The organism is Paraburkholderia sp. SUR17 (assembly GCF_029536165.1).
Classification (GTDB): Bacteria; Pseudomonadota; Gammaproteobacteria; order Burkholderiales; family Burkholderiaceae; genus Paraburkholderia; species Paraburkholderia kururiensis.
The window spans coordinates 1,431,640-1,489,310 of the sequence record NZ_CP120508.1 but is presented as its reverse complement, the minus strand read 5'-3'; the positions used below and the strand labels follow the sequence as shown (position 1 = coordinate 1,489,310).

Genomic DNA, 57,671 nt, shown 5'->3' with positions numbered 1-57,671 from the left:
GGCCGCCATCGAGAAGCGCGTCGCCGACCTCGAATTCCGCCGCATGTTCGCGAACCCCGCGGACCCGAACAACGCCTTCATCGACATTCAGGCCGGCGCCGGCGGCACCGAAGCGTGCGACTGGGCGTCGATGCTGCTGCGCCAGTACCTGCGCTACTGCGAACGCAAGGGCTTCAAGGCCGAAGTGCTCGAAGAGTCCGAAGGCGACGTGGCCGGCATCAAGAGCGCGACCATCAAGGTAGAAGGCGAATACGCCTACGGCTTTTTGCGCACCGAAACCGGCATTCACCGCCTCGTGCGCAAGTCGCCGTTCGATTCGTCGGGCGGGCGCCACACTTCGTTCTCATCGGTGTTCGTGTATCCCGAGGTGGACGAGTCGTTCGAAATCGACATCAATCCGGCCGATCTGCGCATCGACACGTTCCGCGCGTCGGGCGCGGGCGGTCAGCACATCAACAAGACCGACTCGGCCGTGCGGATCACGCACATTCCGACCGGCATCGTCGTGCAATGCCAGAACGACCGCTCGCAGCACCGCAATCGCGCCGAAGCAATGGCCATGCTGAAGTCGCGCCTCTACGAGGCTGAACTGCGCAAGCGCCAGGCCGAGCAGGACAAGCTCGAATCGAGCAAGTCGGACGTGGGCTGGGGCCATCAGATCCGCTCCTATGTGCTCGACCAGAGCCGCGTGAAGGACCTGCGCACCAACGTCGAAATGAGCAACACGAAAGCGGTGCTCGACGGCGACCTCGACGACTTCATCAGCGCGAGCCTCAAGCAGGGCGTATAAGCCGCGCCGGCCCGCTACCGAACATCAACCGATCATGACCGAACCCACCCAGCCGAACGCCGCCCCCGAACTGGACGACAACCAGATCATGGCCGAGCGCCGCGAAAAGCTGCGCGCGCTGCGCGAGCAAGGCGTCGCCTACCCCAACGACTTCCGTCCCACCCACCAGGCCGCGGCACTGCAGTCGGCCTACGCCGAGGCCACCAAGGAAACGCTCGAAGCCGAAGCGCTCGACGTGGCCGTGGCCGGCCGCATGATGCTCAAGCGCGTGATGGGCAAGGCGAGCTTCGCGACGGTGCAAGACGGCTCGGGCCAGATCCAGTTCTTCGTCACGCCCGCCGACGTGGGCGAAGCCACCTACGACGCGTTCAAGAAGTGGGACCTGGGCGACATCGTCGCGGCGCGCGGCGTGCTGTTTCGCACCAACAAGGGCGAGCTTTCCGTGCGCTGCACGGAGCTGCGCCTGCTCTCGAAGGCGCTGCGTCCGCTGCCGGACAAGTTCCACGGTCTCGCGGACCAGGAAATGCGCTACCGTCAGCGCTACGTCGACCTGATCGTGACGCCCGAGGCGCGCAAGACTTTCGTCGCGCGCACGAAGGCGATCTCGTCAATTCGCCGTTTCATGTCCGACGCCGAATTCATGGAAGTGGAAACGCCGATGCTGCACCCCATTCCGGGCGGCGCGGCGGCCAAGCCGTTCATCACGCACCACAACGCGCTCGACATGGAAATGTTCATGCGCATCGCGCCGGAGCTGTATCTGAAGCGGCTGATCGTGGGCGGCTTCGAGCGCGTGTTCGAGATCAACCGGAATTTCCGCAACGAGGGCGTCTCGCCGCGCCACAACCCGGAATTCACGATGATGGAGTTCTACGCCGCGTACACCGATTACACGTGGCTCATGGACTTCACCGAGCGGCTGATCCGCCAGGCCGCCATCGATTCGCTCGGCACGGCCACCCTCGTCTACCAGGGCCGCGAGTTGGACCTCGGCAAGCCGTTCCATCGGCTCACGATCACGCAGGCCATCCAGAAGTACGCGCCGGACTACACGCCGGCCCAACTGGACGATGAAGCGTTCCTGCGCACCGAACTGAAGAAGTTCGGAGTGGACACCACCGAACCCAAGTTCCTGAACTCGGGACTCGGCGCGCTGCAACTCGCGCTCTTCGAAGAAACCGCGGAATCGCAGTTGTGGGAGCCCACCTACATCATCGACTACCCGGTGGAAGTCTCGCCGCTCGCGCGCGCGTCGGACAAGGTGCCGGGCATCACCGAGCGTTTCGAGCTGTTCATCACGGGGCGCGAAATCGCGAACGGCTTCTCGGAACTCAACGATCCGGAAGACCAGGCGGCACGCTTCAAGAAGCAGGTCGAGCAGAAGGACGCGGGCGACGAGGAAGCGATGTTCTACGACGCCGACTACATCCGCGCCCTGGAATACGGCATGCCGCCGACCGGTGGCTGCGGCATCGGCATCGACCGGCTCGTCATGCTGCTCACGGACAGCCCGAGCATCCGCGACGTGATCCTCTTCCCGCACCTGCGTCGCGAAGACTGATCGCAGAGTGGCGCCGTCGGCGTATTGCGGCGGAACCGCCGGTGGGTTGATCGGAGAAAGCGCTGGGCATATCGCCCGGCGCTTTTTGTTTGTACTGCGCCTAACGCGCGTGGCGCACGCAGCATGCGTTCCTGGGCTTTCCCGATGGTTGTAACTATCGGTAAATGGATTCGATCCCGTTTCCGTGCCGCATGGCGGTGCAGCGGCCAAAGGCCGCACCGACGCGGTTTTGCCGGACCGGAGCGGAGCCTCGCCTTTCCTCGCCGGCTGCCCGCCGGATTTGGTTACAAAGTGAAAAAGTCGGATGGATCGAAGTGGGCGACACTTGGTCTGATAAACACCGACTCTGTCACGACGGAGGCCATAAATGAATAACCCGACCAACGTTCAACCCACACAGACGCGCCGCCTTCATCCGCTCATCGCCGTCGCCGCGGGCGCTGTCATCGTGGCAAGCCTCGCCGCCACCGCAGCTATTACGGGCCTGTTCCCGAAGGCCACGAGCGGCAGTGCCGAGAACAATCAGGTTCAGTCCGCGGCCATTGCGTCTCAGCCCGTGGTCGATTCTTCGCAGCCGGCGAACCCCGCCACGTACGCCCAGACGCAACAACCCACGCAGACACAGCAACCGGTACCGGTTCAACGGGCTCCTGCTCAGCCTGTGCCGGGCCAGGAAGCTCAGTACGCGCAACAAGGCGCACCGGGGCAGCAACCGCAGACATATGCCCAGCAACAGCCCTACGCGCAACGTGAGCCGGCACAGCCCGCGTACTGCCAGAGCTGCGGCACCGTGGAAGCGATCTCGGCCGTACGCACCGAAGGCCACGGAACCGGTATCGGCGCAGTAGGCGGTGCCGTTGCGGGCGGCGTGGTCGGCAACCAGTTCGGTTCGGGCAACGGACGCACGGCCATGACGCTGCTCGGCGCGCTGGGTGGCGGTCTCGCCGGCAATTCGGTGGAAAAGCATCTGCGCAGCACCACCAGCTACTCGGTGCGCGTGCACATGGAGAACGGCAAGACCCGCTACTTCACGTATCACCAGGCGCCGCCGTTCCAGCAAGGCCAGCGCGTACGCATCGAGAACGGCACGCTGGTGGCTTACTGACCCACTGCGAGAGCGCCTCGCTGGCGGCCCCGGCGCTCGCTGGCAGCGCTCCGACGTCCCGATACGAAAAAGGCGATTCGCAAAATGTGCGAATCGCCTTTTTCGTTTCCTGATCGCACGAACGATCCACTTCCCGTCAGTAGTCGGCGTCTTCGATCCACGCCGCCTGAATCGCCTCCAGAATCTTTTCGTTCGACCGGTTCGGGTCGTCGTCAAAGCCCTCGAGTTCGGTCACCCAGCGGTGCAGATCCGTAAAACGCACGTACTGCGGATCGACCTGCGGATGGGTGTCCGTGAGGGCCATCGCAATGTCTTGCGTGTCGGTCCATTTCATGGCGGCTCGCTCCTGTCAGTGGTTCTCTTTCGCGTGGTTGATCGAATAGCGCGGGATCTCGATCACGAGGTCCTCGCTCTGCGGCACGATCGCCTGGCACGACAGACGCGAAGTGGGTTCGAGGCCCCATGCCTTGTCGAGCAGGTCGTCCTCGTCTTCCTCGGACGGCGTGAGCGCTTCGAAACCTTCGCGCACGACGACATGGCAGGTCGTGCACGCGCAGGACTTCTCGCACGCGTGCTCGATCTCGATGCCGGCGTCGAGCAGCGTATCGCAGATGCTCTTGCCAGGCGTAGCTTCGATGACGGCGCCATCCGGGCACAGTTCGACGTGGGGCAGCACAACGATTTGAGGCATGACCAATTCCGTTTGATTAGCGGTTCGGGCGCGGCCACCGGTCGTCGACGATCGGGTTCCGCATCATTTTACCTGGGGCGCGCGCGGCGCAGCATCGGGAAATCGCTGACGGCGTGGACTTGTCGCGCGGGCTTGTCGCACGTACACAGCCGCATTGCGGGCGCCTCGCGGGCCCCCTTGCGCGCAGCGCCGAGTGGACTTCGTGGACGTCGAAAGCGTACGAGCCGCGACCGCCGCGATGAACCGAGCGTTGCGACCCGAAAGCGATATGACGAAAGACCCCGCTCACCCGATCTCGTCGAGCCGACGCCCGGCCAGCGCGCGCTTGATGCCCTTGTCCATGCGGCGCGCGGCGAATTCGTCGGTGCCTTCGGAGAGCGCTTGGGTCGCGGCCTCGATGGCATCGGCATCTTCGCCTGCCGCGACCTCGCGCAAGCCGGCCACGAGGCGGTCCAGCTCCGCACGCTCGGCGGCATCGAGCAATTCGCCGTCGGCCGCGAGCGCCGCGCCGGTTGCTTCGATCAGGCGCTGCGCCTCGACCTGCGCTTCGCGCAGCGCGCGTGCCCGCATGTCGGTCTCGGCCGACGTGTAGCTGTCTTCGAGCATCTTCGCGATGTCGTCATCGGCAAGGCCGTACGAGGGCTTCACCACGACCGACGCCTCCACGCCCGACAACTGCTCGCGCGCGAACACGGACAGCAGGCCGTCCGCGTCCACCTGGAACGTCACGCGGATGCGCGCGGCGCCGGCGGCCATCGGCGGAATGCCGCGCAGCTCGAAACGCGCAAGCGAGCGGCAGTCGGACACGAGTTCGCGCTCGCCCTGCACCACGTGGATCGCCATGGCGGTCTGACCGTCCTTGAACGTCGTGAAGTCCTGCGCGCGCGCCACCGGAATGGTGGAGTTGCGCGGGATGATCTTCTCGGCGAGGCCACCCATTGTTTCGATGCCGAGCGACAGCGGAATCACGTCGAGCAGCAGCCAGTCGTCTTCGCCGCGATTGCCGGCGAGCAGATCGGCCTGGATCGCCGCGCCGAGCGCGACCACCTGGTCCGGATCGAGATTCGTGAGCGGCGGCTGGCCGAAGAACGCTTCTACCGCACGGCGGATCACCGGCATGCGCGTCGCGCCGCCGACAAGCACCACGCCCTTGATGTCGGCGGGCATCACCTTTGCGTCACGCAGGGCCTTTCTCGTCGGGCCGAGCGTGCGCTGCACGAGGTCGCGCGTGAGCGTTTCGAAGGTCGCTTCGTCCACAGTGAGGTCGAGCTTCGTGCCGCTGGCGAGCGTGGCCTCGATCCTCGCTGTAGGCGCGGCCGAGAGCGCTTCCTTCGCCACGCGCACGTGGTCGAGCAGCAGGCGCACGTCTTCGGGCTTAAGCGTCTTCGCGTCGAGCCCCGCTTCGCCGAGCACGTGGCGGAACAACGCGTGATCGAAATCGTCGCCGCCGAGCGCCGAGTCGCCGCCCGCCGCCAGCACCTCGAACACGCCCTTCGTGAGCTTCAGGATCGAGAGGTCGAACGTGCCGCCGCCCAGGTCGTACACGGCGTAGAGGCCTTCGGCGCCGTTGTCGAGACCGTAGGCAATCGCCGCCGCGGTGGGCTCGTTGAGCAGGCGCAGCACGTTGAGGCCGGCAAGACGGGCGGCGTCCTTGGTGGCCTGGCGCTGGGCGTCGTCGAAATACGCGGGGACCGTGATCACCGCACCCACCAGTTCGTCGCCGAGCGTGTCTTCGGCGCGTTGCCGCAGCGTCGCCAGAATTTCCGCGGACACTTCCACCGGGCTCTTCACGCCGTCCACGGTACGGATCTGCACCATGCCGGGCGCGTCCACGAAATCGTAGGGCGCGTTTTCGGCGCCCTCCACTTCATGCTTGCCGCGCCCCATGAAGCGCTTCACGGACACGATCGTATTGCGCGGATCGAGCACCGCCTCCGCCTTCGCCACGCGGCCGATGCGGCGTCCGCCCTTTTCCAGGTAACGCACGACCGACGGCAGCAGCACGTGGCCCTCCTCGTCGGGCAGCACGTCGGGCAGGCCGTTGCGCACGGCCGCGACGAGCGAGTTCGTGGTGCCGAGGTCGATGCCGACGGCGAGCCGCCGCTGGTGCGGCGCGGGCGCCATGCCGGGTTCGGAGATTTGCAGTAGGGCCATCTGTGATGTGTGTCTCTGATCTCTCGCGGGCCGCGTGGCCCGTCAATGTAGGTGTGTTCGTGTCGTGGCCGCGCGCTTAGCCTTCGAGCCGCTCGATCTGCGTGTCGATGTCCGCCGCCACGCGCTCGATGAACATGAGCTGACGCACCGCTTCGCCCGCCGCCTGGTTGGCGCCGCTGTCGAGCAGCGCCGCGAGCTTGTCGAGGCGGGCACGCTCTTCGTCGCGCAGTTCGGCCAGGAGCGCGTCCAGCGCACCGACGTTTTTCGCCGCGGCCGCGTCTTCGATGCTCTCGCGCCATTCCATCTGCTGCATCAGGAAGGCCGGCTCCATCGCCGTGTTGTTCTCGGCGCCGACGTCGATGCCGCGCAGATGCAGCAGGTACGTCGCGCGGCGCAGCGGGTTGCGCAGCGTCTGGTAGGCCTCGTTGGCGCGCGTCGCCCATTGCATCGCAATGCGCTTTTGCGCGTCGCCGGCCGCCGCGAAGCGGTCCGGATGCACCTGCGACTGCACGGTGCGATAGGCCTCGTCGAGCGCGTTCGTCTCGACGGCGAATTGCTCGGGCAGGCCGAACAGGGCGAAGTGGCTATCGGTCAGCGAGGCCATGCTCAAAAGGAACAGGTGGGTGGAAACAACGTCGTGAAAAGGCCGGCTATCCGGCGGCACGCCGGACGCGAATCAAAAAAAGGCGGCCCGTGCCGCCTTTCTTGTGCGTGCGCCCGCTTATACGCGAAACGACTCGCCGCAGCCGCACTCGTCCTTCACGTTCGGGTTGTTGAACTTGAAGCCTTCGTTCAGGCCCTCGCGTGCGAAGTCGAGCTCGGTGCCGTCGATATAGGCCAGGCTTTTCGGGTCCACGATGACCTTCACGCCGTTGCTCTCGAACACCTGGTCCTCGGCCGACAGCTCGTCGACATACTCGAGCTTGTACGCAAGACCCGAACAGCCCGTCGTACGCACGCCGAGCCGCAGCCCGATGCCTTTGCCGCGCCGGGACAGATACTTCTGCACGTGTTGTGCCGCCTTTTCCGTCAACGTAATAGCCATAGCGTCTTCGTCGCACGAAGCGCCGCCGCGCTGCGCCCCGGAATGCTCCGGAACGTTTCCAGCATCAGCGCCGCCGCGCAACCCTGCCTGCATCCGTTCGTTAAACCACTTGCCACTGGCCCTGCCCGTCAGCCGGACAGGCTGTTTTGCTGCTCAGTTGCTGCCTGGTTACCACTCTTGCTTGCCGCTTCGCAGCGGCTCGCTTGCCACTCAAGCCGCTGCGTGCTTCGCTTCGGCATCCGCGGCTTCGGCCGTGGCGGGCGTCTGCGCGCCATGACGCTGACGGTAGTCCGCCACCGCGGCCTTGATCGCGTCTTCCGCGAGAATCGAGCAGTGGATCTTCACCGGCGGCAGCGCGAGTTCTTCGGCGATGTGCGTGTTCTTGATCGAGAGCGCCTCGTCGAGCGTCTTGCCCTTCACCCATTCCGTCACGAGCGAACTCGACGCGATCGCCGAACCACAGCCGTACGTCTTGAACTTCGCGTCTTCGATCACGCCGTCTGCGCCCACGCGAATCTGCAGCTTCATCACGTCGCCGCAGGCCGGAGCGCCCACCATGCCGGTGCCCACCGCATCGTCGTCTTTCGCGAACGAACCGACGTTGCGCGGGTTTTCGTAATGATCCAGAACCTTGTCGCTATATGCCATGATTCACTCCTTGATTCGTTTCGAGTCTCTCGCCTGTCGCCGCCGAAATCGGCGCGCTCAGTGCGCGGCCCACTGGATGGTGGACAGGTCGATGCCGTCCTGGTGCATTTCCCAAAGCGGCGACAGCTCGCGCAGCTTGGCGATCTTGTTCTTCAGCAGATTGATCACGTAGTCGACTTCCTGCTCCGTCGTGAAGCGGCCTACCGTGAAGCGAATGGAGCTGTGCGCCAGTTCGTCGTTACGGCCAAGCGCGCGCAGCACGTACGACGGTTCCAGCGACGCCGACGTGCACGCCGACCCCGACGACACCGCCACGTCCTTCACGGCCATGATCAGCGACTCGCCTTCCACGAAGTTGAAGCTGATGTTCAGGTTGTGCGGGACACGCTGCTCCATGTCGCCGTTCACATAGACTTCCTCGATCTGCGAAAGGCCGGCGAACAGGCGGTCGCGCAACATGCGGATGCGCTCGTTTTCCGTTGCCATTTCTTCGCGGGCAATGCGGAACGCCTCGCCCATGCCGACGATTTGGTGCGTGGCCAACGTACCCGAGCGCATGCCGCGCTCGTGGCCGCCGCCGTGCATCTGCGCCTCGATGCGCACGCGCGGCTTGCGACGCACGTAAAGCGCGCCGATACCCTTCGGGCCATAGGTCTTGTGTGCCGAGAACGACATCAGGTCGACCTTCAGTTTCTGCAGGTCGATTTCGACCTTGCCCGTGGCCTGCGCGGCGTCCACGTGAAAAATGATGCCCTTCTCGCGACAGATCTCGCCGATCGTCGCGATGTCTTGAATCACGCCGATTTCGTTGTTCACGTGCATGACGGAAACGAGGATCGTGTCGGGACGCAAGGCAGCCTTGAATACGTCGAGGTCGATCAGGCCGTCGTCTTTCACGTCCAGATACGTGACGTCGAACCCTTCGCGTTCGAGTTCGCGGCAGGTGTCGAGCACGGCCTTGTGCTCGGTCTTCACCGTGACGATGTGCTTGCCCTTGCTCTTGTAGAAGTGCGCCGCGCCCTTGATGGCGAGGTTGTCCGACTCCGTCGCGCCCGAGGTCCAGATGATTTCGCGCGGATCGGCATTCACGAGCGCCGCGACGTTTTCGCGCGCTTCCTCGACGGCGTGCTCGGCGTCCCAGCCATACGCGTGGCTGCGCGAGGCGGGGTTGCCGAACTGCTCGCGCAGATACGGAATCATCTTGTCCACCACGCGCGGATCGACCGGCGTCGTCGCGCTGTAGTCCATGTAGATGGGCAGGTGGGGAATATCGTTATTCATCTATCGCTCCGGGAAATCGGTGTGTTGCTTGCATGCTCCAGCCCGCGGCGCCTCGCGGCAAAACTGGCGGAATCGACACGCCAGCCGCTTCGCACGAGACGCGCAGCGAGGCTCAGGAACTGGCCATGTTGAAGATGGAGTTCGGTCCCTTCGGCGTGGCCCGCACGGGCTCGACCGCTTTGGCTTCGGTGCGGCGATCGCGCAGCACCGCCGCGGCCGCACCTTCGCGCGCCCGCTGCTGGTCGACGAGATCCTTGAGCGACACCGAGTCGAGGTACTCGACCATTTTCTGGTTCAGCGTGGACCACAACTCGTGGGTCATGCAGTGGCCGTCGACCTGCTTCGTGCCGTCGCACGTGCCCTTGCCGCCGCACTGGGTGGCATCGAGCGGCTCGTCGACCGCGATGATGATGTCGGCGACCGTCACGTCCTCGGCACGGCGGGCAAGATTGTAGCCGCCGCCCGGTCCGCGCACGGACTCGACGATTTCATGACGGCGCAGCTTGCCGAACAGCTGTTCGAGATAGGACAGCGAGATGTGCTGGCGCTGGCTGATACCGGCCAGCGTCACCGGGCCCTGCTCCTGGCGCAACGCCAGGTCGATCATCGCCGTGACGGCGAAACGGCCTTTCGTGGTGAGTCTCATGATGTATGGGGAACCGCAATTCTCGACAATTTTCGTCAAGTATAAATACATGACTCTTTTAGTCAAGTATCCATGCCATGATTCGGGTTATCGGAACGCCCCGAAAGGGGCAAAAAGAGAACAAAACTGCAACCGGCCGTCTTGCGTCACGCTGTAAGACGCTCGCGCAGAACGGCCAACAGGCCCGCGCAGGCCGCCTCGCACTGGTCCAGGACGGCTTCGAAACCCTCCGCCCCGCCGAAATACGGGTCGGATACTTCGCGCGCCGCACCGGGCGACGCAAATTCCATCAGCAGCCGAATCTTGTGGCGCAACGTCGGCGGGCACACGCTGTGCAGCGCCGCCACGTTCGCCTCGTCCATGGCGAGTAGGAAGTCGAACCGCTCGAAATCCGCACGCCCGATCTGGCGGCCGCGCAGCGCCGAGAGATCGTAGCCGCGTGCGCCGGCTGCATGCTGGGCGCGTGGGTCCGGCGCTTCGCCGATATGCCAGTCGCCCGTGCCGGCCGAGTCGATATGGATGCGCTCCTCGAACCCCGCCTCGTTCACCAGATGCCGCATCACGCCCTCCGCGGTCGGGGAACGACAGATGTTCCCGAGGCAGACGAAACAGATCGAGACCGTGTTCATCGGAAAAAGCGGCGCGAGCGGGCGGCGAAAAAAGGCTGAGCGGCGATTATACAAAGGCCCGCTCGATCGCGCCCGCAGCCCCACGCGCCGGACCGGAGCGACCGCGCGCGAGGACAACGGCATGACGAAAGACGAGCAGGCCACGAACTCAGAGTGCCTGCGACGAACCCAGGGCCGCACCCGCCCGTTCGGTCGTCTTCGCGGCCACGGGCGCATCGCTGCCGACAAGGCCGTACGACACCGTACGCGCGAGTTCGGCGGCGAACTGGTCGTTGCCCGACGGCAGTTGCGAGGCACGCGATTCGGAATCGCGTGGTCCATAGAGGCTCGCCAAACTGGCGGCAGCGACGGCTATGAGCAGCGGCGTAGCGATGGCCAGTGGCCAGTAAAGCGATATTTTCTTTCTCATGATGCGCTCTCTCGACGGGTGGCCCGCGGCACGCACGGGCGGCGGTCGAAATGATAAGAGCGCCGGCAATCGGGAAAAACCCGCCCGAAGTGAACACTCTGTTGTCTCGGGATAAACAGTGCTCGCGAAGCGGCGGAACTCTTTGACAGAACGCGCGACAACGTCCGCGCCACGTTGAGGCAAGGGCGGACAGAACCGCAGTTTCGAACCGCCGCTTCGCCCTACCCGACGTGGCTGCGCTGCGCCGCGTAGAGTTCGCGGAAGGTGCGCCCGACAGGCGCCGGCATGTCGCGCGTATTCGTCCATCCGCCGGCCAGCGGCAGGCGCGCGATCGCCCGGTTCTTGCCGCCCAGTTTTTCCAGCACGCGAACGGCAAGCCGCGTGAAGAGCGAATACGCCTCGGGATGCAGCGCGAGCCAGCCCCAGGCAGCCAGCCCCGCCCGCTCGCGCCACGGACGCAGATGCCGCTCCACCTGCTTCTCGCGCAGCTTGCGGAGCAGGTCGGAGAGCGGGATGCCCACGGGACACACGCTGTTGCACTCGCCGCAGAGCGTCGCGGCCTGCGGCAGGTCGAGCGCCTTGTCGAGGCCCACGTAGCTCGGCGTGAGCACCGACCCCATCGGCCCAGGATAGACCCAGCCGTAGGCGTGCCCGCCCACCTTCTGGTACACGGGGCAATGGTTCATGCAGGCGCCGCAGCGAATACAGCGCAGCATCTCCTGGAAGTCGCCGCCGATGAGCCCCGTGCGACCGCCGTCCACGAGCACGACGTACATGTGCTCGGGGCCGTCCTGGTCGTCCGCGCCACGCGGGCCCGTCAGCACGGAGAAATAGTTCGAGATCGCCTGCCCGGTCGCCGAGCGCGGCAACAACCGCATTGCAGTGGCGAGGTCTTCGAGCGTCGGCAGGATTTTTTCGATACCGGTCACCGCCACGTGCACGCGCGGCATGACAGTGCACATGCCCTCGTTGCCCTCATTGGTCACGAGCGCGACCGAACCCGTCTCCGCGATCAGGAAGTTGCCGCCCGTCACGCCCATGTCCGCCGAGAGGAAATGCGGACGCAGCACCTCGCGCGCCTCGCGCGTCATCTGCGGAATCTCGGTCAGGCGAGGCCGCTCGTGGGTCTTCGCGAACAGGTCGGCGATCTCTTCCTTATCCTTGTGCACGACGGGCGCAATGATGTGGCTGGGCGGCTCGTTGTGATTGATCTGAAGGATGTACTCGCCGAGATCGGTCTCGATGGACTGCACGCCCATCTGGCCCAGCACCTCGTTGAGGCGCATTTCCTCCGAGACCATCGACTTCGTCTTGATCACCTTCTTCACGTCGTGCCGGCGGGCGATGTCGGCCACGAGTTGCGCCGCGTCCCGCGTCGTCTCGGCATAGAGGACGGTCACGCCGCGGCGCGCGGCCTCGCGCTCGAAGGTCTCGATCCAGACGTCGAGATTCTCCAGCGCGCGGTTGCGGCGCTCTTTGAGCGCGGCCCGCGTGGCGGGAAAGTCGATATCGGTCATGGCTACGGCACGCGCCGACACGAACTTCGTCGAGAGCTTCGTGAGGTTCTGCTGCAGGCGAACGTCAGCGAGTTTCTGCCCCGCCCGCGCCTTGAACTGCATCGACTGGACTTGCATGCGTGCCCCTTAGTCTTTGCCGGCGTCGCCCGCCAGCACCTGTGCGATGTGCAGCACGCGCGTCGACGTGTCGCCCGTGCGGCGCAGCCGGCCTTCGATGTTCAGCATGCAGCCGAGGTCGCCCAGCACCACGGTGCTTGTGCCGCTCGCGTGCACGTTGGCGCACTTCTCGTCGACGATCGCGGTCGAGATATCGCCGTACTTCACGGCAAACGTGCCGCCAAAGCCGCAGCAGTGCTCGCAGTCTTTCATCTCGACCACTTCGACGCCCTGCTGCGCAAGCAGCGCGCGCGGCTGCGCCTTGACGCCGAGCTCGCGCAGCCCGGAACACGAATCGTGGTAGGTGACGGGCCCCTTGAACGCGCCCGGCTGCAGCTGCACCTTCGCGACGTTGACGAGAAAGTCCGTAAGTTCGAATACGCGGCCGCGCAGCCGCCCGTAACGGCTCATGAGTTCCGGGTCGTCGCGCAGCAGGTCGCCGTAATGCACGCGGATCATGCCGCCGCACGAGCCCGAGGGCACCACGACGTAATCGAACTGCTCGAACTCGCGCAGCATCTTCTCGGCGAGGTCGCGGGCCACGCCGCGTTCGCCGGAATTGTAGGCAGGCTGACCGCAACACGTCTGGGCCGGCGGCACGACCACTTCGTAGCCCGCCTGCTCGAGCAGCTTGATGACCGAAAAACCGATCTCGGGACGCATCAGGTCGATCAGGCAGGTGACGAACAATCCGACTCGCATGGGCGCTCCTCCGAAAAAACGCCCTCGATTATGCGGCTTTTGGCGTCGACGACCAACGTTCGCGCGCGACCTGAAAAACCGCCGGCACATGCGGCGTCGCAGCGGAAAATTCACCCCGAACACCCCGAGCGCCCGGGATACGCCCATTTTTTCACTATACGAGATACAATCGTGGCTTCGTTGTTTGACGCGTCAACCGCCCTGGTTCCAATGAGCGACACCAATCCGGATCCCAAGACTTCGATCCAGGTGATCGAACGCATGATGCGCCTGCTCGATGCACTGGCCGCGCACAGCGACCCTGTGAGCCTGAAAGAGCTAGCGCAGCGCACCGAACTTCACCCCTCCACCGCCCACCGCATTCTCAACGACATGGTGACGTGCCGGCTTGTGGACCGGTCCGATCCGGGCACGTACCGTCTCGGCATGCGGCTGCTCGAACTCGGCAATCTCGTGAAGGCGCGCCTCTCCGTGCGCGATGCTGCGCTGCAACCCATGCGCGAGCTGCATCGCCTCACGGGCCAGACCGTGAACCTGTCCGTGCGCCAGGGCGACGAAATCGTCTACATCGAACGCGCCTATTCCGAGCGCTCCGGCATGCAGGTGGTGCGCGCCATCGGCGGCCGCGCGCCGCTGCACCTCACTTCCGTCGGCAAGCTGTTCCTCGCCGCCGACGAGGCCAGCCGTGTGCGCGCCTATGCCACACGCACGGGCCTCTCGGGCCACACGCAGAACAGCATCACGGACCTCGCCCGGCTCGAACGCGAGCTCATGCATGTGCGCCAGCAGGCATGTGCACGCGACAACGAGGAACTGGAGCTCGGGGTGCGATGCATCGCCGCGGGCATCTACGACGATACGGGCAAGCTGGTGGCCGGCCTGTCGCTCTCCGCACCGGCCGACCGGCTGCAGGACTCGTGGCTCGCCCATCTGAGCCGCACGGCGCTGAGCATTTCGGAAGCGCTCGGCTACCATCCCGAGGCAGCCGAGGCGAGTACGCACGGCAGTTCGCAAGCGGCGTAAGCACCCAAGCTCGTAGAACCTCGGCCGCTGCGACATACGTGTCACACAATATGTCGCAGCGGCCATGAAAAAAGCCCGCTTGATGAAGCGGGCTTTTTGTTGCAGCGACCGGCACGGTTATACGCGCCGGCAGGCAGAGACGTCGATCAGGTGCCGGCGCCGCCTGCGTCCGCGCTCGTGATGTGCGGCTGATCGCCGCCATTGTCGAGCCACGTGCGCAGACGCGTGGCGTCGGCGAAGCGCGAATACTTGCCCGACGAATCGAGCAGCACCATGATCATCGGGCGGCCGTGGATGGTCGCCTGCATCACGAGGCACTCGCCTGCTTCGTTGATGAAGCCGGTCTTCTGCAGGCCGATGTCCCACGTCGAATTCGCGCCGCGCACCAGCGCGTTCGTGCTGTTGTAGGCGAGCGAACGACGGCCCGTGTACACCTCATAGCTGCGATCGGTCGAGAACCGGCGGATCAGCGGATACTGGTACGCGGCGTTCACCATCTTCACGAGATCGCGGGCGCTCGAGACGTTGAGGCTCGTCAGGCCCGTCGAGTTCTCGAAGTGCGTATCCGTCATGCCGAGTTGCTTCGCCTTCGCGTTCATCGCGGCGATAAAAGCAGGACGGCCGCCCGGGTAGTAACGCGACAGCGCGGCTGCCGCGCGGTTTTCGGACGCCATCAGCGCAATGTGCAGCATGTCTTCGCGCGAGAGCACCGACCCCACGGCCAGGCGTGAGCCCGTGTTCTTCTCGTAGTCGCGGTCCTCGTCGGTGACTTCGATCTGCTCCGCGAGCGACTCTTTCGAGTCGAGCACGACCATCGCGGTCATCAGCTTCGTGATCGAGGCGATAGGCACGACGGCGGTCGAATTCTTGTCGAAGAGCGGCTCCATCGTGTTCTGGTCCACCACGTACGCGACGCTCGAACGCAGCATGAGCGCGTCGGGCGTTTCGTGGAGGCCGAACGCCTGGCCGGCTGACGGCGTACGCGGTTCGAACGCGACGCGGCGCACGCCGTGATGGCGGCCCATCGTGTACGTGACGCGCCGTTTCTTCGCGACCGGACGAGCGACGTCCGCAGTCGCCGCAGCCGATTTGGCTACGACCTTCGAGGACCGGGCCACGGTCTTATGGCTTGCGCCCGGCTTTTTCGCCGATTTGCCCTGGTGCGATTGGGAAGGAGCGGTGCTCGACGCTGCGAAAGCGTCAGCGGGCACGGCGAAAGCCGCGCCAATGACCACGGAAGCAGCCACCGACAGTGCGGTGCTGAGTGCCGCGCCGTGGATCACTTTTAGCGACGAAAGCAAGTCGGTTTTCATTGGTGTTCTGGAAGGAGCGGCAGGATTTTTCCGCAAGTGTAGTAAAACCACGAAAAATTAGCAATATTAAGCACTTATCAGTGCACCTTAAACCGAATCGTAAGGTCCTATTGATAAGCACAATAAAGACCACCCGATTGATGCAGAAAAGCAATCAATCGCGCAGCGTTCCCCAGCGCGTCCGGCGCCCTCTCACCTTCCGATGAGAGACTTTCCCGGATTAACGGCAGACTCGAGGATGTTTTTGATCAGGGGAAATACGATCGCTCTGGCGAGCGCCGCCTCGTGGCGCCTCGCCTGGCCGCTCGGGACGAGCGTGTCGAAAATGCGGACAGATCTTGTGGCATTCGCCTTTCGACTGTCACGGTCGTGCCGCACAGACCGCGCGTTCGACCGTAATTTAACTTTAACGTTCCGCGACCCATTCGGTTTACCTGATGCCCTACGGATATATCCCAGGGGGTCGATGTCGACGTTCGGAATGCTGGTTGCTGCGCACGTCGCCCGCGTTGGCCAACGGCAGACTATTGCGAATGCACGCGCACCCGACTGGTGCAAGCCGGACTGCCCACCAGCCCGCCGAAGTGACATGCGCTCAGCATAACCAACTGTTTTATCGAGAATTTATCGACGTTGTGCGCCGCACAAAAAGCGCTTGACTTTTGGTGCACGTATCCTAAAATCACGTTCAATGTTGCGACGCACAAATGGAACACGCGACGCAGCGGAGTCCCACCGTCTTGCCACTTATCAACACGGTCTGCGCCAGACAGGCCGTTCCCAGGAGCGAAAACATGAATCTGCTGACCCCCGAGCAAATCGTCGCTGCGCAGAAGGCCAACCTCGAAACCCTCTTCGGCCTGACCGGCAAGGCGTTCGAGGGCATGGAGAAGCTCGTCGAGCTGAACCTCCAGGTCGTGAAGTCGACCATCGCGGAAGGCCAGGAAAACGCCCAGCGCGTGCTGTCGGCAAAAGACGCGCAGGAACTGCTCGCACTGCAAGCCAGCCTCACGCAGCCGGTAGCCGAAAAGGTGCTGTCGTACGGCCGTCATCTGTATGAAATCGCCTCGGCCACGCAAGCCGAATTCGCACGTGTCGCCGAAGCGCAGTACGAAGACCAGAACCGCAAGGTCCAATCGCTCGTCGACAACGTCGCCAAGAACGCTCCGGCCGGTTCGGAAACCGCCGTCGCCGTGATCAAGTCGGCCATCACCGCCGCGAACACGACGTACGAAACGGTTCACAAGGCTACCAAGCAGGCCGTCGAGATCGCCGAAAGCAACTTCAACGCCGCTACGGCCGCTGCGTCGAAGGCTGCCGCGCAAGCTTCGCGCTCGGCATCGGCCAAGAAGGCTGTCTAAGGAACAGATGGGAACAGGCGTGTGCGCGAGAGCGCGGCGACGCCTGAGCCGCCCAGACAACGCGGTAAGCGCTGTCGGCCTGCCGGAAGCCCGCTGAAACAGGAACGGCGCACCCCGCAAAGGGTGCGCCGTTTTCATTTGCCTGCGTTCCAGGGTCATCCGAACTGCGTGGAAAGCCGCGTTCGAACTGGGAACCGCATCCTGGGAAACGCGGGCTCACGGATTAGTGAGCCCGGCCTCGCGCCGCCACCTCACGCGCTTACTTCTTTTTCTGCGGAGGCAGGTCGGTACAGACGCCTTCGTACAGCTCCGCCGCCATGCCGATGGACTCGCCGAGCGTCGGGTGCGGATGGATCGTCCGGCCAATGTCCGTCGCGTCTGCGCCCATCTCGATTGCAAGGCATACCTCGCTGATGAGGTCGCCCGCATTCAGACCGACAATGCCGCCGCCAATCACGCGATGCGTCTCTTCGTCGAAGATCAGCTTGGTGAAACCCTCATCGCGACCATTGGCGATTGCGCGGCCCGACGCGGCCCACGGGAACACGGCCTTGCCGTACTTGATGCCTTCGGCCTTGCACTGGTCTTCGGTCTTGCCGGCCCACGCCACTTCCGGATCCGTGTAAGCCACCGACGGAATCTGCAGTGCGTCGAAGTACGCTTTCTCGCCGTGCGCCGCTTCCGCTGCGACGTGACCTTCGTGCACGGCCTTGTGCGCGAGCATCGGCTGACCGACGACGTCACCGATCGCGAAGATGTGCGGCACGTTGGTGCGCATCTGCTTGTCGACTTCGATGAAGCCACGATCGGTCACCGCGACGCCCGCTTTCTCCGCACCGATCCTCTTGCCGTTCGGACTGCGCCCCACCGCCACCAGTACGAGGTCGTAGCGCTGCGGACCGTCCGGCGCCGCCTCGCCCTCGAACGACACGTAGATGCCATCGGGCTTCGCCTCGGCCTTCGTGGTTTTCGTCTTCAGCATCAGCTTGGCGAAACGCTTGCCGCTGTACTTCTCCCAGACGCGCACGAGGTCGCGGTCCGCGCCCATCATCAAGCCATCGAGCATTTCGACCACATCGATCTGCGCGCCGAGCGTCGAATAGACCGTCGCCATTTCGAGACCGATAATGCCGCCGCCGATCACGAGCATGCGCTGCGGAATCTGCGGCAGTTCAAGTGCGCCCGTGGAGTCGACGATACGCGGATCGTCGGGCAGAAACGGCAGCTTCACGGCCTGCGAGCCCGCCGCGATGATCGCCTGCTTGAAGCGGACCACTTTCTTGCCGGCCTCGCCCTGCACTTCCATATGGTTCGGATCGACGAACGTGCCGACGCCGGTCACCACTTCGACCTTGCGCGCCTTCGCCATGCCGGCAAGGCCACCCGTGAGCTTCTTCACGACGCCGGCCTTGAACGCGCGCAGCTTGTCGAGGTCGATCTGCGGCTTGCCGAACGTGATGCCGTGACCGGCCAGCGCTTCGGCTTCGTCCATCACGAGCGCCGTGTGCAGCAGCGCCTTCGAGGGAATGCAGCCCACGTTCAGACACACGCCGCCAAGCGTCGAATAGCGCTCCACCAGCACCGTCCTCATGCCGAGGTCCGCCGCGCGGAACGCGGCCGAATAGCCGCCGGGGCCCGCGCCCAGCACGAGCATGTCGCATTCGATGTCGGCATTGCCGCTGTAGCTGCCTGCCTGCGCAGCGGCAGCGACCTTCGGTGCTGCCGCGGGGGTAGCGGCGGCCGGAGCAGGCGCCGCAGCCGGTGCGGGAGCGGCCGGTGCCGCAGTTGCCGCGGCCCCTGCTTCCACGAGTGCGACCACGGTGCCCTGGGACACCTTATCGCCCGGCTTGATACGCACTTCCTTGACCGTACCCGCGACGTCGCTGGGCACTTCCATGGACGCCTTGTCCGACTCGAGCGTGAGCAACGACTGCTCCTTCTCGATGACGTCACCAGGCTTGATGTTGACTTCGATGACGTCGACATCCTTGAAATCGCCGATATCCGGCACTTTCACTTCGACGAGACTCATTCACGTCCCCTTCTTTTTGCAGATCGTGGTGGCGGTGCGCCGCGCGAAACCGCTGTGCGAAACCGCTTGTGCAACCGCTTGTGCAACTTACGGCACGAGGCCTGGAGCCGCGGCCGTCATGCCGTTGAACGGCAGGCAATGGGCCCGCGACACAGCGGCAGGCGCATCAGCAAGCCGGGCAACCTGGGGGGACGAGCGGGTCGCGCAACACGACCCGCTCGCCCCGGCCCAACGGCGCCCCGCCGGACGATCAGAGAATCACACGCCGGAAATCGGCCAGGATGGATGCCAGATACGCGTTGAAGCGCGCTGCCTCGGCGCCGTCGATCACGCGGTGGTCGTACGACAGCGAAAGCGGCAGCGTGAGGCGCGGCACGAACTGCTTGCCGTCCCACACCGGCTTCATCGCGCTGCGCGAGAGTCCCAGGATGGCGACTTCGGGCGCATTGATGATCGGCGTAAAGTTCGTGCCGCCAATGCCGCCCAGCGACGAGATCGAGAAGCAGCCGCCCTGCATCTGGTCGGGCTTGAGCTTGCCTTCGCGCGCCAGCTTCGAGAGCTCGCTCATTTCCTTCGCGATATCGACGAGGCCCTTCTTGTCCGCGTCGCGGATCACGGGCACGACGAGACCGTTCGGCGTGTCGGCAGCAAAACCGACGTGGTAGTACTGCTTGAAGACGAGGTTGTCGCCGTCGAGGCTCGCATTGAAGGTCGGGAACTTCTTGAGTGCCGCGACGCAGGCCTTGATCACGAACGCGAGCATGGTGAACTTCACGCCCGCCTTCTCGTTTTCCTTGTTCAGCTGGACGCGCAGCGCCTCGAGCTCGGTGATGTCCGCCTCGTCGTTGTTCGTGACGTGCGGAATCATGACCCAGTTGCGGTGCAGGTTCGCGCCGGAAATCTTCTTGATGCGCGAGAGCGGCTTCGGATCGATCGGGCCGAACTTCGTGAAATCGATCTTCGGCCACGGCAGCAGATTCAGCTCGCCGCCGCCCGCCGCTGCCGGCGCACCGGCTGCCGCCGGCGCGCGCTGGCCGGTCATCACGCCCTTCACGAAGGCCGTGACGTCTTCCTGGGTGATGCGGCCCTTCGGACCCGTGCCGCGCACCTGCGAGACATCGACGCCCAGTTCGCGCGCGAACTTGCGCACGGACGGCGACGCATGGCTTGCCTGCCGCGCGCCGCCTTCGCCCGCGGGAATCAATGGAGCCTGCGCGAGCGCCGACGGTTGCGCGACCGGCGCGCGTTGCGGCACCTGCGGCGCATCCGAGGGCGCCTCGACCGGCGCCTTCGCCGCAGCCGGCGCAGCTTGCGGAGCCGCGGCCGCGCCTTCGGCTTCGAGCAGCAGGATCAGCGTGCCTTCGGACACCGCATCGCCCACCTTGACCTTGAGTTCCTTGACGACGCCGGCCGCGGGGCTCGGCACGTCCATGGTGGCCTTGTCCGATTCGAGCGTGACGAGCGACTGCTCCTTCTCCACGCGATCGCCCACCTTCACGGCGACCTCGATGACTGGCACGTCCTTGTAGTCGCCAATATCGGGCACCTTCACTTCCTGCACACCGCCCGTTGCCGCAAGTGCAGCGGCAGCAGGTGCAGGTGCGGCGGCCGCCGCTTGAGCGGGAGCCGCCTGAGGCGCCGCTGCTGCGGGCGCCGGCGCTGCGGCGCCGTTCGCCTTCGGCGCGGCGGCCGCGCCATCGCCGCCTTCCAGCACGACGATGAGCGAGCCTTCGGACACGGCATCGCCCACCTTCACCCGCACGTCCTTGACGGTGCCGGAGGCCGGGCTCGGCACGTCCATGGTCGCCTTGTCCGACTCGAGCGTCACGAGCGACTGTTCCTTCTCGACGGTATCGCCCGCCTTCACCAGAATCTCGATTACAGGCACGTCCTTGTAATCGCCGATATCCGGCACCTTTACTTCAATCGATTGACTCATTGTTGGTGTCTCCTGGGCCGCGCGCGCCGCCGGGCCGCGAACCGGTCGCGGGAAGCGGCGCGCGTCGTGGCACGCGGGGGGGTGATGGCTTTAGACGGTCATCGGGTTGGGTTTGGCGGGATCGAGCGCGTACTTCGCGATGGCCTCGGCGACCAGCTTGCGATCGATCGTGCCTTCGTCGGCCAGCGCGTTGAGCGCGGCGACCGTGACCCAGTAACGGTCCACCTCGAAGAAGTGGCGCAGCTTTTCGCGAGTGTCCGAACGGCCAAAGCCGTCGGTGCCGAGCACCACGTAGCGGCGCGGCACGAGCCCGCGAATCTGGTCGGCGAGCGCACGCACGTAGTCGGTCGAAGCAATCACCGGACCCTGCGTGTCCTTGAGCAGCTTCTCGACGTGCGAGACGCGGCGCGGCTCGGTGGGATGCAGCAGGTTCCAGCGCTCGATGTCGTGACCTTCGCGGGCCAGTTCCGTGAAGCTCGGCACGCTCCAGAGGTCGGCGGCAACGCCCCAGTCGTTCTTGAGCAGGTCAGCCGCGGCGATCACTTCATTGAAGATGGTGCCCGCACCCATCAGCTGCACGCGCGGCGCCTTGCTGTCGGCTTCGGCCTTGCGGAACGCGTACATGCCCTTGACGATGTCCGCTGCCACGTCCTGCAGGCTCGCGCTCTGCGGAATGGCCGGGTGCTCGTAGTTCTCGTTCATCACCGTGACGTAGTAGTACACGTCCTGCTGCTCCTGCACCATGCGGCGCAGGCCGTCCTGGATGATGACGGCAAGCTCGTAGCCGAAGGTCGGGTCGTAGCTCACACAGTTCGGCACCGATGCCGCCCACAGCAGCGAGTGCCCGTCTTCGTGCTGCAGTCCTTCGCCGTTGAGCGTCGTGCGGCCCGCGGTGCCGCCCAGCAGGAAGCCGCGCGAACGCATGTCGCCGGCCGCCCAGGCGAGGTCGCCGATGCGCTGGAAGCCGAACATCGAATAGAAGATGTAGAACGGCACCATGATCTCGCCGTGCGTCGAGTACGACGTCGCGGCAGCGATCCAGTCGGCCATGCCGCCGGCTTCGTTGATGCCTTCCTGGAGGATCTGACCGGTTTCCGATTCCTTGTAGAACATCAGCTGGTCGGAATCTTCCGGCACGTACTTCTGGCCGTCCTGGTTCCAGATGCCGATCTGGCGGAAGAGCCCTTCCATGCCGAACGTGCGCGACTCGTCCGGCACGATGGGCACCACGCGCTTGCCGAGCGCCTTGTCCTTCAGAAGGATGTTGAGAATCCGCACGAACGCCATCGTCGTGGAGATTTCGCGACCTTCGCCCGTGCCCTTCAAGAGCGGCTCGAACGCTTCGAGCGCCGGCACCGGCAGCGATTCGGCCTTCTCGCGGCGCGCGGGCAGATAGCCGCCCAGCGTCTGGCGGTGCGAGCGCATGTACTCGAGTTCCTTCGAGCCCTCCTCGAACGTGAGGTACGGCACGTCGACGATCTGTTCGTCGCTGATCGGCAGGCGGAACTGGTCGCGGAACTTCTTGAGCTGGTCCACCTGCATCTTCTTCTGCTGGTGGGTGATGTTCATGGCCTGGCCGGCCTCGCCCATGCCGTAGCCCTTGATGGTCTTGGCCAGGATCACGGTCGGCTGGCCCTTCGTCTGGGTCGCCTCGTGAAACGCCGCGTAGATCTTGTGCGGATCGTGGCCGCCGCGGTTCAGATTCCAGATGTCGTCGTCGGACCAGTCGGCGACCAGCGCCTTCAGCTCCGGCGTGTTGAAGAAGTGCTCGCGCACGTAGGCGCCGGACTCGGATTTGTAGGTCTGGTATTCGCCGTCCACGACTTCCATCATGCGGCGCATCAGCGCGCCGCTCTTGTCGCGCGCGAAGAGTGCGTCCCAGCGGCTGCCCCAGATCACCTTGATCACGTTCCAGCCCGCGCCGCGGAACTCGCTTTCGAGTTCCTGGATGATCTTGCCGTTACCGCGCACCGGGCCGTCGAGGCGCTGCAGGTTGCAGTTGATCACGAACACGAGGTTGTCGAGGCGTTCGCGGCCGGCCATGCCGATCGCGCCGAGCGATTCCGGCTCGTCCGTCTCGCCGTCGCCGAGGAACGCCCAGACTTTGCGGCCTTCGGTCTTCGCGATGCCGCGCGCCTGCAGGTACTTCATGAAGCGGGCCTGGTAGATCGCCATGATCGGGCCCAGACCCATCGACACGGTCGGGAACTGCCAGAAGTCCGGCATCAGCCACGGGTGCGGGTACGACGAGATGCCCTCGCCGCCCACTTCCTGGCGGAAGTTGTCGAGCTGCTTTTCGGTGAGACGGCCAAGCAGGAACGCGCGCGAGTAGACGCCCGGCGACGAGTGGCCCTGCACGAACACCAGGTCGCCGCCGTGCTCGGCGGAGGGTGCGTGCCAGAAATGGTTGAAGCCGACGTCATAGAGCGTGGCCGCCGAGGCGAACGACGCGATGTGGCCGCCCACGTTGGTGTGTTTGCCGGCGCGCAGCACCATGGCAATGGCGTTCCAGCGGGTGTACGAGCGAATGCGGTGTTCGATGTCCTGGTCGCCGGGGTTCTTGGCCTGGCGCGCGACCGGAATCGTGTTGATGTACGGGGTGTTGGCCGAGAACGGCAGGTGTTCGCCGTGCACGCGGGCGAATTCGATCTGCTTCTCGATCAGGTAGTGGGCGCGGTCGGGGCCGACCGCGGAGATCACGCCATCGAGCGCGTCGAGCCACTCTGCGGTTTCCTGGGGATCGTCGTCCTTGTCGGCGGCAACATATTTGAGGACTTCGTCGGGTACAGCGGACATGCTCGTCTCCTGAATGTAACGGTCGCTGATGAGTGGACGACGCGGGCGCAAGCCCCGCCGCGCAGCTTCGGGCGATTGTAATGACTGCGTTCGGGCCCGCGCAACAAAAATTTTGGATCGCGAGATCGTTTCTCACAATGCGGAAAATTGCTGCAGCGCACGCCAGATTTGCCGGTCTGACGCCGTTACGTCGGCCAGTCTGCGCCGAATTGCCCTTGATTTGCTGCTTTTTTCACGTCATTTAGGTGACATACGCTGAGCTACAATCCTGCCATGTTGACCGATCGGCTTTTCGCACGCTCGGCGCGGCCGCCCGGCAACCGGAGCGAGCCTTCGCCGACCCGCTGGCACCACGGACCGTGGTGGTCCAATTCCTATCTGCTCACGCCGCTCCTGTCGATCCTCGTGTTTCTGATCGTCATGAGCCTCATTTTGTGGAGCCTCAACCGCCGGGAGCAGCAACAGCAGGAAGACACGCTGTATCGCAACGTCGCCTGGGCGCAGCAGCAGATCCGCCTCTCGATGACAGGCGCCCAGGAGCAGCTCCAGGCGCTTGCCCGCGACCTCGCCGCGGGCCATGCCGATCCGCATTCGTTCCAGGTGTCGACCACGGACATCATGCAGGGGCATCCCGAGATCCTCTACATGAACTGGTACACGAGCGCGCAGACGCCGCGCTGGCCCGACACGGCGCTGCCCGTGCTCGGCCAGCGGCTCGCGCGCCCCAACGACAACCAGATGGACGAGGCCGTGAAGGCCGCCTTCGGCGAAGCGCGCAGCACGCGCCGCCAGGTGTACTCGCCGCTCATCTACGACGACCTCGGCAACGGCTACATCACACTGCAGACGCCGGTGTACCGCGACCGCGACTTCCTCGGCTCGATTGCCGCGGTGTTCTCAATCGAAGGCATCCTGAAGCACGACATCCCGCCCGAGCTTTCGGCCAAGTACAAGATTTCGATCATCGACGTCAACAACCGCGAGCTCGCCACCACGTCGACCCGCCCGCGGCTGCCGCGCGACCAGTTCTACGACCTGCCGCTCGATCCGCCGGGCCAGGGCGTCTCAGTGCGGGTGTACGCGTACCCGCAGATGACCAACTTCACCAACAACACGCTGGTGTGGCTGGTGGCGGGTCTGTCGTGCTTCGTGCTGTGGAGCCTCTGGAGTCTCTGGAAGCACACGCGCCAGCGCTTCGAAGCGCAGCAGGCGCTCTATGCCGAAGCGTTCTTCCGCCGCGCGATGGAAAACTCGGTGCTGATCGGCATGCGCGTGCTCGACATGCACGGCCGCATCACGCACGTGAACCCCGCGTTCTGCCGCATGACGGGTTGGGACGAAAGCGACCTCGTCGGCAAGACGGCGCCGTTTCCGTACTGGCCGCGCGACGCGTATCCGGAAATGCAGCGCCAGCTCGACATGACGCTGCGCGGCAAGGCGCCGAGCTCGGGCTTCGAGCTGCGCGTGCGCCGCAAGGACGGCTCACTCTTTCACGCGCGGCTCTACGTGTCGCCGCTCATCGACAGTTCGGGCCGGCAGACCGGCTGGATGTCGTCGATGACGGACATCACCGAGCCCAAACGCGCCCGCGAAGAACTGGCCGCCGCGCACGAGCGCTTCACCACGGTGCTGGAAAGCCTCGACGCCGCCGTTTCGGTGCTGGCCGCCGACGAAGCCGAACTCCTGTTCGCCAACCGCTACTACCGGCACCTCTTCGGCATCCGTCCGGACGGGCACCTGGAGCTTGCGGGCGGCGGCTTCGACAGCGCGCAGGCGTCCTCTGACTCGATCGACATGGTGGACACCTACGCCGGCCTGCCCGCGGCGGCGCTCACGGAAAGCACGGCGGACGCGCAGGAAGTCTACGTGCAGAGCATCCAGAAGTGGTTCGAGGTGCGGCGCCAGTACATCCAGTGGGTGGACGGCCATCTCGCGCAGATGCAGATCGCCACCGACATCACCACGCGCAAGCAGGCCCAGGAACTCGCGCGCCAGCAGGACGAAAAACTCCAGTTCACGAGCCGTCTGATGACGATGGGCGAAATGGCGTCGTCGCTCGCGCACGAACTCAACCAGCCGCTCGCGGCGATCAACAACTATTGCTCCGGAACCGTCGCGCTGGTTAAATCTGGCCGCACTACCCCCGACAATCTGTTGCCCGTGCTCGAAAAGACCGCCCAGCAGGCTGTGCGCGCCGGCATGATCATCAAGCGCATCCGCGAGTTCGTGAAGCGCAGCGAACCGAAACGCCAGGCCACCCGCGTCTCGGACATCGTCGCCGACGCCGTGGGCCTCGCCGAAATCGAGGCGCGCAAACGGCGCATCCGCATCGTCACGGACATCCGCTCGCGCATGCCGGTCATCTACGTCGACCCGGTGCTGATCGAACAGGTGCTCGTCAACCTGCTCAAGAACGCCGCCGAAGCCATGGCCGAGGCGCGCCCGAACGCCGTGGACCCGGTGATCCGCGTGGTCGTCAGGCTCGACGGCGGCTTTGTCTGTATCAGCGTAGTCGACCAGGGCCCGGGCGTGGACGAAGCCACCGCCGAGCGGCTCTTCGAACCGTTCTACAGCACGAAGTCCGACGGCATGGGCATGGGCCTCAACATCTGCCGCTCAATCATCGAATCCCATCGCGGGCGCCTCTGGGTCGTGAACAACGTCGAAAGCGACGGTCACGTCACGGGCGCCACATTCCACTGCAGTCTGCCTATAGGCGAACCTGACGGCCCGAGTCACGGCGGGTCCGAAGTGCCGACACCCCAAACCGTTACGGGAGAGCTATGAACAGCCCAGTCACCACCCAGGAAACCGTGTTTGTCGTCGACGACGACGAGGCCGTAAGAGACTCGCTGCGCTGGCTCCTGGAAGCGAACGGATACCGCGTGCAGTGCTTCGTCTCGGCCGAACAGTTTCTGGAGGCCTACCAGCCGGCCCACCAGGCGGGACAGATCGCGTGCCTGATTCTCGACGTGCGGATGTCGGGCATGAGCGGGCTCGAACTCCAGGAGCGCCTGATCGCCGAAAACGCCTCGCTGCCCATCATCTTCGTGACGGGCCACGGCGACGTGCCGATGGCCGTGTCCACCATGAAGAAGGGCGCGATGGACTTCATCGAGAAGCCGTTCGACGAAGCCGAACTGCGCAAGCTCGTTGAGCGCATGCTGGAAAAGGCGCGCAGCGAAAGCTCGAGCGTGCAGCAACAGCGCGCGGCCGCCGAGCGGCTCGGCAAGCTCACGGCGCGCGAGCATCAGGTGCTCGAGCGCATCATCGCGGGCCGGCTCAACAAGCAGATTGCCGACGATCTGGGCATCAGCATCAAGACAGTGGAAGCGCACCGCGCCAACATCATGGAAAAGCTCAACGTGAACACGGTGGCCGACCTGCTGCGTCTCGCGTTGTCGAACAAGCCGCAGCAGGCGCAGTAAGCGCAGGCGCGAGCGCCGAAGTCCCGCATGCCGGTCCACCGGGCGTCTCATGGAGCGCCGCACCGGACGGCATGCCGGGCTATCGCCCCCGGTGCCAGTTCGGGCGCAATGCCAGTTCGGGCGCAATGTGTGGTTTTCGCTCCGCTCGCTTCATCTCTCCGCTCCCTTCATCCCTCCGCCCGCCTCTGAACTTCGCGAGGCCCGCTGCCTTTCCCCCGCAGGAACGCCAGGCGGCAAAGGTATAATTCCGGACTTCACAGCGGCACGCCGCGCAGCAGCACAAAAAGGCACGTGCTGTCCCTGAACCGACAGGTTCATGGCCATCCGCGCCAAACGTGTCCCGTCCGCGCCGCCGCATGGCAGCGTTCACACGCGCCGCCCGCATTCCGAACTGCCCCTTTCGACCGACCATGACAGCCACCCTGATCGACGGACTCGCCCTTTCCAAGACGCTGCGCGCCGACGTAGCCCAACGCGCCGCCGCGCTCACCGCCCGCGGCCATCAGCCTGGCCTCGCGGTCATACTCGTGGGCGACAATCCGGCGAGCGAAGTCTATGTGCGCAACAAGGTGAAGGCCTGCGAAGACAACGGCCTCTTCTCGTCCTACGACCGCTATCCCGCCACGTTCAGCGAAGCGGAACTGCTCGCGCGCATCGACGAACTCAATCGCGACCCGAAGATCCACGGCATTCTCGTGCAGCTGCCGCTGCCCGCGCACATCGACAGCCACAAAGTGATCGAGGCAATCGCGCCGGAAAAGGACGTCGACGGCTTTCACGTCGCGAACGCCGGTGCACTGATGACGGGCAAGCCGCTCTTCCGTCCGTGCACGCCGTATGGCGTGATGAAGATGTTCGAGGCTTACGGCATTGCGCTCGCGGGCGCGAACGCCGTCGTGATCGGCCGCTCGAACATCGTCGGCAAGCCAATGGCGCTGCTGCTGCTCGAAGCCGGCGCCACGGTCACCATCTGCCACAGCAAGACCCGCGATCTGGCTACGCACACGCGCGAGGCCGACGTGGTGGTCGCTGCCGTCGGCAAGCGCAACATTCTCACCGCCGACATGGTGAAGCCGGGCGCCACGGTGATCGACGTAGGCATGAACCGCGACGACGCCGGCAAGCTGTGCGGGGACGTTGATTTCGCGGGCGTGAAGGAAGTGGCGGGCCATATCACGCCGGTGCCGGGCGGCGTGGGGCCGATGACGATCACGATGCTGCTCGTCAACACGATCGAAGCGGCCGAGCGGGCTGCCGCGGGTTGACCTCAGCGCGCCGGCGCATCTCCCACCATTCCCGGGGCGGCGTCGTCGGGTAACTCGCCCGCTTCGCCCCACGCGGTCAGTTCTTCAGCCTCGCCTTCGCCGGTCATCGATTCCAGCACGGCGCGGCGTCGCACGGCGCGCTCCGTGCGCGCCCGCACCCACCTGAGCGCCGGACGCTCCACGCCGTGCCACGAGAGCGCCGCGCACGCCAGAATGAACGGCGCGGCGATCAGCACGGCCGTCAGATGATCGAGATGCGGCGCGAGATTGGCCACGCACTGCTGCACCACGAACCCGTAGATGTAGATGCCGTACGAGTAGTCGTTGCGCGGCACGAGGCGGCGCAACATGGGCGTGGTCGCCATCCAGAGCACGCCGTAGACGAAGGCGAGATAGAACAGCGGCTGCGCGGCCTCCGAGTGATGCAGCGCGAGATAGAGCGCCACGAGCCCCAGCGCGACCCGTCCGTCGAGCCGCACCGCGGCACGCCACGCGTAGAGCAGCATGCCGAACATGAAGAACAGCTCCGGCCAGAACGAATAGCCGCCCGCCTTCACCGAAAAGTCGCGCATGCCGATGTGAAACGGATGAACGTGGATGCGCAGCACGAACCCCAGCAGTCCGATTGCCAACGCCACCAGCGTGCCGCGCCGTGAAGTCAGCAAGCCGAGCGTGCCGGTCACCAGAACGATCAGATAACAGCGCACCTCGATGGGCAGCGTCCAGAGCGGCGCGCAGATGTCGTGCGCGAAGCGGTTGTGTTCGAACACGCCGGGCAGCACCCAGCCCTCCTTCAGCACGATGGTCCTGAAATTGTCGAGGTTGATCCACGTCGCGCGCGAACCGAAGTAGGTGGACAACGGCAGTGTCGTGAAGAGCGGGCCGAGCACCAGCACGACCACCAGCGAACCCACGGCCACCGCCGGCCAGATTCGCGCCACGCGCAGCGCGACGAAGCGGATGACCGAGCGCTGCCGCACGAAGCTCGCGGTCACGAGCATGCCGCTCATCAGGAAAAACGCATAGACGCCGAGCGCGCCGAACGAGTCGAAGCCAAGGGTGGCGGTGGCCGGGTCAGTCGCGCTGTCGCCCCGCTGCATCAGAAACGAATGGCAGTACACCACCGCGACGGCGGCCAAGAGGCGCACGAGATCGAAATTGTTGCCGCGGCGCAGTGTGCCGGGCGGGGTCCCGCGTGCAAGGGCATGCGAAAGCAAGGTCATGGCGGCAGCATCCGTAGGCGGACGTCGGCGATAGTGGAAATGCGAACAGGCGCAGCGAAAGCGCGGATCGATTGGCAATCCCTCGGGGTCACGCGAAGGGTCACGCGAAGGATCACGAGAATAAGTGGGCAGCGCCTTCGCAGCCGACACCGCGGCGAGCCTGCATGATGGGCCGTGTCCCGGCGAAAAACTGTTCGCTCACCCACGATCCGATACCGATTGCCGCACGGCGTGACGGGCGCCCTTCGCCCGCCTCTTGCCAGTTCCGTGCCCTGGCTCAAGCTGCGCGGGCGCCTCGCCCGAGCATGGCCCGGCAACTTCTGCTACCGTGCACAGAGCCCGGCGAGCGGGTTGGAAAGACCGCGCCGCGCCCCAATAATGTCGGTATCCGGACGCACAGGGCGGACCGAAACACGCCGCCGCGGCTTCGGGCGAGCCGCACGCGAGCCCGCGCCCGTGATCCCTTTGCCCAGACACCGCAACCCACCGCGACAGACAGGAAGCACCATGTCCACTACCTCATCGACACAAAAGAATCCGCTTCTCGACTTCTCCGATCTGCCGCGCTTCGGCGACATCCGCCCCGAGCACGTCACGCCCGCGCTCGACGTGCTGCTCGCCAACGCGAACGCCGCCGTGGAGCGCGCGAGCCTGCCGGCCACGCCCGCGTCGTGGGTCGACGTCGTGGAACCGGTGGAGCGCGCCACCGAACCGCTGTCGCGCGCCTGGGGCGTGATCGGCCACCTCAATGCCGTGGCCGATACGCCCGAACTGCGCGCCGTCTACGGCGAAAACCTGCCGCGCGTGACCGAGTTCTGGTCGAGCGTCGGGCAAAACCTGGCGCTCTACGAGAAGTACAAGGCCCTTGCCGCAAGCGGCGATTTCGCGCTGCTTTCCGGCGAGCGCCGCAAGATTCTGGACAACGCGCTGCGCGACTTCCGCCTGTCGGGCGCCGAGCTGCCCGAAGACCAGAAGCCGCGTTTCGCCGAACTGCAGGAACGCCAGGCTGCGCTTTCGAAGGCTTTTTCGGACCACGTGCTCGATTCCACCAACGCTTACGCGTACATCGCGACCGAGGAATCGCAGCTTGCCGGCCTGCCTGAAGACGCGGTCGCCGCCGCCCGCGAAGCCGCCGAAAAGGAAGGCAAGAGCGGCTGGAAATTCACGCTGCACTTTCCTTCGTACTTCCCGGTCATGCAATACGCCGAGAACCGCGCGATGCGCGAGACGATGTATCGCGCCTACGTGACGCGCGCCTCGGAACTCGGGCCCGTGTACGGCGGCGGCAAGCCCGAATGGGACAACACCGAGAACATCGCCGAACAACTGGCCCTGCGTGCCGAAGAAGCGAAGATGCTCGGTTACCGCAACTTCGCCGAGGTGTCGCTCGCGCCGAAGATGGCGGACTCGCCCGAGCAGGTCATGAGCTTCCTCGAAGACCTCGCGAAGCGCGCGCGTCCGCACGGTGAACGCGACTGGAAGGAGCTGCGCGAGTTCGCCGCCACCGAGCTGGGTCTCACGGCGCTCGAACCTTGGGACGTCGCGTTCGCCGGCGAGCGTCTGCGCCAGAAGCGCTATTCGTTCTCGGAAAACGAGGTCAAGCAGTACTTTCCGGAAGACGTCGTGCTCAAGGGTCTCTTCAAGGTCACCGAAACGCTCTTCGGCGTGAAGATTCGCCGCGACGAAGCCGCCGTCTGGCATCCGGACGTGCGCTTTTTCCGCGTCGAGAACCCGGACGGCACGCTCGTCGCGCAGTTCTATCTCGACCTCTACGCGCGCGAAGGCAAGCGCGGCGGCGCATGGATGGACGACGCGCGCACCCGCCGTCGCCGCGGCCACAACGACGTGCAGACGCCTGTCGCGTACCTCACCTGCAACTTCTCGGCACCGGTGGGTGGCAGGCCCGCGTGCTTCACGCACGACGAAGTCATCACGCTCTTCCACGAATTCGGCCACGGGCTGCATCACATGCTCACGCGCGTGGACGAGCTGGGCGTGTCGGGCATCAACGGCGTGGAGTGGGATGCGGTCGAGCTGCCGTCGCAATTCATGGAGAACTTCTGCTGGGAGTGGGACGTGCTCTCCGACATGACACAGCATGTCGATACCGCCGCGCCGCTGCCGCGCGAGCTATTCGACAAGATGCTCGCCGCGAAGAACTTCCAGAGCGGGCTCGGCACGCTGCGGCAGATCGTGTTCTCGATGTTCGACATGGCGCTGCACGTCGACTTCGACGCGGCCGGCGCGAAGAGCGCCAACGACCTCGCCCGCGAGATCAACGAGCGCTTCCACGTCATCGCGCAGGCGCCCTTCTCGCGCTGGCCCAACACGTTCAGCCACATCTTCGCGGGCGGCTACGCGGCGGGCTACTACAGCTACAAGTGGGCCGAAGTGCTGTCGGCCGACGCGTACGCCGCATTCGAGGAAGCCGCACAGAGCGCAAGCGGCAGCGTGCTCGACGCGGCCACGGGCACGCGCTATCGCCGCGAGATTCTGGAAGTGGGCGGCAGTCGGCCGGCGATGGAATCGTTCAAGGCGTTCCGCGGCCGGGAGCCGACCATCGACGCCCTGCTGCGCCACAACGGCATGACGGAGACGGTGTCGCACTGATGTCTGCGGGTCTCAGCCGCGGCGCTTTGCGACTGAGGCAGACAGGCAGGTAAGCAAAAAAAAGCGCGCAGCGGGTACCTTCCGCCGCGCGCTTTGTTTTGTATGTGCCTTGTGTGTGCCTCGTAGGTGCCTCGTAGGTGCCTCGTAGGTGCCTCGTAGGTGCCTCGTAGGTACCTTGTGTGAGCCCGGTGAGGCGATCGAAAGCAGCCTCAGCGATGCAGCCGGAAATCCACCTCGTGCGGCCGTCCTTCGAGAGAAAGCGCCGCGCGCGCCGGGGGCATGCGGCTCACCACCTTGCCGCGCCTGACCACGGCGAGCCGCGTCGCACGCAGACGGATCGCTTCGACAGGATCGCGCGCGTCGAGCACCACGCAGTTCGCCTCGCAGCCCGGCGCAATGCCATACCCTTCGAGCCCCAGGATGCGCGCCGGATTCACGGTGACCATGTCGAACGCCGCGCGCATGGCGTCCAGGCCCGTCATCTGCGCGACGTGCAGGCCCATGTGCGCCACTTCGAGCATGTCGCCGGAGCCGAGGCTGTACCACGGGTCCATCACGCAGTCGTGGCCGAATGCCACCTCGATGCCCGCTGCGGCAAGTTCCGGCACGCGCGTCATGCCGCGCCGCTTCGGGTAGGTGTCGGAGCGCCCCTGCAGCGTGATGTTGATGAGCGGATTCGCGATGGCGGCCACGCCCGCCTCGCGCATGAGCGGCAGCAGTTTGCTCACGTAGTAGTTGTCCATGGAATGCATCGACGTGAGATGCGAGCCCGCCACGCGGCCATGCAGACCCAGGCGGTGCGTCTGCGCCGCGAGCGTTTCGATGTGACGCGAGAGCGGATCGTCGGACTCGTCGCAGTGCATGTCTACGCGCAGGCCCTGGTCCGCCGCGAACTCGCACAGAAGTCGCACGGATTCCGAGCCGTCGGCCATCGTGCGCTCGAAATGCGGAATGCCGCCTACCACGTCCACGCCCATCGCGATGGCGCGCTTGAGATTGTCGAACGCGCCGGGACTGCGCAAGAGACCGTCCTGCGGAAAGGCCACGAGTTGCAGGTCCAGATACGGCGCCACGCGCCGCTTCACTTCGAGCAACGCCTCGACGGCGAGCAACCGGCTGTCGCAGACGTCCACGTGGCTGCGAATAGCCAGCAGCCCGCGCGCCACGGCCCAGTCGCAGTATTCGAGCGCGCGTTCGACGAGCGCTTCCTGCGTCAGTTGAGGCTTCAACTCTCCCCACAGCGCGATGCCCTCCAGCAGCGTACCGGACGCGTTCACGCGCGGCAGGCCGTACGAGAGCGTGGCATCCATGTGGAAATGCGCGTCCACGAATGGCGGGCTCACGAGCGAACCCGCCGCGTCGATCTCTTCGCGCGCCTTGGCGGCAAGCCGCGGTTCCACGGCAGCAATGCGGCTGCCCTTGATACCGATATCGACGGTCCCGGCTTCGCCGTGGGCGTTCTGCGGCGACGCGAACATGCCGGGCAACACGGCGCGGCGGATGATGAGGTCCATGAGCGGCTCCTGAGTGTCCGTCGATTCTATCGGCGACAGAAAGTGTGCGGGAAGTCCGGCACGTCGATGTGAAGGCGCGACTACGTCGGCACGTGGGCGCTTTCAGACCGACGTCCACGTTGTACTAACATGCATCGCCATGGACACACTCGAACTGCAACCCGGCACGCTCTGGCCGGCTCTGCTGCGGCAAACGGAGCACGCGCTGCGATGCGAGGCGCTGCGCCCCATCGAGACCACCGAGACTTCGATTGAAGATCACGGCGTGCGCTTCGTCGTGCGTCAGGTGTCGAGCCTCGCGCTCAAGGCGCGCGCTCGCGAGGCGCAAGTTTCGGTGCGCACAGCAGCGCATACGCCTTTCAATCCCTTCCTGCCCTACGATCCCGACCTGTTCGTCGCGAGCGTTTCGCCCACGCACGTCGCGCTGCTCAACAAGTTCAACGTCATCGATCACCATCTGCTGATCGTGACGCGCGCCTTCGAACGCCAGGAAGCATGGCTCGACCTCGCCGACTTCACGGCGCTCGCGGCCTGCATGGCGGAGTTCGACGGGCTCGGCTTCTACAACGGTGGCCCTGCCGCGGGCGCAAGTCAGCCGCACAAGCATCTGCAGATGGTGCCGCTCGCGCCTGATGGCGGCCCAGGCGGCAGCGTGCCGATGGAAGCGGCCTGGCGCGACGTGCCGCCCGCCTGCGGGGTACCGCAATCGGTGCCGGCACTGCCGTTTCGCCACGCGTTCTGCCGGCTCGACCTGCCCGCCGACAATGCATTTCGCGACGAAGCCGCGCGCAGGCTCAAAAGCGCCTATCGCGCGCTGCTGGCGGCGGCAGGCATGAGCGGCATCGAAACGAAGGGAGAGGAGTTGCAATCGGGGCCGTACAACCTGCTCGTCACACGCCGCTGGATGCTGGTCGTGCCGCGCGCCGCGGAATGCGTGGAGGGCATGTCGGTCAACGCGCTGGGCTTCGCGGGATCGCTGTTCGTGCGCGACGCGCAGCAGTTGGATGTGGTGAAAAGATGGGGGCCGATGAAACTGCTGGAGCGCGTGACGCTGCCAGGGGCGACGATATTGCCGGCAGCGCCTGGCTGATGGCTGATGGCTGATGGCTGATAACCGATAAGCGCCCACGGTTCGCGACCCGCACGGATTCCGCGAAGACGCAACTCGATGCGACGAGATTGCGAGGTTGCGAGGCTGCGAGCGACACGGCCAGGCCTCGCACGGCCCGACGCAACAAGCGCGCTGCCCTCCGGCGCGAAGCAGTCGTCACGGCATCAGCCGCGCCGCATCACGTGCGCCGATCATCCTCGTGCCCTTGCGCCTCTTCGTCGATGCCGGCCTGCTGGTCGACCTCGATGCCGGCTTCGATGCCGGCCTCGTCGTCGCCTTCGTCGTCGGCTTCCTCGGCGTGGGCCAGCGGCACATCCTCGCCGTCTTCATCGAACAACGTGAATTGCCCGCGCAGCGCCGCGTCGTCCTCTTCCAGCCGTACGCCCACGCCCAGCAGCCGCACCGGCTGATTGCGTCGAGCGAAGCCCTTCTCGAGCAGCGCGAGCAGCGTAGGCAGATGTGTCGCCTCGCCAACGCACTCCACCGTGGTGCGCTGAAAATCGGCGAAGCGGATCTTCACGAACAGCTTGCGCACGGCCGCAGCGGCGCCGGCCCGCTCGATGCGCGCATCCAGTTGCGCCGCGAGGCGCCGCAATTCGGCCGCGCATTCGTCGAGCGTCTGGAGATCGGTCACATAGGTGGTCTCGACGCTCACGGACTTGCGCTCGCGGTCCGCGCGGACGGGGCGCTCGTCGATGCCGCGCGCCAGTTCGTAAAGCCGCTGGCCGAACACGCCGAAGTGCCGGTGCAGATCCACGAGCGGCCACTCGCGCAGTTGCGCGCAGGTGGTGAGGCCCAGCTTTTCGAGCTTCGCCGCCGTCACCTTGCCGACACCGTGAATCTTGCGCACCGGCAACGCGGCGACGAAGGCATCCACCTCGTGTGGACGCACCACGAAAAGCCCGTCCGGCTTGTTCCAGTCCGAAGCGATCTTCGCGATGAACTTGCTGGGCGCCACGCCCGCCGACACGGTGACGCCCACCGTCTCGCGCACACGCTCGCGAATCTCCCTGGCGATGAGCGTCGCGCTGCCCTTGCAGCGGTCGGATTGGGAGACGTCGAGGTAGGCTTCGTCGAGCGAAAGCGGTTCGACGTCGGCCGTGTAGTCGTAGTAAATGGCCATGATCTGACGCGACGCGATGCGGTACTTCTCCATGGCCGACGGCAGGATCAGCAGGTCCGGACACTTGCGCATGGCAAGCGCCGACGACATGGCCGAATGCACGCCGAAGCGCCGCGCCTCGTAATTGCAGGTGGCAATCACGCCGCGCTGGTCGGGGCGGCCGCCCACGGCGAGCGGCCGCCCGCGCAACGAGGGGTCGTCGCGCATTTCGACCGACGCGTAGAAGCAGTCGCAATCGCAGTGAATGATCTTGCGGGCGGGGGAGTCAGCCGGCGCGGGCGGCATGGATCAGGCGGCATCCGTCACGTTCGAGGTGACAGTACTGTACAAAAACACAGTATGCTTTTCAAGCGTGCAGTGCGACATGAAATCGGCCTCGCGGCCGCCCGTGCCTCGCCCGGAACGCCATCGCCTCGGAGCGAATGGTCCGCGCTCACGCCCCTGGCGCGCTGGACTTCAGCCTTCGGCTTCCGCTCCCACGAGCGGCCGCCCCGGCTCATCGGCCTCCAACTCATCGGCCTCCAACGCGGTGCGATCGAGCACGGCGCGGGCGCGGTTCATGTCGATCGCCTTCTCCCAGCGCGCCACGACCACCGTGGCCACGCCGTTGCCGATCAGGTTCGTCACGGCGCGCGCCTCGTTGAGGAAGCGGTCCACGCCGAGCAGCAGCACAAGACCCGAGACGGGAATGCTGCGCATCGAGGCCAGCGTCGCCGCCAGCGCGACGAACCCCGCACCCGCCACCCCCGCCGACCCCTTCGACGTCAGCAGCAGCACGGCCAGCACGAGCAGCTGGTCCCCGAGGCTCAGGTGAATGTTCATGGCCTGCGCGACGAAGATGGCTGCCATCGTGAGGTAGATCGCGGTGCCATCGGCGTTGAAGGTGTAGCCCGTGGGCAGCACCATGCCCACCACCGGCCGCGCGCAGCCGAGCTTTTCGAGCTTGATGAGCATCTGCGGCAACACCGCCTCGGTGGAGGCGGTGCCGAAGGTCACGAAAATCTCGTCCTTGATGTAGCGCAGGAACTTCCATAACGACAGCCCGCACAGCCGCATGGCGAGGCCCAGCACGATCACGACGAACGCGATCGAGGTGACGTAGAGGCACAGCATCAATTCGCCGAACGAGGCGAGCGTGCCGATGCCGTACTTCCCCACCGTGAAGGCCATGCCGCCGAACGCCCCGATGGGCGCGACCCACATGACGATGCGCACCACGCCGAACATCGCCTGCAGGAACATGTCGAGCATGTCGACGAAGGGCGCGGCGCGCGGGCCCAGTCGCGCAAGCGACACAGCGAGCAGCACCGAAAAGAAGATGACGGGCAGCATCTCGCCGTTGGCGAAGGCGCCCACCACGCTGTTGGGCACGATGCTCATGAAGAAGTCGAGCATGCCGTGCTGATGGGCGGCGTGCGTGTAGCTCGCGATGGCCGCGCTGTCGATGTGTGCGGGATCGACGTTCATGCCGCGGCCCGGCTGCACGACGTTGACGACGACGAGACCGATGCCGAGCGCGAGCGTCGACGCAATCTCGAAGTAGACGATCGCCTTCATGCCCACGCGCCCCGCGGCGTGAATGTCCGTCATGCGGGCAATGCCCACCACTACCGAGGCAAAGATGATCGGCGCGAGCAGCATCCGGATCAGCCGGATGAACAGATCGCCGAGCGGCTTGACCTGCGTGCCGACATCGGGGAAGAAGTGGCCCACGGCCACCCCCGCGACAATGCCGATCAGCACTTGAACGTAAAGCCTCGAAAGATACTTCCGAATGGTTGCAACCCGCATGACTGTCTCCTGTGCGTGGCAAGTTCCACGAACGGCGGATCTGTTTGCGGCGCCGCGCCCGATCTGTCGAGCGCGGCGCCCTGCCCGCCTGTTCTCTGTCTTCCTTGGTTTTTTCCCGCGGCAGAGCGGCGACTACTCGGCGAGCTTGCGCATCTCGGCGTACAGATCCGCCTTGCCTTCGAAGCCGATGCCGGGCAGATCCGGCATCGTGATATAGCCGTTCTCCACCTTCACGCCGTCGGGGAAGCCGCCATAAGGCTGGAACAGATCCGGATACGACTCGTTGCCGCCAAGTCCCAAACCGGCCGCAATGTTGAGCGACATCTGATGGCCGCCGTGCGGAATGCAGCGGGCGCGCGACCAGCCGTGCTGATGCAGCATGTCGAGCGTGCGCAGATACTCGACAAGGCCATAGGCCAGTGCGCAGTCGAACTGCAGCCAGTCGCGGTCGGCGCGCATGCCGCCGTAGCGGATCAGGTTGCGCGCGTCCTGCATCGAAAACAGGTCTTCGCCGGTGGCCATCGGCTTGTCGTAGTAGTTGCGCAGCGTGGCCTGCAACTCGAAATCGAGCGGATCGCCCGGCTCCTCGTACCAGAACAGGTCGTATTGTGAGAGTGCCTTCGCGTACTGGATCGCGGTATCCAGATCGAAGCGCCCGTTGGCGTCCACGGCGAGCTTCTGGCCGTCGCCGAGCACGCTGAGAATCGAGTCGATGCGGCGCAGGTCCTCGTCGAGCGAGGCACCGCCAATCTTTTTCTTCACCACCGTGTAGCCGCGGTCGAGGTAGCTGCGCATCTCGTCCTTGAGCTTGCTGTGGTCCTGGCCCGGATAGTAGTAGCCGCCCGCCGCGTAGACGAACACCTTGCGATCCGGCTGGCCGTTGCCGTAGCGGTCCGCGAGCAACTGGAAGAGCGGCTTGCCTTCGATCTTCGCCACGGCGTCCCAGACCGCCATGTCGATGGTGCCCATCGCGACGGAGCGCTCGCCATGACCGCCCGGCTTTTCGTTCGTGAACATCGTCGCCCAGATCTTGTGGGGATCGAGGTTGTCGCCCGTGTCGTCGACGAGCGAAGCCGCATCGGCTTCCAGCACGCGCGGAATGAAGCGCTCGCGCATCAGCGTGCCCTGCCCGTAGCGGCCGTTCGAGTTGAAGCCGTAGCCGATCACCGGCTTGCCGTTGCGAACGACGTCCGTCACCACGGCCACGAGGCTCAGCGTCATCTTGCTGAAATCGATGTAGGCGTTGCGGATGGACGAACTGATGGGAACGGTTTTTTCGCGTATTTCGACGATTCTCATGGTGTCTCCGTGCTTCGCGCCGCCCGTGCGGCAGCGTTGGGAGCCGCTAGATTATTCGCCGTGAGCGCCGTTATGATTCACCGAAACTCATTACTTCATTAACTTTCAGTGAAGACCGACATTGCGTCCAACCTGGAGTTCTTCGTGCTGCTGGCACGCCACGGCAACCTGGCCGCCACGGCACGCGAACTCAATCTGACCCCGCCCGCGGCCACCAAGCGGCTCTCACAGCTCGAAGCCCGCCTTGGCGTGCGGCTCGTGAACCGCACCACGCGCCACGTGAGCCTCACGCCCGAGGGCGAGACCTACCTGCATCACGCCACGCGCATCCTAGCCGAGCTGCGCGAGATGGAAGACGCGGTGAGTTCGAGCCATTCGGTCCCCAAAGGATTGCTGCGCGTGAACGCGACGCTCGGCTTCGGGCGCACGACGATCGCGCCGATCGTCTCCGAATTCGCGAAGCGGTATCCGCATGTGGAAGTGCAACTGGACGTGACGGACCGGCCTGTCGATCTCGTGGAAAGCGGCATCGATCTGGCCATCCGCTTTGGCTCGCTGCCGGACCAGCGGCTCATTGCGCGCCGCGTCATGTCGAATCGCCGCTTTCTGTGTGCGTCACCGCGCTATCTGGAACAGCACGGCGCGCCGGAGAATCTTGCCGACCTCGCGAACCACACCTGCATCGTGCACCGGCAAAACGACAACGCGTACAGCGTGTGGCGCTTCGAGCGCGACGGCGAAAGCCACGCGGTAAAAGTGCACGGTACGCTCTCGAGCAACGACGGCGACATCGTGCTCGGCTGGGCGTTGGACGGGCACGGCATTCTCGTGCGTTCGGAGTGGGATCTCGCTAAGTACGTGGCGAGCGGCCGGCTGCGCATCGTGTTGCCCGAGTTTGTGCAGCCGTCCGCGGACCTGTTCGTGTACTACCCGAACAAACGCAACCAGTCGGCGCGGGCGCGAGCGTTCATCGATTTTTTGATCGAGCGCTTCAACGGCATGAACGGATACGAAGTGCCGGTCGGCAAAGAGGGTGGAACGAAGCGGCAGGAGGGAAAGCGAAGAACGAAGCGCGATGCGGGACGAAGTGGGGAATGAGGCCGCACGTGAGGCCGGCGATCGTAGTTGCGTGACGCGCCGCTTGCCGTTTCGATCTCCCGGTATCGAGCAGCAGCACAGCGACGCAACAAAACAAAAAGCCCGCTTGAAGCGGGCTTTTTGTTGATCTGTCTTCTGACGCTTTCGCTCTGCACCGTGGTGCGGCAACTTCAACATGCTGCGCATTCTGCGGTACTGGTTGCGGGGGTAGGATTTGAACCTACGACCTTCGGGTTATGAGCCCGACGAGCTGCCAGACTGCTCCACCCCGCGTCCGTCAGAAGAATTGAATTATAGCCACTCGTGCCGCCCGCGTCAAACACCTCACATGCGGCGGCACCTCTTCGACGTTCACCGCATCGTACAGGTAGCGGTGACAGGACCGCGCCGCCGTTCATGCATAATGTCCTACCTCATTTTGCAGCGCTCGCGTCCAATGAAAATCGCTACGTGGAACGTCAACTCCCTGAAGGTTCGTCAGCAACATGTGATCGACTGGCTCGAACTGAGCCAGACCGACGTGCTCTGCCTCCAGGAACTGAAGCTGCCCAACGAGAAGTTTCCGCGTGCCGAACTCGAGGCCAGAGGCTACAAGAGCTGGTTCGCCGGCCAGAAGACCTATAACGGCGTGGGCATTATCGTGCGCGACGGAATCGCCGTGGACGAGGCCAGCGTCGTGCGCAACATTCCCGGCTTCGAAGACGAGCAGCAGCGCGTGATCTGCGCCACCGTGGAAGGCGTGCGTGTGATCTCGGCGTACTTTCCGAACGGCCAGGCGCCCGGCACCGACAAATTCGCCTACAAGCTGCGTTGGCTCAACGCGTTGCACGACTGGATCGCAGGCGAAATGACCCGGCATTCGAAGCTCGCGCTGCTGGGCGACTACAACATCGCGCCCGAAGACCGCGACGTGCACGACCCCAAAGCCTGGGAAGGACAGAACCTCGTTTCGCCCGAAGAGCGCGCGCAATTCGAGCGCCTCGTCGCGCTCGGCCTCGTCGACGCGTTCCGGCTCTTCGATCAGCCTGAAAAGAGCTTCACGTGGTGGGACTACCGCATGCTCGCGTTCCGGCGCAACGCGGGTCTGCGCATCGATCACGTGCTGCTTTCGAAAGAGCTTGCGCTCAACTGCACACTGTGCGACGTGGACAAGACGCCGCGCAAATGGGAGCAGCCTTCGGATCATGCGCCCGTGTTTGCGCAGATCGGCTGAGCGTCGGCGTGGCAGCCTGGCCTTGGCGAGCGGCGCGGGTCGTGAGGCTGCCGCCCCGCCTTCGCTTACTTCATCTTTTCCTCATCTGTTCGCTGCCCCGCTCCCGTCATCGTTGGTGAGCGCGAGCGTCGCCCACAGGAAGCCGAACACCAACGCGTCGTAGTGCGCGCGTTCGAGCGCGTCGCTGCCCGAACCGTGTCCTCCTGCCGTGCTTTCCAGGTACCACACGCCTGCGTGCCCCTGCGCCTGCATGCGCGCCGCCATCTTGCGCGCGTGCGCCGGATGTACGCGGTCGTCGCTGGCCGAGGTCGTGAAGAGCACCGGCGGATACGCCACACCGGCCTTCACGTTGTGATACGGCGAGATGGCCGCGAGCGCGCGCGCCTCGGCTGGGTCGTCGGGATCGCCGTACTCGTCGAGCCATGAAGCGCCCGCGTGCAGCCGGTGATAGCGCTGCATGTCGAGCAGCGGCACCTCGCACACCACTGCGCCGAACAACTCCGGTCGCTGCACCATGCACGCACCGACGAGCAGCCCGCCATTGCTGTCGCCCTGAATGCCGAGCTGTTTCGGTGTCGTCACGCCGTCGGCGACTAGCTGTTGCGCGACGGCGATGAAATCGTCGAACGAACGTTGACGACGCGTGCGTTGCGCGGCCGTGTGCCAGGCAGGGCCGTACTCGCCGCCGCCGCGAATATGGGCGATCGCATAGACGCCGCCGCGTTCCAGCCAGCCGATGCCGGGCCCCACAAGATAGTGCGGCGTGAACGGAATCGCAAAGCCGCCATAGCCGGTGAGCAGGCAAGGCTGCGGCGATGGCGTGTCGCCTTCGAGCACGCCGCGCGGTCCAATGATCGTGTACGGCACGCGCGTGCCGTCTTTCGACACGGCGTGCCCGTGCTTCACGACGAGCGGCGTAGCGTCGAACTGCGTGGGCCAGCGGTCGATGCGCTCCCAGTTCGCGAGATCATTCGCCGCGAGGTCCGCGAGCCCGTACTCGGGCGGCTGCAGATAATCGTCGACGTCCACGTAGACTTCGTCGTCGAGCGTCTCTTCCACGGGCGAAATGTCGACCTGCGCGGTGCCGCTCGCCGCGCTCGCCGCAAGCGGCCGCGACTGCCACGTCCACGCCCCGCTCTCGCCATCTTGCGAGGCAAGCCACAGCATGGTGCGGCTACGCACGTCGTCGAGCCAGGAGACGATCAGATAGTGGCGCGTGTGCGTCCATTCGCATGCGGAGGTCACGGGCGTCGGCGTGAAGAGCGAGACGAAGTCACGCCGGCCTGAGAGAAACGCGTCCTCGCGGATCGCCAGCAGCGACCCGCCGGCATACAGCGCGCCCTCGCAGTGCCAGTCGAGCCGCGGTTCGAGCAGCAGCCACCCCTGCCACGCGCCCACAGCGACGTGCGCAGGTACCTCGTAACGCTGCCAGGTTCCGCTCGCGTCGAGCCAGAACGTATGCGAGTCGAAGAAGTCCACGCCGCGTACCACCTCGTGACGGTGTTCGACAGGATCGTAGTCGGCCTCCACGCTCACGTCGCCGAACGCGCCGCGAAACACGACAGGCGCCTCGGCGAGCGGCGTGCCGCGCTGCCACCGGCGCACTTCGCGCGGGTACCCCGAACGCGTGAGCGCACCGCGCGCACGGTCCCCACGATCCCAACCGACGTAGACCGAATCGCGATCGATCCACGTCACCGTATGCTTGCCCTCGCTTTCGATCGCGAAGCCGCCCTCGACGAACCTGCGCCGCTCGATGTCGAACTCGCGCACGACGGTGGCGTCCGCCCCGCCCGGCGAGAGCGCGATCAACGCGCGGTCGCCGTCGGGATAGAGAATCTCGATGTCCGCGCACACCCACGGCACGCCCTCTTCGGCGCCCAATGCATCGAAATCGAGCAGCGTCTGCCATTGCGGTGCGCGGCTGCGCCAGCTCGCCCACGAGGTGCGTCGCCACAGTCCCTTCGGGTGTGCGTCGTCTTCCCAGAGGTCGTAGGCCCAGTCTTTCCAGCGCGTGGGAATGACGGGCCGCTCGCGCGGCAGATAAGCCTGTGCGAGGCGCGCAGCGAGCGCCTCGAACGAGGCGCCGGTTTGCCAGGCGGCATGCGTGCGCGCGTTCTGCTCGTTCACCCAGGCGAGCGCGGCGGAGTCGTCGAGGTCTTCGAAAAAACGAAAAGGATCGGGCTGGCGAGGCCACGGGGAAACACGCGCGGTGCGCGTGCTGCTAGCCGGAGAACCCCGGCCGCGCCGGGAAGAAGATGCGGGCATGATCGGCTGAATGTATTCGACAGCGTCGATTATGCCCGCGGGCGCCGCTACTCCAGGTTGAGCTCCTGGATCTTGCGCGTAATCGTGTTGCGGCCAATGCCGAGCCGCTCGGCCGCTTCGACCTTGCGGCCGCGCGTGAAGTCGAGGGCCTCGCGGATCACCGCCGCCTCGAAGCGGCGCGAGAGCTCGTCCATCACGTCGGCCGAGTTTTCGCGCAGCAGACGCGCCACTTCCGTACGCAGTCCGCTTTCCCATGCGCTCACGGGCGGCGGCGCCGGCATGCCGGTGGGCACGGCCGCGGCAAGCGCCGGCTGAACCGTGCCGTTCGGCGCGACGCCGGCCACTGCGCCAGCCGTCCCTTCCGCGATCGCGGCGCCTGCCATGGTCAGTTCGGGCGAGCCGGCCTGAGCCGGCACGAGATCGGGCGGCAGGTCCTTGATCTCGATGGTCTGCGCCGGCGCCATCACCGTGAGCCAGTTCGCGAGATTTTCGAGTTGCCGCACGTTGCCTGGAAACGGCAGCGACGACAGATACGCGAGCGCCTCGTCGGACACGCGCTTGGGTTCCACGCCGAGTTCACGCGCGCTCTTTTGCAGGAAGTGGCGCGTGAGCAGCGGAATGTCCTCGCTGCGCTCGCGCAGCGCCGGCAAACGCAGGCGAATCACATTGAGCCGGTGATACAGGTCTTCGCGGAACAGCCCCTGGCGCACGCGCGACTCCAGGTTCTGGTGCGTGGCGGCAATCACGCGCACGTTGGCGCGCAACGGATTGTGGCCGCCCACGCGATAGAACTGCCCGTCCGAAAGCACACGCAACAGGCGCGTCTGCAGATCGAACGGCATGTCGCCGATTTCATCGAGAAAGAGCGTGCCGTTCTCGGCCTGCTCGAAGCGCCCCTGGCGCATGGCCTGCGCGCCCGTGAACGCGCCGCGCTCGTGGCCGAACAGTTCCGACTCGAGCAGGTCTTTCGGAATCGCCGCCGTGTTGAGCGCGATGAACGGACCGCTTGCGCGCGGACTATGCCGGTGCAGCGCACGCGCCACGAGTTCCTTGCCGGTGCCGGATTCGCCGGTGATGAGCACGGTGGCCGCCGAATGCGAGAGCCGCCCGATGGCGCGGAACATGTCCTGCATCGCGGGCGCCTGGCCCAGCATTTCGGGCGCTTCGGCTACGCGCTCGTCGTAGGGGTGTTCGCCGCGCACGCTCTCGTCCACGGCGCGGCGGATCAGCTCCACCGCCTTGTCGACGTCGAACGGCTTCGCGAGGTATTCGAACGCGCCGCCCTGGAATGCGGCCACGGCGCTATCGAGATCCGAGAACGCCGTCATGATGATGACGGGCAGCCCCGGCACGCGCTCGCGCACGGTCTGCAGCAATTCGAGCCCGGAGCCGCCGGGCATGCGGATGTCCGACACCAGCACCTGCGGGCTGTCGTGGTCGAGCGCGCTCGCGGCTTCGCGCACGTTCGCAAAGCTGCGTGTCGCGAAGTTCTCGCGCGCGAGGGCCTTTTCGAGCACCCAGCGTATCGATTGGTCGTCGTCTACTATCCAGATCGGCTTCATAGGGTCCGTAGAAGTCTTGGGATGCTTGCGGTATCAGTAGTCGAGCGGCAGCAGGATCTGAAACTCGGTGTGGCCCGGCCGGCTCTCCACTTCGATCAGACCTTCATGCTGCTGCACGAAGGTCTGCGCGAGCGTGAGACCGAGACCGCTGCCGTCTTCGCGCCCCGACACGAGCGGATAGAAGATGCGGTCGCGAATCTCTTCGGGAATGCCAGGACCGTTGTCGATGATATGCAAGTCCAGTGCCAGCTTGCACAGACGCTTGGCGACGGTCACCTTGCGCGCCACGCGCGTGCGCAGCTCGATGCGCGCGTCGCCCTGCGAGATGCGCTCGCGCAGCGCTTCGGCCGCATTGCGTACGATGTTGAGCACGGCCTGGATCAACTGCTCCTTGTCGCCGCGCAGGTCGGGCACGCTCACGTCGTAATCGCGCTCGATCGTGAGCCCGCGCGGAAACTCCGCGAGAATCACGGCACGCACCCGCTCGCACACTTCGTGAATGTTGACGTCGCCCACGATGTGCGGATGACGGTGCGGTTCGAGCAGCCGGTCCACGAGCGTCTGCAGGCGGTCCGATTCCTTGATCACCACTTGCGTGTACTCGCGCAGTTCGTCGCGCTCGCGCGCGCCCAGCTCGAATTCGAGCAACTGCGCCGCGCCGCGAATGCCGCCGAGCGGATTCTTGATCTCGTGCGCGAGATTGCGGATCAACTGCTTGTTGACCGAAGTGAGATCGTGAATGCGCTCTTCGCGGTCGGTGCGCAGATGCCGCTCGTTTTCGAAGAGTTCGAGCAGCACGTAGTCGGGCGCGCTTTCCAGAAAGCCCACGATCGCATGCACGTGCAGCGGCTCGTGACCGGCGCGTTCGAGCACCGCGTCGAGGTGCGTGGCGTGGAACTTGTGTTCGGCGATGGACGCAATGGTGGCGATCAGCTCGTCCGCATTCGAAAAGATGTCGGGCCACGCCATCTGCGTGAGCTGACGGCGCGAGAGATCGAGCATGGCCTCGGCCGAGGGATTTGCGAAAGCGACGCGCAGCGTGCGCTTGTCGAGCACGAGCACCACCGTAGGCAGGGCTTCGAAGCCGGGCAGGAGCCCCGACTCGACGAGCTGCGTATCTTCCGACAGGGCTTCGGCGTGCCCTTTTCTTGCCTTGATCAGATTCTTCAGAACCATGTTTCAGTCTGGCCGCGAGGAGGCAATGCGCTGATGAGGGTAGTCATCTGTCTGCCGGGTCGCGAGCGGTGCGCCGATGAGCGTCTGACCCGCCGCGTCCAACGAAAAAGGGACGGCACCGCCGTCCCTTCGTAACCCATCGTGAACGTCGGACAGACGCTTCGCTGCCGCTGCTGCTGGCAAGCGAAGCGCCATTGCCGCTTACAGCGAGTAGTACATCTCGAATTCGATCGGGTGCGTGGTCATGCGCAAGCGTTGCAGCTCGCCTTCCTTCAGGTCCAGGTACGCATCCAGCATCGAATCCGTGAACACGCCACCGCGCGTCAGGAACTCGCGATCCTTGTCGAGTGCTTCGAGCGCCTGGTCGAGGCCCGCGCACACGGTCGGGATCTTTGCATCTTCTTCCGGCGGCAGGTCGTACAGGTTCTTGTCCGCGGCTTCGCCCGGGTGAATCTTGTTCTGCACGCCGTCGAGGCCGGCCATCATCAGCGCCGAGAACGCGAAGTACGGGTTGGCCATCGGGTCCGGGAAGCGCGTTTCGATACGGCGGCCCTTCGGGTTCGACACGTGCGGAATGCGGATCGAGGCCGAGCGGTTACGCGCCGAGTAGGCGAGCTTCACCGGTGCTTCGAAGTGCGGCACGAGACGCTTGTACGAGTTCGTCGTCGGGTTCGTGATGGCGTTCAGCGCGCGAGCGTGCTTGATGATGCCGCCGATGTAGAACAGCGCGAATTCCGACAGGCCGGCGTAGCCGTTGCCCGCGAACAGGTTCTGGCCGTCCTTCCAGATCGACTGGTGCACGTGCATGCCCGAGCCGTTGTCGCCCACCACGGGCTTCGGCATGAACGTCGCCGTCTTGCCGTACGTGTGCGCCACGTTCTGCACGATGTACTTGAGCTTCTGCGTCCAGTCCGCGCGCTGCACGAGCGTCGAGAACTTGGTGCCGATTTCGTTCTGGCCCTGGCCCGCCACTTCGTGGTGGTGCACTTCGACCGGCACGCCGATCTGCTCGAGCAACAGACACATTTCCGAGCGGATGTCCTGGAACGAATCGACCGGCGCGACCGGGAAGTAGCCGCCCTTCACGCCCGGACGGTGACCCGTATTGCCGCCTTCGAATTCCTTCGACGAGGACCACGGCGCTTCTTCCGAGCCGATCTTCACGAAGCAGCCCGACATGTCCGTGTTCCACTGGACCGAGTCGAAAATGAAGAATTCGGGTTCCGGACCGAAGAAGGCGGTGTCGCCCAGGCCCGTGCTCTTCAGGTACGCTTCGGCGCGCTTCGCGAGCGAACGCGGGTCGCGCTCGTAGCCCTTGCCGTCGGCCGGTTCGATCACGTCGCAGGTCAAGACGAGCGTGGATTCTTCGTAGAACGGGTCGATGAACGCCGTATCGGCATCAGGCACGAGCAGCATGTCCGAAGCCTCAATGCCCTTCCAGCCGGCAATCGACGAACCGTCAAACGCATGGCCGCTTTCGAACTTGTCCTCGTCGAATGCCGACACCGGCACGGACACGTGCTGCTCCTTGCCGCGCGTATCGGTGAAACGGAAGTCGACAAACTTGACGTCTTCGTCCTTGACGAGTTGCATGACGTCGGCCACGGATTTACTCATAACCTATCTCCTGATTAACGAATTCGGCGGGTTTCGCCGCCGCCCCAATCTAGCGGACCGGCCTTGACACGTCCACCGCGTTTTTCGCGGAATGGCGCGACCCCGGTGGCCGATCGATCGGGGCGATTATAAGCAGCTTCCATGCCATACGTGCGCCAGCCTGGCACCCCGCCCCGCCCGGCGCGCGCTGTCGCGGGGAATTCAGGCGCAGTGACGAGGCACGGTGTGCCGGTCAGCACACCTCATCGCACCAACAAAGTGCATTCCACGTGTCACCCACCCGTCTCCGTTCAATTATGGTGCATCGCGGCGTTTTTGCACCTTCATTGGGCAGCCCTTTGCGCGAGGCGATGACCGACGATCGCCGTGGTCGTCGAATCTGCGTCATCGGGTCGCGTCCACGGGTCGTTGTGAGAGTTGCTGCTGTGCCCGGGCAAGCCCGGTGTCTCGCGCCGCGCCCCCGCGCTAGAATGCTTTTTTGATCCAGATACGAGGAGACTGGCCGTCATGAGCACGCTCGAACAGTTGTACAGAGAGGCCGAGAAGCGCCGTGTCGCAAACCAGCTGCCCTACGCGGGCGCGCTGTCGCCCGCTGAAGCGTTCGAGCTTCTGCAGCTCGATTCCCGCGCCCGGCTCGTCGACGTGCGTACGCGCGCCGAGCTGGACTGGGTAGGCCGGCCCGTGATTGGCGACGGCCAGTACGCGCACATCGAATGGACCCGCTACCCCGGCGGCATCCCCAATCCCGAATTCCTCGACCAGCTTCGCGCTTCAGTTGCGCCCGACACGCCCGTGCTGTTCCTCTGCCGCAGCGCCGCGCGCTCGAAGCTCGCCGCCATCGAGGCCGCCAAGTCCGGCTATACGCAGGCTTTCGATCTGCTGGAAGGATTTGAAGGCGACAAGGACGGCCAGGGGCATCGCAAGACGGTGTCGGGCTGGTGCTTCCGGGGGTTGCCGTGGATCGGCGCTTGACTGGCACACGATTGCCGCCTGACCGGCGCCTGATGGGCGCTTAATCCGCTTCCGGCTGCCTGTTAGTCAATCGGCCGCCTTCCCGTTTTCTGCAGGCGGCTCGACGATGTCCCCGCCCAGCTGATGCACGCCTTCGCGCAGCTTCACGAACGCTGCCGCGACGGCCTCGGGCTCGCCCTTCACGCCCAGATCGATGTGCCGGCGCGCGTAGATGCCGCCGCGCGTCGCGTCGCCCACGCTGGGCAGGCTGAACACGCGCACGCCCGGGAAATCGTGCTCGATCTGCTCCATGAGCGGCGTCAGCGTGGATTCCGGCAACTCGAACACGATCAACGACTTCTCCGCATGCGGCGTGGCGTGATGCAGATGCGCGTACTTCGTGTCCAGCACCCACTCGATCATCGGCCACGCCATGACGGGAAAGCCCGGCACGAAGTGATGGTCGCCCACCGAAAAGCCCGGAATCTTGTTGTAGCCGTTCGGAATGATCGACGCGCCGCGCGGAAAAGTGCCCATGTTCAGCCGATGGCGGTTTTCCGGCGAGTCGAGGTCGATCGGGCCGGGGCCACTGTGCATATCGCGGATGCGCTCCTGGATCAGCGCCTTCGCCTCGGGATGCAGTTCGAGCGGCACGCCGAGCGCTGCGGCCGCGCACTGGCGCGTGTGGTCGTCCGGCGTCGCGCCGATGCCGCCCGTCGAAAACACGATGTCGCCTGAAGCGAAGCTGCGCCGCAGCGTCTCGGTGATGCGCTCGCGCTCGTCGCCCACGTATTGCGCCCATGCGAGCGAAAGCCCGCGCGCGCTCAGGAGTTCGATGACTTTCGGCAGGTGCTTGTCGCTGCGCCGGCCCGACAGAATCTCGTCGCCGATGATGATCAAACCAAATGCCATTGCCGCCTCTCGATGAAGGGGAGAAAGGCCCGCGTCAGGAAACCGCGACCGGGCCGCTGCCACCGCCAGGCTCTTCGGCGCGCATGCGCTGCAGCGCGCGCAGGCAGTAGTAGCCGAACCACAGCGCAGTGAACACGAGGATGAACGAATAGATCCAGATGGTCACCGCCGTGACGACGGGAAAGAACACGATAAGCCACGCCGACCAGACCCACAGCAGCGTGGGCACCGAGCCGAGCAGCCCGCTCGCGATGCCGATGGAAAGCAGCGGCAGCCGGTAGCGGCGCACCAGCGCGCGGCGCTCGTCGCGGCTCGCGTGCAGCGCGAGGGCGTCGTAGGTCATGACGCGATAGGTGAGCCAGCCCCACAGGAGCGGCGGAATCAACGCGAAGAACGGCGGCACGAGCCACAGCGGCAGCGTCACGACGAGCAACACGATGCACACGACCGTGGTCCACAGCGAATACGCGAGGCTGCCGAACCAGGTGCCGCCGCGGCGCATTTCGAGGCTCGCGAACTGGCGCCGCGACAGATGGCGGATCACGGCCGGCATGGAAAGCGTCGCGATCAGGAGCAGCACGGTGAGCACGATGAGCGGTATCGCCATGGCGATCACGATGAACGGCGCCACCACCGTGTGGAGCGACGCAAAGCCCAGCCAGTTGAACAGATCGTAGAGCGTGGACGTGAACGACCAGCTTTCGAGCCAGACGCGCGTGGCGTCGATGAGCGGCTGCCAGAACAGATAGAGCACCGTGCCCCAGACCACGGCCGCCACCGCGAACGGCACGAACGTGAGCACCAGCATGACGGGATGGAAAACGCTGGAAAGCGCGCGGCCGAAGGAACGCAACAGATCATTCATGCGGACAGGAGGCCGGTCGGGCAAACCCGGCGCGTATAGAGAATGGAGAATGGGAATGGGAGAACAGCAGAGAGGATAAACCACGCCGAGGTCGGTCCGCCGACGTGCGGCCGTTCGCCCAAGACAGCGCACCGGCGGCGCGCCGCTGGTCGAGCCACGCTCAAACGGCCGCGCCGTCCCCCGACGATGCGCGCTTCGGCGCCAGCCGTCGCGCAATGCGCACGAAAGCGAGCCAGTGCTGCTCGAAGAAGCCGTCGCCGTAGCGCTCGCCTTCAAGCTGATCGCGAATGCCCGTGGGCTCGATCGCGCGGTTCCACGACGCGCTGCCGAACAGCATGTCCCACCACGGGAACAGCACGCCGAAGTTGCAGCCATACGTGAGCCCCTCGTGGCCGTAACCGATGGCGTGATGGCGCCGGTGGAACGACGGACTCACGATCACGCGTTCCAGCACCCGCCCGAAATCGACGCGGATATTGGCGTGCTGCACGCTCTGCGCGAAATTGGTCAGCGCCACCAGCACCACGAACTGCACGGGCGGCACGCCGATGGCGAGCGCGATCAGCGCGAAGAAACAGGCCTGGAGCAGGTCGTCGAGCAGGTGGTTGCGGTCGTCGCACCAGAGCGACATCTTGCGCTGGCTGTGATGCACCGCGTGCAGCTCCCACCATATGCCGAAGCGGTGTTCCCAGCGGTGATACCAGTAGCCCGCGAAGTCCAGCACCACGAGATAGATCGCGAACGTGACGAGCGGCTGGGTCGTGACGCCCGGCCAGAGGTTGTCGAAGTCGATGTTCGAGATGTTGTGCAGCCGCAGCCACGCCTGGAGATGGTCGAAAAGCGGCTGCAGCGTGAAGAAGAAAAAGAGGTTCATCACGCCAAGCCGCACGATCCATGTGTAGATCACGTCCACACCCACGCCCTTGCGGCTCTCCCACTTCTCGGCCGGACGCAGCGCTTCGAGCGGACGCAGCACCGCGTACATCGCGAGCACCTCGAGCACGCCGACGATCACCCAGTAAAGGCTGTCGTACGTGTCCTCGTCGTAGTCCATGAGGTTGAAGCGGAACAGCAGCGGCTGCACGACGTCGACATACAGCAGCGTCTGGATGGCCGAGATGAAGCTGTCGAGGGAAGAAGTGATCAGGTGAAACATGGTTTCCGTTTTCGCTCAGCGGGACGCCGCTGGGACGCATTCCGCCCGGTCGAGTTCCGCTGGGTTCTGCTGGTTTCTTCGCCGACGTCCGCCGCCGGGCTCCGCTGCTGACTGCCGCTTGCAGGGCCGGAGCCGCGTGCGGCGCCCGACGCCGCCTCATGCCACCTCATGCCGCCTCAAGCGGCATCAGGTTCCCTCAGGCCCCATTCGGTGCCGTCACGGGCGCCCGGTCGAAGAAGTAGATGCCGTGCGGCGAGCGGCCCACGAGGATCGTCTGCACGAGCTTGTGGGTGGTGAGGTCGATCACGCCCACGTGCTTCGCGAAGCGGAACGTGACCCAGAGGTAGCGCTTGTCGGCCGAAAGCTCCATGTCATCGGGACCGGGCAACAGGCCCGTGATGTCGCCCGTGTTCGTGAGCGTCTCTTCGTCGATGATGCTGATCGTGCTCGCCACGCGGTTCGACACGGCGACGTGGCGGCCGTCGTCGAGCGAGCGGAAGTTGTGCGCGCCGTTGCCCGTCACGATGGTCTTCACGACTTTCTGATTGCGCCAGTCGACCACGGCCACGTAGTCGGCGCCCGTCATGCCGACGAGCAGGTACTTGTCGCCGGGCGTCATCCAGAGGCCCGCCGGCACCTTGCCGACCTTCATCTTCCATTTCACCGTCTGCGTGGGCAGGTCGATGGCCGCCAGTTCGCCCGACACCTGCAACGTGATGAACACCGTCTTGCTGTCGCTCGTGAACGCCATGTGGCTCGGCATCACGGCGAGGGGCAATCGCTTGGCCAGCGTGAAGTTGTGGCCGTCGTAACCGTAAATGTCGATGCGGTCGAGCCGCAGGCCCGTGGTGACGAACCACTTACGGTCGGGCGAAAAGCCGAGCTGATACGGATCTTCGATGTTTTCGAGCCAGCGCTGCGTCTTGCCGGTTTTCGGATCGACAAACATCAGGTTGTTCGAGACCGAATTCGCCACGATCAGCGACGCATTGTCGGGCGTGGTCATCAGGTGGTGCGGTTCCTTGCCGGTGGGCACCGTGCCCACCACCTGGTGCGTCGCTTCGTCGATCAGGCTGAGCGTCGCTTCGCCGGAATTGAGCACGATGATGTTATTGGCGTAGGCGAGCGTCGGGGCAATACCTGCGGCGCCCGCGGCCAGCGCCACGCACGCCGCGAAACGACGCGCGGCGCGGGAAAGGAAGAAATTACGCATGAAGGGAAACCGTCCGGAGGGGTGGCGTGATTGTAGAACGTTTGCGCGCGCCGGCGGTTGACTTGCCGAAGGCACCGTTCGTCGCGAAGTCGTGTGAGCAAGACGAAACCACGGGGAGGCCCCCGGCGATTACCTGGAAGCCTCGCCGGGTGGCCGCGGCTTCGCTCAGCGCTGCATCGACTCCCACACCTTGTGAAGTCGCTTCACGGAAACCGGCATCGGCGTGCGCAGTTCCTGGGCGAAAAGCGAAATACGCAGTTCTTCGAGCAGCCAGCGGAATTCGGCGAGCCGCGGGTCGGCCACGCCGCCGCGCTGTGAGAGCGCGCGCTGATAGTGCTGCCAGAGCGGCTGGAACTCGGCGTACTGGCGCGTATCGCGGGCCGGATCGGCGCGCAGCTTGTCGATACGTAGCGCGATGCCCTTGAGGTAGCGCGGAAAGTGCGTGAGCTGCACGTAGGGCGTCTCGACGATGAAGCGCTTCGTCACGAGCGCATCGAGTTGCGCCTGCATGTCCGAGGAGGCATTGCCGAAGGCCTTCGCCTGCGCGAGCTTTTTCGTCACGGCGGCGTATTCCGCCAGAATCTGCCCGACAAGGCGCGCAATTTCCTGCGCAAGCAGCGTGAGCCGGCTGCGGCCCTCGTCGCGGCGCGCGTGGAAGCTCGTGTCGTCGTCGGGTAGCGGGTCCTGGAGACACGCACGGTCGAGCGCCATGTCGATCAGTTGGTCGCGCAATTCCTCTTGCGTGGCGCGCGACATGAACTGCATCGCCATTTCCCGCAGCCCCGGCAGGTTCTTCTCCAGATAGCGGATCGGCTCGCGCAACTGCAGCGCAAAGAGGCGCCGCAGGCCCGCGCGATGGATGCGCGCCGCCTCGTCGGGCGAGTCGAATACTTCGACGTCGCAATGCGTGCCGCGATCCACGAGCGCCGGGTAGCCGAACAGCGTCTGTCCGCCGCGGCGGATTTCGAGCAGTTCCGGCAGCTTGCCGAAATTCCAGGTGGTCAGGTTTTCGTAGAGCGCGGTGGCGGGCGATGCGGTGTCCGCGGACGATGCGGCCGCGCCGGACGCGACATTGCCCGGCGTGGCGCGGGCCGAGGGCGACGCGCCCATGCCGCCCCTCTGATGCCCCTGTCGCGTGCCCTCGCCCGTTGCGTGAGGCCGTGCACTCGCCGACATGCCAGGCCGCGCCGCCGTATCAGGACCTGGGCCTGGACCAAGAGCAGGCCCCGCCCCCGGCACCGTTGCCGCGCCCTGCCCGGCCGCAGCCGCATCGGCGACGATCCGCTGGAACTGCTGCTGCGCCTGGGCACCCAGCTCGGCGCGCAGTTGCGCGAGATTGCGGCCCATCGCGAGCTGGCGCCCGTGCTCGTCGATCACCTTGAAGTTCATGAACAGGTGCGCGGGCAGCGTCTCCAGCTTGAAGTCGGCGAGTTTCAGCGCGATCTGCTTCTCATCGCGCACGTCCGCGATCAGCGCATCGAGCAGGCCGCCCGCGCCGAAGCGCTCGCTCGCGTGGCGATCCGCGAACGCCGCTGCGTACTCGGGCAGCGGCACGCAATGGCGGCGCAGCTTCTGCGGCAGCGACTTCAGCAGCAACTGCACCTTCTCCTTCACCATGCCCGGCACGAGCCACTCGCAGCGGCGCGCATCCACCTGATTGAGCGCGTGCAGCGGCACCGTGAGCGTCACGCCGTCGCGCGGCGAGCCCGGCTCGAAGTGGTAGCCGAGCGTCATCGGCACGCCGGCCATCGTCATGCGCTTCGGGAACAGGTCGGTCGTGACGCCGGCTGCCTCGTGGCGCATCAGGTCGTCGCGCGAGAGGTAAAGCAGGCGCGCCTCTTCACCGCTGCCGCCGTGCTTCTTCGCCTCGTCGCGATACCAGCGTTCGAACGCCGCGCCGGTGTAGATGCCCTTCGGCACCACCTTGTCGTAGAACGCGAAGATCAGTTCGTCGTCCACCAACACGTCCTGGCGGCGCGACTTGTGCTCGAGCTGTTCGATGTCGGCAAGCAGCTTGCGGTTGTGCGCGAAGAACGGCAGCTTCGTCTCGAACTCGCCCTCCACGAGCGCGCCGCGAATGAACAGCTCGCGTGCGCGGGCCGGGTCCTGCCGGCCGAAGCTCACGCGCCGCCGCTGATAGATGGGTAGCCCGTAGAGCACCGCTCGCTCGAAGGCCGTCACCTGCGCCGCGCGCTTTTCCCAATGCGGCTCGGAAAGCGACTTGTGCAGCAGATGCGCGCCCACGCGCTCCACCCACTCGGGCTCGATCTTCGCGATGGTGCGCGCATAGAGCCGGCTCGTTTCCACGAGTTCGGCGGCCATCACCCAGCGCCCCGCCTTCTTCACGAGCGCGGAGCCGGGCCACAGGTGGAACTTGATGCTGCGCGCCCCGAGGTAGTACGGCTCGTCCTCGGCCTTCAGGCCGATGTTGCCGAGCAGCCCGGTGAGCAGCGCGAGATGGATCTGCTCGAAGGTGGCGTCGGCCTCGTTGAGCCGCCAGCCGTGCTCGCGCACCACCGTGAGCAGTTGCGAGTGCACGTCGCGCCATTCGCGCAGGCGCATTTGCGAGAGGAAGTTCGCGCGGCAGGCGTCCATGAGCTGACGGTTGGACTTCTTGTGCGTGACCGCTTCCTCGAACCACGCCCAGATCTTCAGCCACTGCAGGAATTCGGAGCGTTCGTCGGCGAAGCGGCGATGCGCCTCGTCGGCCTGCTCCTGCGCTTCGAGCGGCCGGTCGCGCGGGTCCTGCACCGAGAGCGCGCTCGCGATCACGAGCACCTCGCGCAGCGCCTGCTGGTCGCGCGCGGCGAGAATCATGCGGCCCACGCGCGGGTCGAGCGGCAGCCGCGCGAGTTCGCGGCCAAGCGGCGTGAGCGCGTTGTCGTCGTCCACGGCGCCCAGTTCGTTGAGCAACTGGTAGCCGTCCGCGATGGCGCGGCCCGGCGGCGGTTCGATGAACGGAAACGTTTCGATCGCCGTCAGGTGCAGCGACTTCATGCGCAGAATCACAGCCGCAAGCGACGAGCGCAGGATCTCCGGGTCCGTGAAGCGCGGCCGCGCCTCGAAGTCGGTCTGATCAAAGAGGCGGATGCACACGCCGTCGGCCACGCGGCCGCAGCGGCCCGCGCGCTGGTTCGCGGCGGCCTGCGAGACCGGCTCCACCTGAAGCTGCTCCACCTTGTTGCGGTACGAGTAGCGCTTCACGCGCGCGAGGCCCGTGTCCACCACGTAACGGATGCCCGGCACCGTGAGCGAGGTTTCGGCAACGTTGGTGGCAAGCACGATGCGCCGCGCGTTCGACGGCCGGAACACGCGCTCCTGCTCGGCTGCGGAAAGACGCGCGAAAAGCGGCAGGATTTCGGTGTGCGGCGGATGGTGCTTGCGCAGCGACTCGGCGGCCTCGCGGATCTCGCGCTCGCCGGGCAGGAACACGAGCACGTCGCCGGGGCCTTCGCGACAGAGTTCGTCGACGGCATCGACAATCGCCTCCATGAGGTCGCGTTCGGACGCCTCGCCTGCGCCGCCTCTGCCACCGCGCTCGCCGCGGCGTGCGCCGCCTGGGCCTCCTGCGTGATCCGCGCCGTCCTGAGCCGGCCGTGCGCGCCCGCGGCCCGCCGTCCCTTCGGCGGCCTTCACCGCAGGACTCGCCCCCACCGCCGGGCGGTAGCGCATCTCGACGGGATAGAGCCGCCCGCTCACTTCGATCACGGGCGCGGGCCGCGCTTCGCTGCCGAAGTGGCGCGCGAAACGCTCGGCGTCAATCGTCGCCGACGTGACGATCAGCTTGAGATCCGGCCGGCGCGGCAGGATCTCTTTCAGATAGCCGAGCAGGAAGTCGATGTTGAGACTGCGCTCGTGTGCTTCGTCGATGATCAGCGTGTCGTACGCCTTCAGAAGCGGGTCGGTCTGCGTTTCGGCGAGCAGGATGCCGTCGGTCATCAGCTTGACCGACGCGCCCGGCGCGAGGTTGTCCGTGAAGCGCACCTTGTAGCCCACCACCTCGCCGAACGGCGTGCCGAGTTCCTCGGCAATGCGCCGCGCGGTGGCCGAGGCCGCGATCCGCCGCGGCTGCGTATGGCCGATCAGCCCCGCGCCGCCGGCGCCGCGCCCGCGTCCGAGTTCGAGGCAGATCTTCGGCAACTGGGTCGTCTTGCCCGAGCCCGTCTCGCCGCTCACGATCACCACCTGGTGAGCCGCGATGGCGCGCGCGATTTCCTCGCGCCGGCCGGACACCGGCAGCGCTTCGGGAAACGTGATAGGCGGAACAGGATTGGGCGCGACCGGCCGGCGCGCCTTCGTCTCACGGCCGGCTTCGTGTGCTGCTTTGGGTGTGGCTTCGTTTGCGCCTTCACGGGCGGCGTCCCGTGCTGCGGACGAGCGCGCCGGCGCCGGACTTTTGGGTACATTCGACATGGGGGCGCATTATAATCCCGGCATGAATTCACAAACCGACCTCATCCCCACGTCCGCAGGCGCGC

General features: G+C 65.4%; 44 protein-coding genes and 1 tRNA gene (2 of these 45 only partly in view). 14 read left to right on the top strand and 31 right to left on the bottom strand.

Features of this window, described 5'->3' with window-relative positions; all coding sequences use genetic code 11:
• The 3 genes from prfB to P2869_RS06595 form a co-directional block, all read left to right on the top strand.
• Positions 1-790 (top strand): peptide chain release factor 2 gene (gene prfB / locus P2869_RS06605; protein ID WP_126875737.1) (it extends 315 nt beyond the left edge of the window). Within the gene, positions 1-790 belong to an annotated coding region that runs on past the window's edge; the region does not span the whole gene.
• A gap of 34 nt (positions 791-824) precedes the next feature.
• Positions 825-2,351 (top strand): lysine--tRNA ligase, encoded by a 1,527-nt coding sequence (lysS, locus tag P2869_RS06600; RefSeq protein WP_277597812.1) that lies wholly within the window; start codon positions 825-827, stop codon positions 2,349-2,351.
• Positions 2,352-2,718: 367 nt separating this feature from the next.
• The gene (locus P2869_RS06595; RefSeq protein ID WP_199541461.1) at positions 2,719-3,456 is read left to right on the top strand and encodes a glycine zipper 2TM domain-containing protein; all 738 of its coding nucleotides are present in this window, start codon (positions 2,719-2,721) and stop codon (positions 3,454-3,456) included.
• Positions 3,457-3,592: 136 nt separating this feature from the next.
• Here the strand turns inward: P2869_RS06595 and iscX are convergent, their stop codons facing one another.
• From iscX to P2869_RS06535, 12 genes are all read right to left on the bottom strand, one after another.
• Positions 3,593-3,790, bottom strand: coding sequence for a Fe-S cluster assembly protein IscX (iscX, locus tag P2869_RS06590; RefSeq protein WP_017777997.1), 198 nt, complete (start codon positions 3,788-3,790; stop codon positions 3,593-3,595).
• A 15-nt stretch (positions 3,791-3,805) separates the two neighbouring features.
• Entirely contained in the window at positions 3,806-4,147 is a 342-nt protein-coding gene (fdx, locus tag P2869_RS06585; RefSeq protein ID WP_017777996.1) for an ISC system 2Fe-2S type ferredoxin, read from the bottom strand.
• A 285-nt stretch (positions 4,148-4,432) separates the two neighbouring features.
• A complete protein-coding gene (gene hscA, locus P2869_RS06580; protein ID WP_277597811.1) occupies positions 4,433-6,301 on the bottom strand; it encodes a Fe-S protein assembly chaperone HscA in 1,869 nt (622 codons plus the stop codon).
• 76 nt (positions 6,302-6,377) lie between these two features.
• On the bottom strand, positions 6,378-6,905 hold the full coding sequence (gene hscB / locus P2869_RS06575) for a Fe-S protein assembly co-chaperone HscB (RefSeq protein ID WP_277597810.1): 528 nt from the start codon (positions 6,903-6,905) through the stop codon (positions 6,378-6,380).
• 117 nt (positions 6,906-7,022) lie between these two features.
• On the bottom strand, positions 7,023-7,346 hold the full coding sequence (gene iscA / locus P2869_RS06570) for an iron-sulfur cluster assembly protein IscA (RefSeq protein ID WP_042301183.1): 324 nt from the start codon (positions 7,344-7,346) through the stop codon (positions 7,023-7,025).
• Between the two features lie 210 nt (positions 7,347-7,556).
• Positions 7,557-7,994, bottom strand: a complete 438-nt coding sequence (gene iscU / locus P2869_RS06565; RefSeq protein WP_017777992.1) for a Fe-S cluster assembly scaffold IscU — start codon at positions 7,992-7,994, stop codon at positions 7,557-7,559.
• 57 nt (positions 7,995-8,051) lie between these two features.
• A complete protein-coding gene (locus P2869_RS06560; protein WP_277597809.1) occupies positions 8,052-9,275 on the bottom strand; it encodes an IscS subfamily cysteine desulfurase in 1,224 nt (407 codons plus the stop codon).
• Positions 9,276-9,387: 112 nt separating this feature from the next.
• The gene (gene iscR / locus P2869_RS06555) at positions 9,388-9,921 is read right to left on the bottom strand and encodes a Fe-S cluster assembly transcriptional regulator IscR (protein ID WP_017777990.1); all 534 of its coding nucleotides are present in this window, start codon (positions 9,919-9,921) and stop codon (positions 9,388-9,390) included.
• Positions 9,922-10,067: 146 nt separating this feature from the next.
• Positions 10,068-10,550 carry a low molecular weight protein-tyrosine-phosphatase gene (locus P2869_RS06550; protein ID WP_277598064.1) on the bottom strand — a complete coding sequence of 161 codons (483 nt, stop codon included), beginning with the start codon at positions 10,548-10,550 and terminating at the stop codon, positions 10,068-10,070.
• 148 nt (positions 10,551-10,698) lie between these two features.
• Complete coding sequence (locus P2869_RS06545; protein WP_277597808.1) at positions 10,699-10,959, bottom strand: hypothetical protein; 261 nt, start codon at positions 10,957-10,959, stop codon at positions 10,699-10,701.
• 221 nt (positions 10,960-11,180) lie between these two features.
• Positions 11,181-12,593: a lactate utilization protein B gene (locus P2869_RS06540; RefSeq protein WP_277597807.1), complete on the bottom strand. Its 1,413-nt coding sequence runs from the start codon at positions 12,591-12,593 to the stop codon at positions 11,181-11,183.
• A 9-nt stretch (positions 12,594-12,602) separates the two neighbouring features.
• Positions 12,603-13,334: a (Fe-S)-binding protein gene (locus tag P2869_RS06535; RefSeq protein ID WP_026122083.1), complete on the bottom strand. Its 732-nt coding sequence runs from the start codon at positions 13,332-13,334 to the stop codon at positions 12,603-12,605.
• A 210-nt stretch (positions 13,335-13,544) separates the two neighbouring features.
• On the opposite strand from P2869_RS06535, the gene P2869_RS06530 reads away from it, so the two are divergent.
• Positions 13,545-14,357 (top strand): IclR family transcriptional regulator, encoded by an 813-nt coding sequence (locus P2869_RS06530; RefSeq protein WP_017777985.1) that lies wholly within the window; start codon positions 13,545-13,547, stop codon positions 14,355-14,357.
• A 146-nt stretch (positions 14,358-14,503) separates the two neighbouring features.
• On the opposite strand, the gene pbpG is transcribed toward P2869_RS06530, so the two are convergent.
• A complete protein-coding gene (pbpG, locus tag P2869_RS06525) occupies positions 14,504-15,670 on the bottom strand; it encodes a D-alanyl-D-alanine endopeptidase (RefSeq protein ID WP_017777984.1) in 1,167 nt (388 codons plus the stop codon).
• 794 nt (positions 15,671-16,464) lie between these two features.
• Here pbpG and P2869_RS06520 point away from each other — a divergent pair.
• Positions 16,465-17,031: a phasin family protein gene (locus P2869_RS06520; protein WP_017777983.1), complete on the top strand. Its 567-nt coding sequence runs from the start codon at positions 16,465-16,467 to the stop codon at positions 17,029-17,031.
• 259 nt (positions 17,032-17,290) lie between these two features.
• Here the strand turns inward: P2869_RS06520 and lpdA are convergent, their stop codons facing one another.
• From lpdA to aceE, 3 genes are all read right to left on the bottom strand, one after another.
• Positions 17,291-19,063 (bottom strand): dihydrolipoyl dehydrogenase, encoded by a 1,773-nt coding sequence (gene lpdA, locus P2869_RS06515; protein WP_277597806.1) that lies wholly within the window; start codon positions 19,061-19,063, stop codon positions 17,291-17,293.
• Positions 19,064-19,313: 250 nt separating this feature from the next.
• Positions 19,314-21,002 carry a dihydrolipoyllysine-residue acetyltransferase gene (aceF, locus tag P2869_RS06510; RefSeq protein WP_277597805.1) on the bottom strand — a complete coding sequence of 563 codons (1,689 nt, stop codon included), beginning with the start codon at positions 21,000-21,002 and terminating at the stop codon, positions 19,314-19,316.
• Positions 21,003-21,092: 90 nt separating this feature from the next.
• Positions 21,093-23,798, bottom strand: a complete 2,706-nt coding sequence (gene aceE / locus P2869_RS06505) for a pyruvate dehydrogenase (acetyl-transferring), homodimeric type (RefSeq protein ID WP_277597804.1) — start codon at positions 23,796-23,798, stop codon at positions 21,093-21,095.
• A 273-nt stretch (positions 23,799-24,071) separates the two neighbouring features.
• Here aceE and fixL point away from each other — a divergent pair, with 273 nt between their 5' ends.
• The 3 genes from fixL to folD all read left to right on the top strand — a co-directional run bounded on the left by fixL (position 24,072) and on the right by folD (position 28,491).
• Complete coding sequence (gene fixL / locus P2869_RS06500) at positions 24,072-26,585, top strand: oxygen sensor histidine kinase FixL (RefSeq protein ID WP_017777978.1); 2,514 nt, start codon at positions 24,072-24,074, stop codon at positions 26,583-26,585.
• Positions 26,582-27,226 carry an oxygen response regulator transcription factor FixJ gene (gene fixJ, locus P2869_RS06495; RefSeq protein ID WP_017777977.1) on the top strand — a complete coding sequence of 215 codons (645 nt, stop codon included), beginning with the start codon at positions 26,582-26,584 and terminating at the stop codon, positions 27,224-27,226. Before fixL ends, fixJ begins: the two co-directional genes overlap by 4 nt.
• A gap of 410 nt (positions 27,227-27,636) precedes the next feature.
• A complete protein-coding gene (gene folD, locus P2869_RS06490) occupies positions 27,637-28,491 on the top strand; it encodes a bifunctional methylenetetrahydrofolate dehydrogenase/methenyltetrahydrofolate cyclohydrolase FolD (RefSeq protein WP_017777976.1) in 855 nt (284 codons plus the stop codon).
• A gap of 2 nt (positions 28,492-28,493) precedes the next feature.
• On the opposite strand, the gene P2869_RS06485 is transcribed toward folD, so the two are convergent.
• On the bottom strand, positions 28,494-29,714 hold the full coding sequence (locus P2869_RS06485; RefSeq protein ID WP_017777975.1) for an acyltransferase: 1,221 nt from the start codon (positions 29,712-29,714) through the stop codon (positions 28,494-28,496).
• Positions 29,715-30,221: 507 nt separating this feature from the next.
• Between P2869_RS06485 and P2869_RS06480 the strand changes: the two genes are divergently transcribed.
• Complete coding sequence (locus P2869_RS06480) at positions 30,222-32,324, top strand: M3 family metallopeptidase (protein ID WP_126875750.1); 2,103 nt, start codon at positions 30,222-30,224, stop codon at positions 32,322-32,324.
• Positions 32,325-32,533: 209 nt separating this feature from the next.
• Here the strand turns inward: P2869_RS06480 and P2869_RS06475 are convergent, their stop codons facing one another.
• A complete protein-coding gene (locus P2869_RS06475; protein ID WP_277597803.1) occupies positions 32,534-33,838 on the bottom strand; it encodes an amidohydrolase family protein in 1,305 nt (434 codons plus the stop codon).
• 139 nt (positions 33,839-33,977) lie between these two features.
• On the opposite strand from P2869_RS06475, the gene P2869_RS06470 reads away from it, so the two are divergent.
• Positions 33,978-34,928: a DUF4922 domain-containing protein gene (locus P2869_RS06470; RefSeq protein WP_277597802.1), complete on the top strand. Its 951-nt coding sequence runs from the start codon at positions 33,978-33,980 to the stop codon at positions 34,926-34,928.
• A gap of 199 nt (positions 34,929-35,127) precedes the next feature.
• On the opposite strand, the gene dinB is transcribed toward P2869_RS06470, so the two are convergent.
• The 3 genes from dinB to P2869_RS06455 form a co-directional block, all read right to left on the bottom strand.
• Positions 35,128-36,357, bottom strand: a complete 1,230-nt coding sequence (dinB, locus tag P2869_RS06465; protein WP_277597801.1) for a DNA polymerase IV — start codon at positions 36,355-36,357, stop codon at positions 35,128-35,130.
• A gap of 171 nt (positions 36,358-36,528) precedes the next feature.
• Positions 36,529-37,863, bottom strand: coding sequence for a C4-dicarboxylate transporter DctA (dctA, locus tag P2869_RS06460; protein WP_277597800.1), 1,335 nt, complete (start codon positions 37,861-37,863; stop codon positions 36,529-36,531).
• A gap of 132 nt (positions 37,864-37,995) precedes the next feature.
• A complete protein-coding gene (locus tag P2869_RS06455) occupies positions 37,996-39,162 on the bottom strand; it encodes a mandelate racemase/muconate lactonizing enzyme family protein (protein WP_017777969.1) in 1,167 nt (388 codons plus the stop codon).
• A 108-nt stretch (positions 39,163-39,270) separates the two neighbouring features.
• Here P2869_RS06455 and P2869_RS06450 point away from each other — a divergent pair, with 108 nt between their 5' ends.
• Positions 39,271-40,260 carry a LysR family transcriptional regulator gene (locus P2869_RS06450; protein ID WP_199541444.1) on the top strand — a complete coding sequence of 330 codons (990 nt, stop codon included), beginning with the start codon at positions 39,271-39,273 and terminating at the stop codon, positions 40,258-40,260.
• 196 nt (positions 40,261-40,456) lie between these two features.
• On the opposite strand, the gene P2869_RS06445 is transcribed toward P2869_RS06450, so the two are convergent.
• A tRNA-Met gene (locus P2869_RS06445) sits at positions 40,457-40,533 on the bottom strand.
• A gap of 163 nt (positions 40,534-40,696) precedes the next feature.
• Between P2869_RS06445 and xth the strand changes: the two genes are divergently transcribed.
• On the top strand, positions 40,697-41,473 hold the full coding sequence (gene xth / locus P2869_RS06440) for an exodeoxyribonuclease III (protein WP_126875757.1): 777 nt from the start codon (positions 40,697-40,699) through the stop codon (positions 41,471-41,473).
• Positions 41,474-41,554: 81 nt separating this feature from the next.
• Here the strand turns inward: xth and P2869_RS06435 are convergent, their stop codons facing one another.
• The 4 genes from P2869_RS06435 to glnA form a co-directional block, all read right to left on the bottom strand.
• Positions 41,555-43,741, bottom strand: coding sequence for a prolyl oligopeptidase family serine peptidase (locus P2869_RS06435; protein WP_277597799.1), 2,187 nt, complete (start codon positions 43,739-43,741; stop codon positions 41,555-41,557).
• A gap of 47 nt (positions 43,742-43,788) precedes the next feature.
• Positions 43,789-45,303: a nitrogen regulation protein NR(I) gene (gene ntrC, locus P2869_RS06430; RefSeq protein WP_017777965.1), complete on the bottom strand. Its 1,515-nt coding sequence runs from the start codon at positions 45,301-45,303 to the stop codon at positions 43,789-43,791.
• Positions 45,304-45,336: 33 nt separating this feature from the next.
• Positions 45,337-46,479, bottom strand: coding sequence for a nitrogen regulation protein NR(II) (gene glnL / locus P2869_RS06425; RefSeq protein ID WP_017777964.1), 1,143 nt, complete (start codon positions 46,477-46,479; stop codon positions 45,337-45,339).
• Between the two features lie 201 nt (positions 46,480-46,680).
• The gene (gene glnA / locus P2869_RS06420) at positions 46,681-48,096 is read right to left on the bottom strand and encodes a type I glutamate--ammonia ligase (protein WP_277597798.1); all 1,416 of its coding nucleotides are present in this window, start codon (positions 48,094-48,096) and stop codon (positions 46,681-46,683) included.
• 507 nt (positions 48,097-48,603) lie between these two features.
• Between glnA and P2869_RS06415 the strand changes: the two genes are divergently transcribed.
• Positions 48,604-49,068 (top strand): rhodanese-like domain-containing protein, encoded by a 465-nt coding sequence (locus P2869_RS06415; protein ID WP_017777962.1) that lies wholly within the window; start codon positions 48,604-48,606, stop codon positions 49,066-49,068.
• 66 nt (positions 49,069-49,134) lie between these two features.
• On the opposite strand, the gene P2869_RS06410 is transcribed toward P2869_RS06415, so the two are convergent.
• The 5 genes from P2869_RS06410 to hrpA form a co-directional block, all read right to left on the bottom strand.
• Positions 49,135-49,959: a molybdopterin-binding protein gene (locus P2869_RS06410; protein WP_126875759.1), complete on the bottom strand. Its 825-nt coding sequence runs from the start codon at positions 49,957-49,959 to the stop codon at positions 49,135-49,137.
• Positions 49,960-49,993: 34 nt separating this feature from the next.
• Positions 49,994-50,824, bottom strand: a complete 831-nt coding sequence (locus tag P2869_RS06405; RefSeq protein WP_199541441.1) for an EI24 domain-containing protein — start codon at positions 50,822-50,824, stop codon at positions 49,994-49,996.
• Positions 50,825-50,984: 160 nt separating this feature from the next.
• The gene (locus tag P2869_RS06400; RefSeq protein WP_199541440.1) at positions 50,985-51,980 is read right to left on the bottom strand and encodes a sterol desaturase family protein; all 996 of its coding nucleotides are present in this window, start codon (positions 51,978-51,980) and stop codon (positions 50,985-50,987) included.
• A 196-nt stretch (positions 51,981-52,176) separates the two neighbouring features.
• Positions 52,177-53,193: a beta-propeller fold lactonase family protein gene (locus tag P2869_RS06395; RefSeq protein WP_277597796.1), complete on the bottom strand. Its 1,017-nt coding sequence runs from the start codon at positions 53,191-53,193 to the stop codon at positions 52,177-52,179.
• A 165-nt stretch (positions 53,194-53,358) separates the two neighbouring features.
• Positions 53,359-57,606: an ATP-dependent RNA helicase HrpA gene (gene hrpA / locus P2869_RS06390; protein WP_277597795.1), complete on the bottom strand. Its 4,248-nt coding sequence runs from the start codon at positions 57,604-57,606 to the stop codon at positions 53,359-53,361.
• Positions 57,607-57,628: 22 nt separating this feature from the next.
• On the opposite strand from hrpA, the gene argA reads away from it, so the two are divergent.
• Positions 57,629-57,671: the 5' portion of an amino-acid N-acetyltransferase gene (argA, locus tag P2869_RS06385; RefSeq protein WP_026122080.1), read on the top strand. The gene runs 1,337 nt beyond the window's last position; 43 of the gene's 1,380 nt are visible here — the first part of the coding sequence; its start codon is at positions 57,629-57,631; the stop codon falls past the right edge of the window.

Excerpts from the sequence above, each read along its gene's own strand:
- pbpG (WP_017777984.1), bottom strand. The coding sequence starts at position 15,670 with ATGAAAACCGACTTGCTTTCGTCGCTAAAAGTGATCCACGGCGCGGCA.
- P2869_RS06530 (WP_017777985.1), top strand. The coding sequence starts at position 13,545 with ATGAGCGACACCAATCCGGATCCCAAGACTTCGATCCAGGTGATCGAA.
- aceE (WP_277597804.1), bottom strand. The coding sequence starts at position 23,798 with ATGTCCGCTGTACCCGACGAAGTCCTCAAATATGTTGCCGCCGACAAG.
- P2869_RS06435 (WP_277597799.1), bottom strand. The coding sequence starts at position 43,741 with ATGCCCGCATCTTCTTCCCGGCGCGGCCGGGGTTCTCCGGCTAGCAGC.
- P2869_RS06410 (WP_126875759.1), bottom strand. The coding sequence starts at position 49,959 with ATGGCATTTGGTTTGATCATCATCGGCGACGAGATTCTGTCGGGCCGG.
- iscR (WP_017777990.1), bottom strand. The coding sequence starts at position 9,921 with ATGAGACTCACCACGAAAGGCCGTTTCGCCGTCACGGCGATGATCGAC.
- lpdA (WP_277597806.1), bottom strand. The coding sequence starts at position 19,063 with ATGAGTCTCGTCGAAGTGAAAGTGCCGGATATCGGCGATTTCAAGGAT.
- fixJ (WP_017777977.1), top strand. The coding sequence starts at position 26,582 with ATGAACAGCCCAGTCACCACCCAGGAAACCGTGTTTGTCGTCGACGAC.
- dinB (WP_277597801.1), bottom strand. The coding sequence starts at position 36,357 with ATGCCGCCCGCGCCGGCTGACTCCCCCGCCCGCAAGATCATTCACTGC.
- iscA (WP_042301183.1), bottom strand. The coding sequence starts at position 7,346 with ATGGCTATTACGTTGACGGAAAAGGCGGCACAACACGTGCAGAAGTAT.
- P2869_RS06550 (WP_277598064.1), bottom strand. The coding sequence starts at position 10,550 with ATGAACACGGTCTCGATCTGTTTCGTCTGCCTCGGGAACATCTGTCGT.
- ntrC (WP_017777965.1), bottom strand. The coding sequence starts at position 45,303 with ATGAAGCCGATCTGGATAGTAGACGACGACCAATCGATACGCTGGGTG.
- P2869_RS06485 (WP_017777975.1), bottom strand. The coding sequence starts at position 29,714 with ATGACCTTGCTTTCGCATGCCCTTGCACGCGGGACCCCGCCCGGCACA.
- P2869_RS06470 (WP_277597802.1), top strand. The coding sequence starts at position 33,978 with ATGGACACACTCGAACTGCAACCCGGCACGCTCTGGCCGGCTCTGCTG.
- P2869_RS06405 (WP_199541441.1), bottom strand. The coding sequence starts at position 50,824 with ATGAATGATCTGTTGCGTTCCTTCGGCCGCGCGCTTTCCAGCGTTTTC.
- aceF (WP_277597805.1), bottom strand. The coding sequence starts at position 21,002 with ATGAGTCAATCGATTGAAGTAAAGGTGCCGGATATCGGCGATTACAAG.
- P2869_RS06540 (WP_277597807.1), bottom strand. The coding sequence starts at position 12,593 with ATGCAAGTCCAGTCGATGCAGTTCAAGGCGCGGGCGGGGCAGAAACTC.
- P2869_RS06400 (WP_199541440.1), bottom strand. The coding sequence starts at position 51,980 with ATGTTTCACCTGATCACTTCTTCCCTCGACAGCTTCATCTCGGCCATC.
- hrpA (WP_277597795.1), bottom strand. The coding sequence starts at position 57,606 with ATGTCGAATGTACCCAAAAGTCCGGCGCCGGCGCGCTCGTCCGCAGCA.
- fixL (WP_017777978.1), top strand. The coding sequence starts at position 24,072 with ATGTTGACCGATCGGCTTTTCGCACGCTCGGCGCGGCCGCCCGGCAAC.
- xth (WP_126875757.1), top strand. The coding sequence starts at position 40,697 with ATGAAAATCGCTACGTGGAACGTCAACTCCCTGAAGGTTCGTCAGCAA.
- P2869_RS06595 (WP_199541461.1), top strand. The coding sequence starts at position 2,719 with ATGAATAACCCGACCAACGTTCAACCCACACAGACGCGCCGCCTTCAT.
- folD (WP_017777976.1), top strand. The coding sequence starts at position 27,637 with ATGACAGCCACCCTGATCGACGGACTCGCCCTTTCCAAGACGCTGCGC.
- P2869_RS06480 (WP_126875750.1), top strand. The coding sequence starts at position 30,222 with ATGTCCACTACCTCATCGACACAAAAGAATCCGCTTCTCGACTTCTCC.
- P2869_RS06475 (WP_277597803.1), bottom strand. The coding sequence starts at position 33,838 with ATGGACCTCATCATCCGCCGCGCCGTGTTGCCCGGCATGTTCGCGTCG.
- P2869_RS06535 (WP_026122083.1), bottom strand. The coding sequence starts at position 13,334 with ATGCGAGTCGGATTGTTCGTCACCTGCCTGATCGACCTGATGCGTCCC.
- iscX (WP_017777997.1), bottom strand. The coding sequence starts at position 3,790 with ATGAAATGGACCGACACGCAAGACATTGCGATGGCCCTCACGGACACC.
- dctA (WP_277597800.1), bottom strand. The coding sequence starts at position 37,863 with ATGCGGGTTGCAACCATTCGGAAGTATCTTTCGAGGCTTTACGTTCAA.
- glnA (WP_277597798.1), bottom strand. The coding sequence starts at position 48,096 with ATGAGTAAATCCGTGGCCGACGTCATGCAACTCGTCAAGGACGAAGAC.
- P2869_RS06395 (WP_277597796.1), bottom strand. The coding sequence starts at position 53,193 with ATGCGTAATTTCTTCCTTTCCCGCGCCGCGCGTCGTTTCGCGGCGTGC.
- lysS (WP_277597812.1), top strand. The coding sequence starts at position 825 with ATGACCGAACCCACCCAGCCGAACGCCGCCCCCGAACTGGACGACAAC.
- P2869_RS06560 (WP_277597809.1), bottom strand. The coding sequence starts at position 9,275 with ATGAATAACGATATTCCCCACCTGCCCATCTACATGGACTACAGCGCG.
- hscA (WP_277597811.1), bottom strand. The coding sequence starts at position 6,301 with ATGGCCCTACTGCAAATCTCCGAACCCGGCATGGCGCCCGCGCCGCAC.
- fdx (WP_017777996.1), bottom strand. The coding sequence starts at position 4,147 with ATGCCTCAAATCGTTGTGCTGCCCCACGTCGAACTGTGCCCGGATGGC.
- P2869_RS06415 (WP_017777962.1), top strand. The coding sequence starts at position 48,604 with ATGAGCACGCTCGAACAGTTGTACAGAGAGGCCGAGAAGCGCCGTGTC.
- iscU (WP_017777992.1), bottom strand. The coding sequence starts at position 7,994 with ATGGCATATAGCGACAAGGTTCTGGATCATTACGAAAACCCGCGCAAC.
- P2869_RS06520 (WP_017777983.1), top strand. The coding sequence starts at position 16,465 with ATGAATCTGCTGACCCCCGAGCAAATCGTCGCTGCGCAGAAGGCCAAC.
- hscB (WP_277597810.1), bottom strand. The coding sequence starts at position 6,905 with ATGGCCTCGCTGACCGATAGCCACTTCGCCCTGTTCGGCCTGCCCGAG.
- P2869_RS06455 (WP_017777969.1), bottom strand. The coding sequence starts at position 39,162 with ATGAGAATCGTCGAAATACGCGAAAAAACCGTTCCCATCAGTTCGTCC.
- glnL (WP_017777964.1), bottom strand. The coding sequence starts at position 46,479 with ATGGTTCTGAAGAATCTGATCAAGGCAAGAAAAGGGCACGCCGAAGCC.
- P2869_RS06545 (WP_277597808.1), bottom strand. The coding sequence starts at position 10,959 with ATGAGAAAGAAAATATCGCTTTACTGGCCACTGGCCATCGCTACGCCG.